We start from the raw sequence: 52,675 nt of genomic DNA on the forward strand, positions 1-52,675 counted from the left end.
GGCCTGGCACCGGCCGCGGTGACGTTCTCCTCGCGGATGTCGTAACCGACCACGTCGTGGCCGTCGCGCACGACACAGGCGCACATGCGGCCGCCCATGTTGCCGAGGCCGGCAAAACCGATCCTCATCAGGGCTCCTCTCCAATGGTGGCGGCGAGACCGGTGATGCCCGCCAGGGTGCAGGGGGCGAACCGGCCGAGCGTGCCGGGGTCGTGGCCGGCGACGAGGTGGTCGGCCCGCATGGCGCGGATGCGGTCGAAGCCCGCGTACATGTCGATGAGGTTGGCGACCTGCGTGAACGGCATGTTCCGCTCGTACTCCTCGTAGTAGTGCACCGAGTCCGAGGCGAGCAGGACGACGCCGTGGCTGGTGTTGACGAGGACGACGCTCTGTCCCGGTGTGTGCCCGCCGACCCGGATCACGCGTACGCCCGGGGCCGGTGAGACCTCGTCGTCAAAGGTTTGCAGCCGGTCTTCCCGCGCGGCCTGCCGGAGGTGGCCGATCTCCTCGTCCTCCACGGAGTGGTGCAACAGTGTCCGGGTCGCGTACGGCCCGGTCCAGAAGTCGTACTCTGCGATGGCGACGATCAGCGCCGAGCCGGGGAACAGGTCGAGGTTGCCGATGTGGTCGTAGTGCGCGTGGGTGACCACGACCGGCGGCCCGGCGGCCCGGTCGACCCCGAGGGCGTCGAACGCGGCCGCCGGCTCGATCAGCGTGGTGCGCTTGCGGTTGGCGCCGCCGATGGCCGAGAACCCGGTGTCCACGACGATCGTGCGGTGCGCGTTGCGGACGACCCAGAAGAAGTAGTCCATCCCGATCGGGCCGTCCGGCTCGCCGTAGAGGTGGTAGTTGAGGTAGACGTCGCTGCGGACCGTCTGCCGGGTCCCGTACTTGACGATTGTCACCTGGTACTGGTCCGAGCCGGGCGCGGGCGTCATGACAGGAGCAGCTGCCCGGCGTTCGTCCCGACCAGCCGCCGGATGTCGTCCTCGGAGATGCCCGCGTCGAGCAGCCCGCGGGCGGCCCGGCGGAACAGCGTCACCGGCAGCGGGTTGTTCTTCTGGCCCGAGTCCGAGGACAGGATGGTCCGCTCGACGCCGACCTCCTTGATGAACGTCAGCAGCTCATCCAGGTCGCGGCGGCGCTCCTCACGGCCGAAGTACATGACGATGCAGTGCTCGATGGTGACGCCCTGCCGCGCCCACGCCACCGCCTGATCGACCGAGGCGCCGACGACGAAGATGGGGTGGTTGACCACGATCCGGCCGATGCCGGCCTCGAGCGCGGCGTCGATCAGCGCCTGGGACTCCACGACGCCCAGGTGGCCGCAGGTCAGCACGGCGTCCTCGGCGGCGATCACCGACAGGATGTCGCGGACCTCGGGCAGCACGCCGCCCCGGTCGTCGAGGATCGAGATGATCTCGTTGGGCCTCAGTTCCACCTCGGACGTCGGGAAGCCGGTGTCGTGGTGTTCGTGGTGCTTGACGTGGGCGGCGGAGGAGAGCGTCGGGAACCACACCATGCGCCCGCCCATGCGCAGCGCGAGTTCCACCGCGTACGGGTTGAGGCCACCCACCGTCCGGTTGAGCGCGACGCCGCCGTGCACCTGCGTCGGCAGCTCGGCCAGGCCCGCCGAGCGCAGCGCCAGGATGTCGGTGACCATGCTGTGGTGGTGGGACTTCGCCACGATCGCCCGGAACCCCGCCTGCGCCGCGTCGCGCGCCGCGTCGAGGATGCTCATCCGGCGCGGGAACGGGCTCGGGCCCGGGTGCTGGTGCAGGTCCACCGCGCCGACCAGGAGGCTGTCGGCCTGCTCGTCGGGCACCTTGCGGTCCTCGTCGGCGTCGGGGTCGAACATGTAGTCGACTGTCATCATGATGTGCTTCCTCACCGTCACTCGGACACCAGGACTTGATCTTCGGGCCGCCAGTGGGCGATGACCCGCGCGCCGGGGGCGACCGCCGCCGGCGCGCCGACGGGCAGCACCGCGCTGCCCACGGAGTCGTCGCCGAAGGCCAGCTCGATCCGGTAGTACGTGCCGTAGAAGGAGATGTCGGTGACCGTGGCCGGGGCGGCGTTGCTCCCGGCCGGCATCGACTCCTCGTCGGGAGCGATCCGCATCCGCTCCGGCCGTACGATCAGCCACTGCTGCTCGCTGTCGTCGCCAGGCTCGCCGACCGTCCACTTGCGATCATGCCACTCGTAGACGTCCGCCGAGCGGTACCGGCCGCCGAACACATTGGACTCGCCCAGGAACCGGGCCACGAACCGGGTCGTGGGCCGGTGGTACAGCTCGACCGGGGTGCCGACGGCGACGATCTTGCCGTGGTCGAAGATGGCGATCCGGTCCGACAGCGTCATCGCCTCGTCCTGGTCGTGCGTGACGAAGACGAAGGTCAGGCCCAGCTCCTGGTGCAGGCGCTTGATCTCGCGCTGCAACGACTGGCGCAGCTTGCGGTCCAGCGCGCTCAGCGGCTCGTCGAGCAGCAGCACGCCGGGGGAGAAGACCACCGCGCGGGCCAGCGCGACGCGCTGCTGCTGGCCGCCGGAGAGCTCGTGCGGCCGCCGGCCGCCCATGCCGCCCAGGTCGACCAGTTCCAGCGCCTCGCCGACCAGCTTGGCCGTCTCGGCGGCCGGAACCTTGCGCTCGCGCAGCGGGAACGCCACGTTCTGGGCCACGGTGAGGTGGGGGAACAGCGCGTAGTTCTGGAACACCATGCCGAAGTTGCGCTTGTGCGCCGGCGTACGGCTGATGTCCTTGCCGTTGAGCTCGATCCGCCCGGACGTCGGCTCCGTGAAACCGACGATCATGTTGAGCGTGGTCGTCTTCCCCGAGCCGCTCGGCCCGAGCAGGGTGAGGAACTCGCCCGGCTGGATGTCGAGATGCACGTGGTCGACGGCGGGCGGCTCGGCGGTCCCGTACCGTTTGCAGAGGTCGACCAGCTGGACCCGGGCACCGCGGGCGCCGATCCCGGGCGCTCCCGGTGCGGCCTGCTGACTCGTCGGGGTACTCATCGGGTGCCTCTCTTTCCGCGTCGCACGCCGACGATCTGGGCGAGCAGGATGGGAACGCTGACCAGCACGACCATCAGGCTCGACGCGGCGGAGATCGTCGGATCGATCTGGATGGTGACGCTGTTGAACATCTGGACCGGCAGCGTGACGGCCCCGGGCGCCTGCAGGAACAGGGCGATGACGACCTCGTCGAGCGAGGTCACGAACGCCAGGACGGCGCCGGACAGGACGCCGGGCAGGACCAGCGGAAGGGTCACCCGCCGCAACGTCGAGACCGGGCCGGCGCCGAGGCTCGCCGCGACGCCGGGCAGCCGGGCGTCCATGCCCTGCAACCGCGCCGTCACCGCGATCACCACGAACGGCAGCGCCAACGCGGTGTGGGCCAGGATGATGCCGATCAGGGTCCCGTTCAGGCCGAGCCGCAGGAACGCCGAGAAGACCACCAGCGCCACGAGGATGTGCGGGACGATCATCGGTGACAGCAGGAAGCCGTTGACCGCGCCGCGCCATCGCGGGCGCAGCCGGGCCAGGCCGAACGCGGCCATCGTGCCGAGCACGGTCGCGATCACCGCGGTGTAGATGCCGACCTGCAGCGTGTTGAGGATCGCGGCGGTCCACTCGGGCGAGGTGAACAGGTTCTCGTACCAGCGCAGCGACCAGCCGTCGGGCGGGAACCGGAACGTCTGGGCCGACGAGAAGCTCATCGGGATGACCACCAGGGTCGGCGCGACCAGAATGATCGCCACGACCGTGGTGTGGATCCTCAGCCACGGGCGGACGGGAGCCGTCCGGTCCGAAGTGGAGCCGGCGCGTGCGGGCTGGCCGCCGGCCACGGTCACCGCCACGTTCTGTCCCGCCAGGCGGCGGCTCAGGCCGAGCACGACGAGGGTGACGACGAGCAGGAGCATGCCCATCGCGCCGGCGCCACCGAAGTCGAGCAGTTCCTTGGCACGCACGTTGATGACCTGGGCGATCATCGCGTTGCGGTTGGAGCCGAGCAGCGCCGGCGTGACGTAGAAGCCCAGCGACAGCACGAAGACCAGCGACATGCCGGCGACGACGCCCGGCGCGGACAGCGGGAGATAGATGCGGCGGAACGCGCGCGCCCGGGGTGCTCCGAGGCTCTGCCCGGCGGCGACCAGGCTGCTGTCGATCTGCGACATGGCGCTGTACATCGGCAGCACCAGGAAGGGCAGCAGCACCTGGGTCATCGAGATGCCGACGGCCAGTGAGGTGCCCAGCAGGCGCACGTCGCCGAGCCCGAACGGCCGCAGGAGGTCCTGCACCACGCCGCCGTCCTGCAGGAGCACCAGCCACGCGAAGTTGCGGGCCAGCATGCTCGTCCAGAAGGGCACGAGCACGACGGTGATCAGCACGCCGCGCATGGTCGGGCCGACCAGGGTCATCGCGTACGCGTACGGGTAGGCCAGCAGCAGCCCGATCACCGACACGATCAGCGCGATGAGCAGTGTCCGGCCGAGCACCCGGATCGTGTACCCGTCGGTGAACAGCGAGGCGTAGTTGCCCAGCCCGGTCTCCGGCTCGGTGAAGCTGTCCACCACCAGGGTCGCCAGCGGCAGGACGAACAGCAGTGCCAGGGCGATCAGGGCCGGGGCGAGCAGGCGCCATCCAGAGGAGCGTGCCCGGCCCGCCCGGCCCGGCCCGGGGCGCCCGGTCGTGGGCGCCTCCGGGGTGGCGGTGGAGACGGCCATGCTCAGCCGACCTTCCAGGCGGTCCAGCGCTTGACCAGGGCGTCGGTGTTGTCGATCCACCACTGCTTGTCCTGCTCGAGCGTGCGGCCGCGGTCGGGCAGGAAGGCGTTGAACGTCTTCTGCTGGTCGGTGTAGCCGACGGTGTTGAGGTCGACGTCGGGCCTGGCGGGGGCGGTGCCGGTCAGCTTGGCGTAGGCGATGGACTGTGCGGGCTCGGTGACGAACGCGAGCATCTCCTGGGCGAGCTGCTTGTGCGGCGCGCCCTTCGGGATGACCAGGGCGCCGATGTCGGTGGTGTTGAAGTCCCAGACCGGCACCAGGTTCGCGCCGCTCTGCGCCGAGACAATGGTGCGGGCTGTCACGGTGAGCACCATGCTGGCCTGCTTGTCGACCATCGCCTGCTGGATCGCGCCGTAGCTGGGCGCGAAGACCAGCGAGTCCTTGATCGTGCCGATCTTCTTGAAGGCCCGGTCGAGGTCGAGCGGGTAGACCTGCTCCGGCGCTACCCCATCGGCGACCAGTGCGGCCTCGAACAGGCCGGCCTTCGGGTAGTCGTAGACGATCCGCTTGCCGGGGAAGCGCTTGACGTCGAAGAAGTCGTTGATCTTCGTGGGTTTCTCGCCCGGGAACATGTCGGCGTTGTAGCTGAAGATGTTGGCGTAGCGGTAGGTCGGCACGAAGCAGTCGCCGGTCGTGCCCTTGGGGAACTTGCTGCGGTCGAGCGCGGGGTGGTCCAGCTTCTCGAACAGCTCGCCGCAGTAGGCGCCGGCGTAGATCCAGCTCATGTTCGCCAGGTCCCAGATGGTCTTGCCGGACGCCACCATGGTCCGCACCTGGGCCTGCTCCGCCGGGCTGATGTTGGTGAACTTCGTCCCGGTCTTGGCGGTGAACGGCGCCTGGAGCGCCGTCTTCTCGTCCTCCTGGAACTGCCCGCCGGTGCTGGCCCAGGTCAGGGCCTTCTGGTCGGAGCCGTCGCTGCCGGAGTCACCGCCGACGCCACAGCCCGAGAGCATGAGGGCGCCTACCGCTATCGTCGTAAGAAATCGGTATGTCTTCATATCTATCGCCTTTTCTCGATCGGGCTCTCACCCGTTCTCGCGCACGGTGAATCGGGGGACGGCAAGCCGTCCGGGTGAACCGTCCGGGGCTGGACCCGGGCGCTGTCAGTCCGCTGCGGTGTCGAGCGGGCTGACCATGCGTCGGCTGATCGTCTCGGCGCCCGACAGGAGGGCACGTGCCACCTCGGTGTCGGTGCCGTCTGGCACGAACTGGGCGATGTCGACGGCGGCCAGGGTCGCCACGATCTGGCCGGCCGGGTCGCGGATCACCGTCGCCACGGCGCTGATGCCGTTCTGCGGGCTCTTGCGGAACGCGATCCCGGTGCGGCGGACCTCCTCGAGCTCCTCCTCGGTCGCGTTGACGGGCGGCGCGCCGTCGCGGAACCGGTAGTAGGACTCGTTGCGGAAGGCCCAGAAGGCCATCGTCTGCGCCGCGTCCGGCCCGAGGTGGCTGCCGACGGCGATCGAGACGTGCGCCGTGCGGCTGGTGTCCTCGCGCACCTGGGCCACCACGGGGCTGGTGCCGTTCCACACGCTGAGCACGATCGTGAGCCGGACGCGCAGGCTGATGTCGTTCATCACCGGGCCGGCGAGATCGAGGACACCGAGCCGGGACAGGGCCATGGTGCCGAGCTCGGCGAGCAGGACGCCGAACTCGTACTGGTTGCGGTCGCGGCGCTGCAGGAGACCGTGGTTCTCCATCGACGCCAGGTAGCGGTGGGCGGTGGACTTGCCCACGCCGAGCTCTTCGGCGGCCGACACCAGGTCGATGGTGTCGTTGGCCGCGAGCAGCCGCAGGAGCTGCACCACCCGTGACACCACCTGGAGGTCGCCGCTGGCGATCTCCAGTCCGTCGGCCGCAGCGCGCGGCCCCCGAGAGGCGCTGGTCATGGTGACCTCCCTTGCGTCCCGGCCCTGTCCCGCATTGCGGGGAGACCGTCCGGGTATCCGGTACAGAGGAATGTAGGTGATCCATCCCGCTGCATGTCAAGGTCCGGGGGAGATTTCCTGTCTGCTAAGGGCAAGTTAATTCGTGGCGGTGACAAGATTGTATGACTAACCTACAATTTTGGCGAGTGCCGACGGGTGACGAGGAGGTACCACAGATGCGTGGACTGGCAGGTAGGGTCGCAGTGGTGACTGGAGCCGCGGGCGGGATCGGTGCGGCCACCGCCCGGCGGCTCGCCGAGGAGGGCGCGCACGTGGTCGCCGTCGACCTCGACGAGGAGCGCCTGCGCAAGACCGCGGAGTCGCTGCCGACCGAGAGCCTGTGGGTCCGCGCCGACGTGTCCACGGAGGACGGCGTGGCCGGATACGTGCAGGCCGCCGTCGAGCACTTCGGCCGCATCGACCTGCACCACCTCAACGCCGGCATCCCGGGATCGTTCGCCACGCTGCCCGAGCTCACCGTGGCGGAGTTCGACAAGGTCATGGCCGTCAACGTCCGCGGCGTCTTCCTCGGCGCCCGCGCCGCCTTCCGGCAGTACGCGGCGCAGCGCACCCGGGGCAATATCGTGATCACCGGCTCGATCGGCAGTCTGCGCGGCAGCGCGGACCTGCTGGCGTACCAGACCTCCAAGCACGCCGTGCTCGGCATCCTGCACGGCGCCGCGATGTACGGCGGCCCCCTGGGCATCCGGGTGAACGCGGTCGCCCCGGGCATCGTGCCCACCGGCCTGTTCGCCGCGACGCCGGACGTGGCCGGCGGCAAGGACGACATGTCCCGCCGGGCGAGCAGCACGCCGCTGCGCCGAGCCGGCACGGGCGACGACGTCGCCGGGGTGGTCGCCTTCCTGCTCAGCGACGACGCCGCCTACATGACCGGCGAGGTCGTCTCGGTGGACGGCGGCGCGAGCATCGTCAGCACGGTCCGGCCGTCCGGCGGCGCCGGCGCGTGGGACTTCGCCGCGCACGACGAAGCCCTCTACGGCGCTAGGAGCTGACCGGCAGCGGGGCGACCACGCCGATGTCGGTGTGCACGTCGATGACGACCGGGCGGCCGGCGCAGAGCGCGCGGTCGAGCGCCGGGGCCAGGTCGCCCGGCTTGTCCACCCGCAGGCCCAGCGCACCCATCTCCCCGGCGATCCGGGCGAAATCCACCTCCTCGTACGTCCACAGCTCCCGGGACTGCTCGGTGGGCTGCCCGCCGTACGCCCGGTCGAAGCCGCGCTTGCTCTGGTTGCCGCCGTGGTTGTTGTTCACGACGGTGACCAGGTTGACCCTCCGGCGCACGGCGGTCTCGATCTCCCCAAGGTGGTAGTAGAGCCCCGCGTCGCCGGTGAAGACCACGACCGGCCGGTCGGGCGCCGCGCACTTGGCGCCCACACCCGCCGAGAACGCCCAGCCGAGATGGCCGGCGCTGCGCAGGTACCCCTGATCCGGCGAGGTGACATCGTGGAACTGGGCCATCCACATCCCCGCGTGACCGGTGTCGGCGACCAGGACGGCGTCCCCGGGCAGGCCGCTGGTGAGCTCGGCGGCTATGCGCTCCGGCCGGATCGGCACCGCGTCGCTGGTCAGCACCTCGCGGTAGCGGGACCGCCAGTCGGCCCGCAGGCACTGGACCTCGGCCAGCCAGGCCGACCGGGCGGGCTGCGGCTCGCGGGCCGCCAGTACGAGCATCCGGGTCAGCGCCGTGCGGGCGTCGGCGGCGACGCCGGCCCGCAGCGGATAGTTGCGCCCGAGGTGCGACGGCTCGATGTCGATCTGGATCGCCGGGGTAGCCTCCGGTGGCACGGCCCAGAAGTGCGTGGTCATGCTGCCGGCCTGCGTGCCGATGAAGCAGACCAGGTCGGCGCGGGCGACCGCCTGGTTCGCGCACTCCCTCGAGTACGTCCCGGCCACGCCGAGCGACAGCGGATGCGTACCGGGGAAGGTGTCCTTGCCGTTCGCCGAGGTCGCCACCGGGATCTGCAACGCCTCGGCCAGCGCCACGAGCTCGGCGCCCGCTCCGGACCACCGCACCCCGCCGCCGGCCACGATCACCGGCCGCGCCGCCGCCGCCAGCAGCCTCAGCACCGCCGTCACGCTCTCGTCGTCCGGCGCCGGGCGCACCGGCGGCACGGCCGCGAACGCCGGCTCCACGAGCGGCTCCACGTCCGTCTCGTCGGTGTCCAGCTGGCCCTCGTTGCCCTGGACCTGTAGGTGGACCGGCCCGGGGGAGCCCGTGGTGGCGACCCGGAAGGCGTGGCGCAGCATGTCGGGGAAGCGGCCGGCGTCATCGACTGTCGCGTTGAACTTGGTCACCGGCTCGAACGCGGGCAGGTCGTCCGCCTCCTGGTAGACCTGCCGGAACTTGGTCGCGGGCGACCGGCCGCCGGTCAGGGCGATCACGGGGGAGCCCGCGAGGAACGGCTCCCGCAGGCCGGCGGCCAGGTTCAGGGCTCCGACCACCTGCGCTGCCACGACGCCGGGACGGCCCGAGACGCGGGCGTAGCCGTCGGCCATGTAGGCGGCCGCCTTCTCGCCGTGGGTGACGACCCGCTCGATGTGCGGGTGGTGCAGCTCCAGCTCGGCGAGGGTACGGCGAAGGATCGCCGGGACGAGGAAGATGTGGGTGACGCCGTAGCCGCCGAGCATGTCCGCGACGACACGGGCGCCGGTCCGCCGGGTCATCCGGCGACGATTCCGGCCGGCTCGGACTCCTGGTGCCACTCCGTGATGGCCCGGTCGGCGAGCCGGAACGCCTCGAGTGCGGCCGGTGCGCCGCAGTACGCCGCGGTCTGCAGCAGGACCTCCTGGATGTCGGCCTCGGTGCAGCCGTTGTTCAGGGCGCCGCGCACGTGCACCGAGAACTCGTGCGGACGGTTCAGCGCGGTGAGCATCGCCAGGTTGAGCAGGCTCCGGGTGCGCCGGTCCAGCCCCGGCCGGGACCACACGTCGCCCCAGCAGGTCGCCGTGACGTACTCCTGCACGACCCGCGTGAACTCCGTCGCCCGCAGCATCGAGCGGTCGACGTGGGCATCGCCGAGGACTTCACGCCGTACCTGGTTGCCGCGCTCGAACCGGCTGTCGTCAACACTCATGGACCGCTCCTGTCTCTGCCGATGGGCAGGGACAGCGTACGACGATCATACAATCTGTGGAAGTGTGTCAGGTCGCTTCGCATCGTCCTCGGACGGGCCGGGGCTAGGCTCCGTCCTGTTGGGAGAGCGCGAACTGACCGGCCCGGCCGGCCTCCTCGACGTGCCGCGCGCAGGCGGCCGCGGCGGCCTCGGCGTCGCCGGCGTCGACGGCCGCGACGATCGCGCGGAGCTCCTCGACGCTGTGCGCGAGGCGGCCCGGGGCCGTCATCGACAGCGACCGCAGCACGCTCACCCGGGCGTGCAGGCTGCCGGCGACCGACTTCAGCGCCTCGTTGCCGCCGCCGTCGAACAGCACGTCATAGAAGACGTCCTTCGCCGCGAGAATCGGCTGGCCCTTGGCGACCAGCTTCTCGACCCGCTCCAGCGCACGGGCGAGCGCCTTGCGCTGGGCCGGGCTCGCGTGCTCGACGAACAGCCGGCCGGCCAGGGCCTCCAGCGCCGAGCGCACCTCGTAGAGCTGCCGCGCCTCCTCGGCGCTGACGCTGGTGACGACGGTGCCCTTGTTGGGGATCGCGGTCACCAGGCCCTCGGCGGCGAGCTCCCGCAGCGCCTCGCGGACGCTGGTGCGCGAGACACCGGTGAGCTCGACCAGCTCCCGCTCGATCAGGCGCTGGCCCGGCGCGAGCCGGCGGTCGAGGATGGCCTGCCGCAGGGTTTCCAGGACCTGCGAGCGGATGAGTGCGGGGCTCCGCTCGATGCGCAACACATTGGCTCGTGTCACCGGGTCCTCCTTGTGCGTGATTGCCTGACATCGTACCCAGCATCGCAGGCCGGGCTCGCCGTTGTTTCAAATCGTATGACGATGCTACAATCTCGAAACCCAAAACCCCTCGTGAGGAGCATGATGGCGCGGTTGGGTTTCGCTCGTCGTCTGGCATCTGCCGACCGTACTCTGATCGGCACCTGGCTCAAGATCCCGGCGCTGGAGCCGGTGGAGATCCTGGCCGACGCCGGCTTCGACTACATCGTCATCGACCAGGAGCACGCCCCGCTCACCCTCGAGTTCGCATACCAGGCGACCGTGGTGGCGCAGGGCGCCGGCATGTCGGTCCTGGTCCGTGTCCCCGACCGCAGCGGCAGTCATCTCCAGCGGCTGCTGGACGCCGGCGTCGACGGCATCCTGGTGCCCCGCGTCGTCTCCGTGGAGGAGGCGTCCGCGGTGGTCCGGCAGATGCTCTTCTCGCCCGGCGGCGACCGGGGCGTCGGTATCACCTCCCGGGCCGGGCGCTGGGGCGGCACGCCCCGCGAGGAGTACCTGCGCTTCGGCGACGAGGAGGTCATGCGCGCGGTCCAGCTGGAGGAGCGTGCCGCGATCGAGCGGGTCGAGGAGATCCTCGACATCCCCGGCCTCAACGGCGTGTTCCTCGGTATGGGCGACCTCCAGCTGTCCTCCGGCCTGCCGCAGTCCGACCCGGAGCTGCAGAAGCTGGTCGACCGGCTGCTGGCCGCCGCGCAGGCGCGCGCGGTTCCGGCCGGCACCGCGGTACAGACCCCCGAACAGGCACTACAGGCCGCCGACCGCGGCTACTCGTACGTGATGGTCAGCAACGACACCAGCCTGCTGAGGTCTGCCGCGGCGTCCGTCGTCGCCGCCTTCCGCGGCCGGCTCCCGTAAGCAAGGAGAACCCCGATGGCGTACGACAAAGGCGATCTGCGTTCCACCCTGCCGTCGAGCACGGCGACGCCGCCGACCCCCGAACGGTTCTCCGGCGCCGAGCACGTCCAGTTCCGTGACGTCGCGCCGACGGAGAAGACCGGCGACGTCTCGACCTGGTACGCCCGCGGCCAGAACTTCGTCGTCGGCTACTCCGACCTCGACGGCACGGCCACCTTCGCCCGCAGCGCACAGCCCGACGAGTACGTGGTGCTGCTGGCCGACGACGGGCTGACGGCGACCGTCCAGGCGCCCGGGGAGGAGGTCTCCGCGTCCGGCCGGACGATGATCGTCGTGCCGCCCGGCGACAGCACGGTCACCGTCACCGGGCAGGGCCGGGTGCTGCGACTGCTCACGACGCGGTCCGCGGACATCGCCGAACTGGCCGCCAACGCCGCCTCGTACGCCGAGCCGCACGAGAACATCCCGCCGTTGCAGCCCTGGCCCGAGCCGGTCGGCGGCTACCGGGTCCGCACCTACGACCTGACCGTCCCGCCGCTGCCGAACCCCCCGTTCCGGCTCTACCGCTGCACCACCTTCATGGTGAACTTCATCGACCCGAAGCAGGGTCCACGCGACCCGTCGAAGATGTCGCCGCACAAGCACGACGACTTCGAGCAGTGCTCGATCGTGCTGGCGGGGGAATACGTCCACCACATCCGCTGGCCGTGGACGACGAACAAGGCCAACTGGCGCGAGGACGAGCACCAGCGGGTCGTCGCGCCGTCGGTCACCGTGATCCCGCCGCCCTCGCTGCACACCAGCGAGGCCGTCAGCCCGGGCACCAACCACCTCATCGACGTGTTCTGCCCGCCCCGCTTCGACTTCTCCGCCATGCAGGGGTGGGTGTTCAACGCCGCCGACTACCCGGCGCCGGAGAGCCGATGACACGCCGGCGCCTCCGGGTCGCCATCATCGGCGCCGGGATGGGTGGTATCGCGACGGCGGTCAAGCTCCGCCGGAGCACCTCGGCCGAGTTCGTCATCTTCGAGCAGTCGGCCGGGGTCGGCGGCACCTGGTTCGACAACCGCTACCCGGGATGCGAGGTCGACGTGCACTCGCACGCCTACTCGTTCTCCTTCCTCAAGTACGACTGGCGGCGCACCCACGCGACGCAGTCCGAGCTCCTCGAGTACGCCGAGCACGTCGTCGAACGTTTCGGGCTGACGCCGCACCTGCGCCTGAACACCCGCGTGACCGACCTGGTGTGGGAGGAGCCGACCAGCACGTACCGGCTGTCGACCGGCAACGGCGACATCGAGGAGTTCGACCTCGTCGTCTCCGCGCTCGGCCTGCTCAGCGTTCCGCGCTACCCGGACTGGCCCGGCCTCGAGACGTTCACGGGTCCGTGCTTCCACACCTCGCGCTGGGAGGACCACGACCTGTCCGGCAAGTCCGTGGCGGTGGTCGGCACCGGGTCGACCGCGGTGCAGATCGTCCCGTCGATCGCGCCCACAGCCGGCCGGGTGCACGTCTTCCAGCGTGAGCCCGGCTGGGTCGAGCCCAAGCACGAGCGCGAGTACAGCCCGCGCGAGCGGTGGCTGTTTCGCAACGTGCCGCTCGCCCAGCGTCTGCACCGCGCGTGGATCTTCCACAAGGGCAACCGGCGCTTCCGCGGCTACGACGTCGGATCCTCGCGCCAGCGGCGGATGCGGGCGCTGTGCGAAGCGTTCATCGCCGGCAGCATCACCGACCCGGCGACCCGCGCCGCGGTGACGCCGGACCATCCCTGGGGCTGCAAGCGACCGGTCCTGTCCTCCACGTTCTATCCCGCGCTGAACCGCGACAACGTGGAGCTGGTGCCGCACGCGGTGCGTCAGGTGACCCCGACCGGCGTGGTCGACGCGACCGGGACCGCCCGCGACGTCGACGTGCTGATCCTCAGCACCGGCTTCCAGCCCACCCGGTTCCTCGCGAGCCTCGACGTCAAGGGCCGCGACGGGCGCAGCATCCACGACGTTTGGCGCGAGCGTGCCAGCGCGTTCCTGGGCATCACCGTGCCCGGCTTCCCCAACTTCTTCATCCTGTACGGCCCGAACACCAACGGCGGCGTCTCGGTGATCGCGCAGCTCGAGCGGCAGGCGGAGGTCGTCGTGCAGTCCGTGCGCCGGATGGGGCGCACCCGCCGGCGCAGCATCGACACGGTGCCGGCAGCAGCCCGCCGGTTCGTCGAGTGGGTCGACCGGCGGCTGGCGACCAGCGCGTCGGCGATGAACTCCGGCTGCCACAACTACTACCACGATCCCGCCGGCCACAACGTGACGCAGTGGCCGGCCGGTCACCTCGCCTATGCGCTGGCGACCCGGCTCATCGCCCGGTTCGGTCTGCGGACACAGCGCTGACGTGCCCGCCGGCCAGTGACACCTCCGCGACGTGGAGACCGTCGTCCCACGTCGCGGAGGGGAACCGGTCCCAGACGGCCGCCTCGTGGAAGGGCAGGATCCGCCGGCTGTCGCCGCCGACGCCGGCGAGCATCCCGTCGGCGAAGTCGAGCCAGGTCGCCGCGCTGCCGGTGGTCATCGCGATCGGCGCGAGCACACCGTCGCCGCGCAGGCCCTCGAGGTTCTCGTAGCTGTAGACGTTGTCGCCGGCGAACACCCAGGTGCCGTCATCGGCGTTGGTGACCGCGACGACCTGGGAGCCGGCGGTGTGGGTGTCGTGGGCCGGCCGCAGCTCGATGCCCGGCGCGACCTCGGCGAGCCCGTCGACCAGCGTCGCCCGGCGGGACGCCAGGTGCTGCGGCAGATCGGCCTGGCAGGACCTGGTCAGGAACTCGAAGCGACCGGGCCGGGCGGCCGCCGCGACGTACGACTCGATCTCGCGCCGCTGGATGTAGACGTGCGCGCCGGGGAAGGCGCCGACGCAGCCGGCGTGGTCGAAGTGGTTGTGGGTCAGCAGAATCGTGTCGACCTGCTCGGCCCGGACGCCCACGCGGGCGAGCGCGTCCACCGGCGTGCACCACCGGGTTCGCCCGTACTTGGCGGTCAGCCGCTCGTGGACGGCGGGGTCGGCGAAGCCGGTGTCCACCAGGATGCACCGGTCCGCCGACCGCACCAGCCCGAAGCAGTACGGCATCCGCCGGTGCCCCTCGTTGGGCTGCGCGGCGAACAGGTTGCTCGCCGGGAACCGCTCGACGTAGCCGTACTCGAGGATCCAGATCGAGTAGCTCACGCGGATTGCGGCGGCCGGACGTCGAAGATCGCGAGCTGCCACGCAACCATGTTGTAGTAGCCCACGATCGTGGTCAGTTCGAGCAGCCCCGGCTCGCCGAGCGCGGTGGCCGCGTCACGGAACTCGTCGTCGTCCAGCGTTCCGGCTTCCAGGATGCGCACGGTCGTGCGCAGGACGCACGCCTCCACCCCGGACAGCCCGGCCGGCTCCTTCCGCTCGGCCAGGGCCGCAAGATCGGCCTCGGTCAGGCCGGCGGCCGCACCGGCGCGTTCGTGCGCGTACAGCTCGAAGGCGCTGGCATGGTGGTGGGCGACGAGCAGGATCGCGATCTCACGGGCCCGGGCCGGCAGCTGCGAACCGAACCGGACGGCGCTGCCGATCTGCTGCAGCGCCTTGCCGAACACCGGGTTGATGATCCAGATCGCGGGCGGGCCCAGGAGGCGGCCGTCCGCGTCCACGAGCGTGAACGGGCTGTCCGGCGCCACCCGGGCCCCGGTGGTGTAGATGTCGTACAGCGCCCGCTGCTCGCCGGTCATGCTCGCGGGGTCGACGTCGTCGATTCTCATACGGGTTCTCCCAGGAAGGAACGGGGATTGGCGGACACCATGACGCCGATCTGCTCGGCGGTCCAGCCGAGATAGGCGAGCTGTTCGACGAACATGCGCAGGCACTCCGGCTCGGGCGGCACCCACCGTGAGAACACGTCCGTGGTGAGGACCGCCCGTCCGGGGCCGACCGCGGACAGCGCCTCGTGCACGTCCCGGACGGTCAGGTGCCCGTCCGGGTGCACCAGCGGCGCGTTGCAGAACTCGAGATAGGCGCCCCGGTCGGCGAACTCCCGCAGCTGGGCGGGGTCCGTCGTGTAGTGCAGCGGATGGGTGACGAGCAGCCGCTGCCCGACCTCGGCACAATAGGTCGCGACCGCCCGGCTCTCCTGGACCGAGGCGTGCCCGGTCGCCAGCGCGAGACCGAGCGCTCGGCAGGCGTCGATCACCGCTCGCGTGCGCCCGGCCAGGCGTCCGTCCGGCTCGCAGAGGGCGATCGGCGTCCGGGCGGCGTACTCGTCGAAGGACGGCGCGATGCGGCCCAGCAGCGTGGAGATGTATCCGCCGCGGCCCAGGTCGGCAGCGGACCCCCAGGTCGGCAGGAACACCACGCGGGCGCCGTGCGCGGCCGCGAGCTCGACGACGGCAGGCTCCAGGCCGCCGGCCGGGGGATTGAGGGTGATGCTGCCGTGCACGGTGAAGCCGGTGCCGGCCATCGCCTCCCGGAGCGACCGGGCACGGTCCGTCGTCGCCCACAGATGCGACTTGAGGACCCAGCCCGACATCCCGTACGCCCGTGCCAGCCGTGCCACGTCGAGGTCGTGGCCGCGGTTGGGCAGGCCGGGCGACAGATCGGGCCGGCCGTGCACGTGGAGGTCGATCGCCCCACGCAGCAGGCGGTCGAAGCCGTCGGGCTGGGCTTTCGCGAGATCGGTTGCCGGCACCTCGTCGTCGTCAGGCATTGCCAAATTGTATGACGATACGACAAGATGCTCAAGCGTGAGCGGCACTGAAACGCTTGCGGGGAAGGCGATCCGCGCCGGTCGATCCGCCCGTGCGCGACCGGTCCCGGCTCGCGACCGTCGTACGCCGTCGCCGTCGCGGAGGAGTTGAGGATGCGCATGCACGCCGACCTGTTCATCGACGGGCGGTGGCGGCCCGGATCGGACGGCCGCCGCTTCGATGTCGTCGACCCCGCCGACCTGTCCACCGTCGCGCGCTTCGCGGCCGCGAGCCAGCAGGACTGTATGGACGCCGTCGACTCGGCCGCCGCCGCGCAGGGGGCCTGGGCGTCCACCGCACCGCGCGAGCGCAGTGAGGTACTGCGTGCCGCGTACGAGATCCTCAGCGCCGAAGTCGCCGGCTTCGCCGAGATCATCGTGCGCGAGAACGGCAAGTCCTGGACGGACGCCATGGGCGAGGCAACCTATGCGAAGGAGTTCTTCCGCTGGTTCGCCGAGGAGGCCGTGCGGGTGCCCGGCGACTACCGGCTCTCACCCGCCGGCGACAAGCGGATCATCGTGGACCGGCAGCCGATCGGGGTGTCGCTGCTCATCACGCCGTGGAACTTCCCCGCCGCGATGGCGACCCGCAAGCTCGCCCCGGCCCTCGCGGCCGGCTGCACCACGATCCTCAAGCCGGCCCGCGAAACCCCGCTCACCGCGGCGTACGTCGTGGAGGTGCTGTCCCGCGCCGGTGTGCCGCGCGGCGTCGTCAACCTGGTCACGCCCGTGCCGACCGGACCGCTGGTGCAACGGATGATCGACCGCCCCGAGGTCCGGAAGCTGTCCTTCACCGGCTCCACCGAGGTCGGCCGCCAGCTGCTGCACGCCTGCGCCGACAGGGTCGTCAGCACGTCGATGGAGCTCGGCGGCAACGCACCGCTGATCGTGCTGCCCGGCTCCGACCTGGCGGCCGCGGTCGAGGGCACGCTGGTGGCCAAGATGCGCAACGGGGGCGCGGCCTGTACGGCGGCCAACCGCCTCTATGTGCACAGCGGCGTGCACGACGAGTTCGTCGCGCGCCTCGACGCCGCACTGGGCGCCCTGTCGCTCGGACCCGGGCTCGACCGCGCTCACGACCTCGGCGCCCTGGTCTCGGTGCAGGAGCGCGACAAGGTGGCGGCCCTCGTCGAGACCGCAGTGGCGGAGGGTGCCATGCTGCTGCGCGGCGGCCGGGCGTCGCAGCACGGCGCCTTCTACGACGCCACCCTGCTCACCGGCGTGCAGCACGGCTCGACGGTCAACACGACGGAGATCTTCGGCCCGGTCGCGGCGGTGGTGCGCTTCGACGACGTGGACGAGGCTGTGCGGATGGCGAACGACTCCGAGTACGGGCTGATGGCGTACGTCTTCGGCGAGGAACGCGAGGCGATCCGGGTGGCTCGCCGCCTCGAGGTCGGCATGGTCGCGGTCAACCGGGGCGTCGTCAGCGACCCGGCCGCGCCGTTCGGCGGCGTCAAGCAGAGCGGTCTCGGCCGCGAGGGCGGCTCCGAAGGCATCCTGGAATTCCTCGAGGAGAAGTACATCGCCCTGACCGCGTAGGCAGCCCGCAGCCGGGCCGGCCGCTCAGCGATGGTCGGTGCCGGAGTCCGTGGCGAGCGGATCCGAAGCGGCCGCCCCGGGTGCCGAACCTGTCAGTGGGCCACAGCGACCCTCTGGGGTCCGGCCTGCAGTGCGATCCGCTGGAAGACCTCGGCCTGGGTCGGGTAGCAGTGAATCGTGTGGGCCAGCGTCTCCAAGGTCATCTGGTTCGTGATTGCCAGCGTGAGCTCGCTGATCATCTCACCGGCGTGCGCCGCCACGAGTGTCGCTCCTGCGATTTCGCTGCTGCCGCTGCGCGTGTAGATGGCCCCGAATCCGTCTTCCTCGCCGTCGATGAACGCCCGCTCCACCTTGGTCAGGTCGAGCCGGTAAGCGTCGATGGCGACACCTTCGTCGCGGGCTCGGCGCGGTGTCAGGCCAACCTCGGCCACCTCGGGATCGGTGTAGGTGCAGTGGGGTATGACGAGCTCTCGCGCCGGGTGATGCGCTCCATCCAGCGCATTGGCGACACAGAGCCGCGCTGTCGCATTGGCCACGTGCGTGAACTTCTGCGGGAAGGTTGCATCGCCAGCGGCATAGATGTCGGGGTTGCTGGTGCACAGGTATGCATCTACCTGCACGCCGTCTCTGGCGACGTGTACCCCTGCCGCGTCCAGGTTCAGGTGCTGCACGTTCGCCTTGCGGCCGGTGCCGAGCAGCAGCGCATCATAGGGCAGCTCGTGTGTCCCGTCGGGGCCTAGCACCAGCAAACGGCCGGCGCCCGCCCGTACTGCCGTGAACCCGAGATGGAGTCGTATACCCTCCTGCTCGAACCGGCGACGGATCAGCTCACCGACCTCCGGCTCATCATGGGGCAGCAGGGTCCTGGGGCGGCCGACGAGGTCCACCTCGCTGCCGAGACGGCGGAAGGCCTGGGCCAGCTCGCATCCCAGCGGACCGGTACCGATGACGACCAGCCTGGCTGGCAGCTCGGTCAGTGAGAAGACGGTCTCGTTGGTCAGGTACTCGCCGGCCTTCAGTCCCTCGATGGGGGGCACCACGGGGTCCGATCCGGAGGCGATCACAGCCTTCCGGAATCGCAGCGTCCGGCCCTCGACCTCCACGGCATTCGGTGCGGTGAAGCGCGTGTGCCCGAGGTAGACCTCCACCCCCGCCTGCTCGGCCATCTCGACGGCATCGCCTGCGCTGCTCATCGAACGGATCCTGCGGACCCGATCCATGACCGAGCTGAAATCAGTTCGGGGTGGGGCGTCCAGCCGAAACCCGAACTCGGCCCCGCGGCTCGCATCGTGTACCGCACGTGCGCTGCGAATCAGCGCCTTGCTCGGCGTGCAGCCGAAGTTGACACAAGTGCCCCCGGTCAGTCGCTGCTCCGTCATCGCGACGCGGTGCCCGCCTACGGCGGCAGTCGTGGCGGCGGTGAGGCCGGCCGGTCCGCCGCCGAGCACCACCAGGTCGTAGTTACCACCTTCGCGGTTGACCCAGTCAGGTGGGTGGCCCTGGCGGATCGTCCGCTGGTTGTAGACGTCGTCGGGGTACAGCTCGATAGGTGTCATGGCGCATCCTCCGTGGGCCAGGTTGGTCTGCTTCAGCAGCAGCTTCACGCGTCGAGCCCCTTGTACGACTTACGACAGTTACTTTCCGGGTGCATGGCCCGTAAACCTCGGGCCGCACGTCCCCACATCAAGGAACCCTCGCGCCGTCGGTCAACGAATACACGCAGGCCGCATAGCCAAACCCGATTTCCGAGCCCCGCAGGCCGCGTTGCTGAAGCCGGCGGCTCGCCGGTGATCCATGACCAGGGTCTGCGCAGCAGCGGCGCGTGTCGCGGACAGCATGACAATCGCTCGGTCCGGGTGAGTCTGTCGGGACCCTGTGGATGTTGGTTGGTTCAGAAGGGCTGGTTGGTTTAGAAGGGCTTGCGACCAGGGCTTGGAACGCTGACGCGCTACGCCAAGACCTACGATCCACGGAGGCCATGTTGACCACCACGACCATCGATCTGGACACGCTGTCGATCAACACCGTCCGTGGCCTGTGCATGGACGCGGTCCAGCGGGCGGAGTCCGGACATCCGGGCACGCCGATGGGGATCGCGCCGGTCGCGTACACACTGTGGCAGCGGTTCCTACGCTTCGACCCAGCTGATCCGATCTGGCCGAACCGGGACCGGTTCGTGCTGTCTGAGGGCCATGCGTCGGCGCTGCTCTGGTCGCTGTTCCACCTGAGCGGGGTGCGGGCAGTCGATCCGGATTACGAAGTGCTCGGCCGTCCCTCGGTCACCCTCGAGGACCTCAAAACGTTCCGGCAGCTGGACTCGCGCTGCCCGGGCCACCCCGAGTACCACTGGACCAGTGGGGTCGAGACGACGACCGGGCCGCTCGGTCAGGGCGTCGCTACCTCGGTGGGTATGGCCGTCGCCGGCCAGTGGCTGGCCGACCGGTACAACCGCGACGGCTTCGGTCTCTTCGACTTCGACGTGTACGCCGTCGCCGGGGACGGCGACATGATGGAGGGCATCTCGTCGGAGGCGGCCTCGTTCGCCGGTCACCAGCGGTTGTCGAACCTGTGCTGGATCTACGACTCGAACCGGGTGACCATCGAGGGCCACACCGGCATCACGTTCACCGAGGACGTGGCTGAGCGTTTCCTGGCATACGGCTGGAATGTCACGACCGTCGCGGACGCCAACGACCTCGACGCGGTGGAGCGGGCGCTGCACACGTTCCGGGCCGAAGACGAGCGTCCGACGCTGATCGTGGTGCACAGCCACATCGGGTACGGTTCGCCGGTCGAAGACACGGCGCAAGCGCACGGCGAGCCGCTCGGCGCGCGGGCCGTACGGGAGACCAAGCGATTCCTCGGTCTGCCCGAGGACGTCGACTTCCACGTTCCGGACGAGGTGTACGACTGGTTCGCCCGAGGTATCGGCGCGCGCGGCAGCGCGACGCGCGACGCGTGGCGGTCGAGCTTCGAGGGGTACCGCAGCAAGTATCCGCAGTTGGCCGACGAGATCGAGCGGATGCAGCGGCGGGATCTCCCGGACGGCTGGCAGGACGCGCTGCCGACGTTCCCGGCCGATGCAAAGGGGCTCGCCACCCGTGACTCCTCCGGTCAGGTGCTCAATGCGCTCGCGCAGGCGGTGCCCTGGCTGTTGGGCGGCGCGGCCGACCTCGCCCCGTCTACCAAGACGCGGCTCAAGTTCCCCGGCACCGGCGATTTCCAGCCCGAGGACCGGTCGGGACGCAACTTCCACCTCGGTATCCGCGAGCACGCGGCGGCGGCGATGGCCAACGGGATGGCGCTGACCAAGCTTCGGCCGTACTGGGCGACATTCCTGATCTTTTCCGACTACGCCCGCCCGGCGATCCGGCTCTCGGCGTTGATGGAGATCCCCACGGTGCACATCTTCAGCCACGACTCGATCGGAGTCGGCGAGGACGGGCCGACCCATCAGCCCGTCGAGCAGCTCGCCTCGCTGCGGGCCATGCCGGGCCTGTTGGTGTTCCGCCCCGCCGACGCGAACGAGGTGGCCGAGACCTGGCGGATCGTCGCCGGACTACGGCACGAGCCCGCGGCCCTCGTGCTCACCCGCCAGCCACTGCCCACCCTCGACCGCACCCGGCTGGCCGCCGCGTCGGGGGTCGCCCAGGGCGGATACGTGCTGGCCGACGCGGACTCCGGCGAGCCGGACGTCATCCTGCTGGCCACCGGCTCGGAGGTCGCGCTCGCGCTCGCAGCACGCGACGAACTCGCCCGCGACGGCGTCGCCGCCCGGGTGGTCAGCATGCCGTGCTGGGAGCTGTTCGACCGGCAGCCACGCGAGTACCGCGAGCAGGTGCTGCCCCCGTCGGTACGGGCCCGGGTCGCAGTCGAGCAGGCGTCCACGCTCGGCTGGCACCGGTATGTCGGCGAGAGCGGCGCGGTCGTCGGCATGCATACGTTCGGCGCCTCCGCGCCGCTCAAACACCTTCTGCGCAAGTTCGGCTTCACGCCCGAACATGTCTCGCAAGCGGCCCGCGACCAGGTGGCCGCCAGCACCTGACCGACACGGCGACCCGCAGACCCTTTTCGAGGAGGCGACGTGAAGGCGACCCAGACCCTGCACGAGCACGGGCAGAGCCTGTGGCTCGACAACATCACCCGCGGCATGCTCGACTCCGGCCAGCTCCAGCACTACATCGACACGTACTCGGTCACCGGGCTCACCTCGAACCCGTCAATCTTCGACAAGGCCATCGAATCCGGCGGCTACGACGACGAGATCCGCGAGAAGGGCGGCAGCGGGCGCTCCGACGAGGAGCTGTTCTTCGACCTGGCGATCGAAGACCTGCGGCGGGCCGCGGACCAGTTCCTGCCGATCCACGAACGCACCGACGGCGTGGACGGCTGGGTGTCGCTGGAGGTCTCGCCGCTGCTCGCCTACGACACACAGGCGACGATCGAGGCCGCCAAGGCGCTGCACGCGCGCGCCCCACGACCCAACCTGCTGATCAAGATTCCCGGCACCGCAGAGGGCCTGCCCGCGATCACCGAGTGCGTCGCGTCCGGCGTACCGGTGAACGTCACGCTGCTGTTCTCGCCCGAGCAGTACAAGGCGGCCGCGGACGCCTACCTGACCGGCGTCGAACGGCGACTCGAGCAGCAGCTCGATCCAGCGGTCGGGTCGGTCGCCTCGGTTTTCATGTCCCGGTGGGACGTCGCCGTGGCCACCCAGGTGCCCGAGGAGCTGAAGGAACAGCTCGGCCTCGCGGTCGGGCTCGCCACCTACCGGGCGTACCGCCGGCTCATGGACTCCGACCGGGTGCAGCGCGTGCAGAACTCCGGAGGGCGCGTCCAGCGGCTGCTGTGGGCCAGCACCAGGACCAAGGACCCCGCGGCCTCCGACACGCTCTACGTGCACGGGCTCGCCGCCCCGTTCACGATCAACACCATGCCCGACGCGACGTTGCAGGCGTTCTACGACCACGGCGAGGTCGGGGAGCCGATGCCCGCCGACGGCGACGACTGCGACGCGATGCTGGCCCGCTTCGGCGACGCCGGCATCGACGTGGCCGAGCTCGCCGCAACGCTGCAGGCCGACGGAGCCAGGTCGTTCGTCGCCGCCTGGAACGACCTGATCGAACGGATCTCCACACAACGCGCCGCGGTCGTCTAAAGGACCTGCGAGGCGCCGCTTGAGGGGGAATCGTTATGACTACGCAGACACCTATGCAGGTCGGCATGGTCGGCCTGGGGCGGATGGGCGCGAACCTGGTCCGCCGGCTCATGCAGGACGGCCACCGGTGCGTCGGGTACGCCCTCACTGAGAGCACCGTGCGGCAGCTCGCCGGCGAGGGCATGACCGGCGCGACCTCGCTCGCGGATCTGGTGGCCAAACTCGACAGGCCGCGCGCGGTCTGGCTGATGGTGCCGGCCGCGGCCGTGCAGTCCACGCTCGAGCAGCTGATCCCGCTGCTCGACCCGGACGATGTGGTGATCGACGGCGGGAACTCGTACTACCGCGACGACATTGCTCGCGCCCGGCAGCTCGCCGAGTACCGGATCCACTATCTGGACTGCGGTACGTCCGGCGGGGTGTGGGGTCTGGAACGCGGCTATTGCCTGATGATCGGCGGCGAGGAGGCGCCGGTCCGGCGGCTCGACCCGATCTTCAAGACCATCGCCCCGGGCCGCGGCAGCGCGGAGCCCACACCGAGCCGGACCCGTGACGGGACCGCCCCCGAGGGGTACCTGCACTGCGGACCCAACGGCGCCGGCCACTTCGTGAAGATGGTCCACAACGGCGTCGAGTACGGCATGATGGCCGCCGTCGGCGAGGGTCTTTCAATCATCCGGCACGCCGACGCGGGCAAGACCACCCGTCTCGTTGACGCCGAGACCGCGCCGCTGCGCGACCCGCAGGCCTACCAGTACGACATCGACGTCGCCGAGGTCGCCGAGGTGTGGCGGCGCGGCTCCGTCGTCGGATCGTGGCTGGTCGACCTCACCGCCGACGCGCTGGCCCGCTCACCGCAGCTGGACGACTTCACCGGGCGGGTCTCGGACTCCGGCGAGGGCCGCTGGACCGTCCAGGCCGCGATCGACGAGAGCGTGCCTGCTCCCGTGATCACCACGGCGCTCGTCGAGCGGTTCGAGTCACGCGGGCTCGGCGAGTTCACCGACAAGGTGCTCTCCGCGATGCGCAGCGAGTTCGGCGGCCACGCGGAAAAGCACGGCTGACACGAGTCCACCACGTACGGCCGGCGGCGAGCACTTTGTCGCCGGTCACCTGTCCGGCAGGTACCAGTGGTGGGGCGCGATGAGCCGTTCGATGGAGTCCGGGCCCCACGATCCCGGCGCGTACGGCTCTACGGGTGGTGGGTTGTCCAGCAGTGGTGCGGACACCTGCCAGAGCCGCTCGATGCCGTCGGCGCGGGTGAACAGCGACTGGTCGCCCAGCATGGCTTCGAGGATGAGCCGCTCGTACCCCGCCAGCGTGTACTGGGTGCAGAACGAGTCGGCGTACCGGAAGGTCATGGTCGCCTCGCCGAGTCGCATGGCGGCGCCGGGCTCCTTGGCCTGGAAACGAGCCGCGATCCAGCCCGGGTCGTCGAACTCGATCACCAGCTTGTTGCTGGGCGTCGCATCGCGCGTATCCCGGTCCAGCGCGAACATCCGCAGTGGCGGCTCCTTGAACCCGAGCGTGACCACTTGCCGCTTCTGCCGGAGCGCCTTGCCGGAGCGCAGGTAGAACGGCACCCCCGACCAGCGCCAGTTGTCCACCTCGACGCGGGCGGCGAGGAACGTCTCGGTCTGCGAGTGCGGGTCGACGCCGGGCTCGTCGCGGTAGCCGCGGAACTGGCCGCGAACCACCCGGCCAGGGTCCAGCGGCGGCATCGCCTCGAAGACCTTGGTCGTCTCATCGCGCAGCTGTTTGGCCGTCAGGGACGTGGGTGGCTCCATCGCCACGAACCCCAGCACCTGGAACAGGTGGGTGACTATCATGTCGCGGAACGTGCCGGTCTGTTCGAAGAACGCGGCCCGGCCCTCGATCCCGAGCGTCTCCGGCACATCGATCTGCACATAGCTGATGTGGTCGCGGTTCCAGATCGGTTCGAACAGCCCGTTGGCGAACCGCAGGGCGAGGATGTTGTCGACCGACTCTTTGCCGAGGAAGTGGTCGATGCGGAACACCTGAGATTCGTCGAAGGTGGCGTGGACAGTGTCGTTGAGCGCACGGGCCGACGCCAGATCGGTGCCGAACGGCTTCTCGACGATGATTCGGGCGTTTCTGGCGAGATCCGTGTCGGCGAGCATGCGGATCGTGGGCGCGAAGGCGGTCGGCGGCACGGCCAGGTGATACAGCCGGCGTGGGTGACCGCCGAGCGCCTTCTCGGCCGCGGCCACCGCGTCGAGCAGCGGTTGCGGCTGCGCCGGCGTCGCGGCGCCGTAAGACAGCGAGTCGGCGAACGCACGCCACTCCTCGTCGGTCGGCTCCACCTTCCCGAACTCGACCACAGCACGCCGAGCGCGCTCGCGGAACTCGTCGTCGGTCAGCGTGGACCTCGCCGAGCCGATGACGCGGTACCTGGTCGGCAGCAGGCCCGCCTTTGCCAGGCGGAACAGCCCGGGGAGCAACTCGCGTCCGGCGAGATCCCCCGTGGCGCCGAACAACACGATGATGTGATCGTCGCGGGGCGCGCCGTTACTCTCCCGCCGCGGAGTGGCGGATTCCGTGGTACCGGAGCCGGGCGCTGCATGCCGAACGCTCATAATCCCTGGTCACTCCAACCATTCCAGGTGATGCCTGTGTTACCTGGCCGGTACCCGGCTCGGCGGGTCATACACCGATGACCGCGCCGGTGGAGTTCGGCACTTCCGGGGATCATGTAGCCGCCTCGGGAGACCATGTGGCTGTGAACGTCGAGCGAGGAGCCCGGACGGCGGCGTCATCGCCGACTACCTGGGCGCGGTCGGCGATCCGGCCCGGCTTGCGGCTCGCCTCTCCGCGACCCCGGGGCTGGTGGACCATGGCTTGTTTCCGCCTGAGCTGGTGACGGTTGTCCTGATCGGGCACGACGATGAGGTCGAGCGCCGCGTGCTGCGCAGCGCAGCCGGCTGAGCGTGGCCGGACCCGGCCGCCCGGCTCAGGTGGCCGCGGCGTGAGAGCGTCGTTGTCGAGCGACGCTTCGAAGCGACTCAGCCCTTCCGTGGCGTTGGTGTACGTCTGGCGCGTGCCAGACCCGCAAACGCCCGACAAAGCACTACTGGACGCCGGCCGAATAGGTCGCTGTGTGGTTCGTGGGGATGGCGCTACCAGCTGCGGCGGCGTCACCGACAGCAGGACGTTCAGCCTTGTGTCGCGGTGTCGCTGTCGGCGTGTCCGAAGGCGGCGTCGAGGCCGGTGAGGTCGACCGGGCGGCGCAAGTGTTCGGGAACGTAGTCGACCAGTGGGCGCATCGCCTCAAGCGCAACGATGATCTCCCGGCCCACCCTCGAGGCGGAGCGCATCGCGTCTACTGACACCAGGATGCCGCGGTCGGCGTACCACGCGAGGATCGGGTGTGTCACCTGGTGGTACAACTCCAGCCGCCGCCGGATGACGTCCTCGGTGTCGTCGGCGCGGCGCTCGACGACGGCCCGCGCCAACAGCCGTCGCGTCACCTCTTTGTCGTCGGCCGCCAGATGCAGCGCAATGTTCGCGGTCATCTTCAGCTCCACGCCGATCACGTACATCGCCCGGGCCTGGGCCAGCGTGCGCGGCACCCCGTCGACCACACACTCGCTGCCAACCGACCTGGCAGCGATATACCCCTCGCGGACCAAGTCCATCACGATCTCGTCAGGTACCAGTTGCCCACCTTCGAGGTGACTCTGAATGGCCTGGCCGAGATCCGTCTGCCGGGCGACGTGATCGCGCAGCTTCTCCCCTACCACAATACAGGGGATGTCGAAATGAGCGGCGATCAGCGCGCCCTGTGTTCCCTTGCCCGCACCCGGGGGCGCGATCATCAGAATCCGCATGATTTCGCCTCCTCGTCCTCTTACGTCCTCGCTTCAATCGTGCCAAGCCGGCCCGCATCGGTGCCAAGCGCCACCGACACCAACCCAGCTCGCCGGCCATCGGTCCGTCGGGCACCGCTGCGGCAGTACCACGGCTGCCCACGCCGCACGCACGAACGCGCTCAGGTCGTCACCGCGCTGAGTTTGTGCCCGGCCCGACCGGGTACGAGCGCAGCGCGTCTACTCCGTGCTGGTCGGCACAGGCCGTGCGGCACGGTGACACGATCTAGGTGTCCGGACAGCTCTTACGCTGAGGTCTGATGCCACTCACATTGGCGAACCAATGCTGTGTGGGCGAGGACTGGGAGGGAGGTTTCAGGTGAAGGCGATCGTGGTGAGGGACCAGGCTGCGGGGACGGCCGGGATGGCACTGGTGGAGCGGCCCGAGCCGCCGGCAGCGATTAACGACGTCGTCGTTCAGGTTCATGCGTCGGGATTCGTCCCGACTGAGACGGAGTGGCCCTCGACCTGGACCGATCGCGCCGACCGTGACCGAACACCGTCGATCCCCGGGCACGAGATGGCCGGAGTGGTCACCACACTCGGATACGGCACGACCGGTCTGTCGGTGGGGCAGCGGGTATTCGGTATCACGGACTGGCATCGCGACGGCACTTTGGCGGAGTATGTGGCCGTCGAGGCACGCAACCTCGCGCCGTTGCCGGGCGACGTTGACTTCACGGTGGCCGCGAGCCTGCCGATCTCGGGCCTGACCGCGTGGCAAGGGCTGTTTCAGCACGGCCGCCTTCAGGCTGGGCAGAGTGTGCTCGCGCACGGCGCGGCCGGCGCAGTCGGGACGATGGTGACGCAACTCGCGCGCGGGGCTGGCGCGTATGTCATCGGTACGGGGCGCGCAGCCGACCGTCAGAAGGCGCTCGACTTCGGCGCGCAGGAGTTCGTCGACCTCGACAACGACTCCCTGGAGGACGTCGGCGGCGTCGATCTGGTGTTCGACGTCATCGGCGGCGACATCCAGCATCGGTCCGCAGGCCTGATTCGCTCCGGAGGAACGCTGGTGACCGTCGTCGGGCCATCCGAGGCGCGGCCCGCCGTCGGATTGACGGTCGACTTCGTCGTCGAGTCCGATCGCACCCAACTGAGTGAGATCGTCCAGCGGGTGCGGGACGGTCGACTACGGACAAACATCGGCAACGTCGCAACCCTCGACAACGCTGTCGCTGCCCTCAACCCGACCGAGCGGATCAACGGGAAGACGATCATCCGCGTTCGTCCGTGAGGACTTCGGGACGCGATCGTCTGGCGGTATTGTTCCCGGGCAGGCCATCACCCGCATTCTCCTCCAGCCAGGCCTCACCCGCGCTATAGCGTGGGACGGACGCATTGCAGTTCAACCAACCCGAACAGGAGACCGCTCAACGAACACGAACAGGAGGCCGAGATGTCCGAGTCCTATTCCCTCCCCACCGAACCCGAAGGTGTCATCCCGTCGCTGGTTGAGCGATTCAACTCCGGCAGGGTCAGCGAGATGATGACCCTGTACGAAGGAGCCGTGCTCATCTCGGACGACGGGCGAACCGTCACTGATCGCACCGAGATCGAGGCGGAACTCGAACAAGACCTCAGCCTCGGCCTGCCGCTGAAGGCCAAGGCGCGCCATGTGTTCGTTGCCGGCGACATCGCCGAGATCGTCGTGGACTGGGCAATCGATGGCACAGGTTCCGATGGCAGGCACCTGCACGTTGCCGGCACGGCAAGCGATGTCGCGCGCCGCGGCGCGGATGGACGCTGGCGATACCTGATCGACAATCGGCTTGGGACAGCGGTGCGACAGCCCGCCTGACAGGCGCTCGTCACGGCAGCTCTCGGCGAACGAGGGATAGTAGCGAACCAAGGCCGTGTGTAGCTCCGTTCACGAAAGCCGTGGTGCACGCCGTTCGCGGCGTTGTTCGAGTTCCTCATCGCTCACGAGCGTCTGCATCGGCTGACCCGGCACCATGATCATGGTGGCCAGGAAGCGCAGCCAGGTGTCCGGCCGGGGTTTGGTGGTCTGGTAGTGGATGACGTCGCCGCCCGGCTCGAACACCGCCTCGCCGGCTCGGACCAGTCGCTCCGGCTGGCCCTCCAGTTCGAAGATCATCTCGCCTTCGAGGACGTAGGCGGACAGCGGGCCGGATTGCCGGTGCGGCGGGATGCCCTCGCCCGGCGGCACCTCGATCAGCACCGTCATGAACTCGGGCGAATCGGGGATGAACGGCGGAGACTCGTCGAGCTCACCCTCGCCGGGGGCCAATCCACGCCCGCCACCCTCGACGGCGAATGGTGGGCCGTCTGGTTCGCGGGCGACCCCGGTCCGGCCCCCTCGCCGAGGCGACCATGGCCACCGCCACGACCCCGGCCGGCCCGGTGATCAAGCCGGTCCGGCGCGGCTGAGCGGGGCGGCGGCCTACGGGCGGAAGCCGGCCCGCTGCGCGACGAGCTCGGAGCGGACCAGCTCCAGCAGCCGCCCCATCCAGTTGCGGCCCTTGGTGCCCCCGCTCCAGAAGGCCGAGCTGACGTTGTACTCGATGCGCGCGTCGCCGGTCCCCACCAGTACGTCGGCCAGCGCCGGGTGCTGGTCGAACTTGGCCCGCAGCACCGCGTGCATGGCGGCCAGGCGCAGGTCGGGCCAGTCCGGCCGCAGCGGCGCCCGCCCCACCGCCCGCTCGACGCCGAGCGCGTGCTCGGTGTCCCGGATCGCCGCGCGGGCCGCCTCGTCGGTGATGGCGAGCGCCCAGTAGGCGTGCGCCGCACTGGCGTAGGTGTCGCCGGCGATCGCGATCGGCACTGGGTATTCGTTGCGCAGGGCCAGCACGCCCGGCTCGGCCGGGAACCGACCCGGGATCGACGCCAGCTTGACGGTCGGGCGCTCGGCCTGGTCGGGGCCGTCGGCCGGGCGGTTCTCGCGGTACTCCGTCGCCCAGCGGTTCCGCTCGGCGAAATACTCCAGCGCCCGGGTGTGCATCGCCTCGGTCACGCGCTCGCCGTAGGCGGTCTCCTCGCCCAGCGGCGTGCAGAGCACCCGCAGTGGGCCGTCCTTGGCGTCCATGTCACCCAGGGCGTAGTGCCGCAGGTGCTCGGGGATGCCCAGGTACGCCGCCCGCATCGCGTGCCGGTCGGGCTCGGCCCGCGTCTCGAGGTACCGATCGAGGGCCTGCCGGCAGCGCCCGGTCGAGTCGGGTCGATCGTTGAGCCGGTCGATCTCGTCGGCGACCTCGCCGAGCAGCTCCTCAGCGGTCACCCAGACCTCCGGCCCGTCGAACCGCCAGCTCGCCAGGTGATGCGCCGACGCGTCCGCGCCCGCTTCCAGCTCGGTGGCGACCCAGCCGCTGTCCAGCTTCCCCCGCAACCCGTCGAGGTCGACCCAGTCCCAGCAGTTGATCGCGCCGTCCGCGAAGATCAGCAGGTCGGCGAGGAAGTACGAGGAGCCGTTGCGGATGAAGATCGGCCGCCACGTACCCTCGATCCGCTCCCCGTCGACGAGCCGGTACGTCCTTCGATCAAGCACCATCGGCGCAGTCTAGGATAGACAGCCCGTCGTCCCAGCCTTCTTGCAGCCCGGTTTCGGGACAGCGTTGGAGCCAGGCAGGGCGTGGAAACGCACCCACCGGGTCCCGGATTTCTCGAAGCTCGTACGGCAGATTCGACCAGCGCGGCCGCTCAACCCAAGAGCCGCGACAGCGCGGCGGTGTCAACCACGCCACGGGTTACCGGCTCGTGCGGCGCCTGTCGTGCGCGCCGTCGCCGTCAGACACGAGGCGCACCTTGCCCTCGGTACCGCCGCGGCCCTCCGGACCGGCTGAGGACGGCTCAACCGGCCGGGACCGTGGCCGGGCCCACCGCGACCGGCAGCCGCGTCGGGGTGATCATCACCCACGGGTTGCGGAACTCGGCGGGCTCGGCGGTATCGACGGCGATGTCGGTGTAGCGGTGCAGCAGGATGCCCAGGGCGACGCGCGCCTCTATGCGGGCCAGCGGCGCGCCCAGGCAGAAGTGCAGGCCGTGGCCGAAGCCCAGGTGCGGGTTCGGGGAGCGGCGCGGGTCGAAGCGGGCCGGGTCGGCGAAGACGCGCTCGTCGCGGTTGGCGGCGGCCAGCCACGTGACGACCAGCGTGCCGGCGGGGACGGCGACGCCGGCCAGGTCGGTGTCGGCGGTGGCCCGGCGGACCAGGCGCGGGAACGGCGTGCGCAGCCGGATGACCTCCTCAACCGCGCCTGGCAGCAGCGCCGGGTCGGCCCGCAGGTCGGCCGCGGCGTCCGGGTGCTCGTCGAGGCAGAGCACCGCGTTGCCCAGCGTCGCGGTCGTGGTGATGTGGCCGGCGAGCAGCAGCAGGCCGGCGAAGCCGACGATCTCCTCGTCGTCCAGCCGGGCGCCGTCGGCCTCGGCCTGCACGAGGCGGCTGATCAGGTCGTCGGCCGGGGCGGCGCGGCGGGCGCGGATGTGGGCGAGCAGGTAGGCGTTCATCTCGCGGACCGCCGGGGCGGCCGCGGCCAGGGACTCCTCGCTTGCCAGGCGCGGCAGTGACTCGTCGGGGCCGGCGTCGGTGCGTTCGAAGAGCCGGTCGGCCCAGCTGCGAAACAGAGGCCGGTCCTCGGTCGGGATGCCGAGCAGCTCGGCGATGACGATCACCGGCAGCGGGTACGCCAGGTCCTCGATCAGGTCGAACCCACGCTCGCCGGCCCGGGCGGACAGCAGCGCCTCGGTCAGCTCGGCGATGCGCGGCTCGAGGCCGGCGACCACCCGCGGCGTGAACGCCTGGCCCACCAGGCGGCGCAGGGCGTCGTGGCGGGGCGGGTCCATGCGCACGAAGTTGCCCCGCTGGAACAGCTCGAAGTCCTCCTGCCGGGGCATGAGATCGCCGAGGTCGGAGGAGTACGTTGCCGCATCGGCGAGCACCGCGACGGTCTCCGGGTGGCCGAGCACCGTGGCGGAGCGCTGCTGCGGGTCGTAGGTGACGACGCCGTCGCGGCGGCGGCGCTCCAGCCAGGCGTGCAGGTCGCTGAGGGTGAGGGTAGGCATCGCCGCGGGCTACCCGTACGGCCCACGGGCAAACGCCACCGAGTGTGGTACCAACTGCCGGCGGTAACGCTCGGCATCGACTTCGGCACCTCCTCCACCTCGACCACCTCGCAATGCCGACCTCTCCAAGCATCCGGTCATGGCCGATGAGGTCAGGTTCTGCAGGTTCGGTCGCCCAAGGGCCGGGATGCCGGGCGGCGGTGGTGGTGGCAGGCAGGAGGGCGGCGAGAACGCGGGGGAGGGTTCCGGCGGCGGGTTCGGCGCGAACGCTACCGGGGTCTCCGTACAGGGATCTCGGCCTCGACGAGCGCGGCTGGCTAGGGCGCCGGGATCATCGCGCCGCCGATCAACGACGCAAGCGACATCGACTGTGGACCTGGCAGCTTCGCACTGCTATATATAGTGATTTTGGCGGTTGGTTAGCTGGCAATCTGTCGTTTCACCCGGGAGTCGGCGTGGCCTTGCCCGTTGATGTTGTCCGGCCGGGCAACGAAGATCGGCCGGCCGGTGGCACTCTCGTACGCCTTCAGGTCCTTGGTCCGTTGCGGGTGTGGTGCGACGGTGTCGAAGTGGATGCCGGTCCCCGGCAACAGGCTTATCTGCTGGCCTTGCTGCTGGCCCGGGTGGGCAGGCCGGTCAGCACGAGCGAGCTGATGGACCTGATCTGGGACGACGAGGTCCCCAGCAGTGCGCTCAACGTCATCCATAAATACGTCGGCGCGCTGCGCCGACTGCTCGAACCCGCGGTCCCCGCCCGTACACACGGTTCCTACCTGCACCGCCGCGGAAACGCCTACCTGTTCACCGCAGCCCCCGGCACCCTGGATCTCGTCACCTTCCGGGAACTCGTCGAGACGGCCAAGGATGCCCTCGCACAGCAACGCCTTGAATTGGCGCTCGATCGCTATGTCGAATCGCTCGGCGTCTGGCGGGGCCGTGCGGGCGACGGGTTCACGCACAGGTCAACCGCGCTGCCGATCTTCGCCGCCATCGACGACGAGTTCTACGCCGCGTGCACTGAAGCGGCCGAACTGGCCGTGTCGCTGCGCCGACCGGCACGGGTGCTGGCGGCGTTGCAGATGGCCGCATCGATGGCGCCGTTCCACGAACCCGTCCAGGCCAGCCTCATCTCCACCCTCGGGGCGGCGGGACGTCAGGCCGAGGCACTGTCGTTGTTCCGCGAGGTCCGCGCCCGCCTTGCCGACGAGCTCGGTATCGATCCTGGCCCGGAGCTGCAAGCCGCACACCTGCGAGTGCTGTCGCAGCCCTCGGCGTCGCCGCTCGTGGCGCGTACGGACGGTGGGGGTGACGGCGCGTCGGTGCGAACGGCAGCTGGGCTGGTCGGCCGGGCCGAGGAACTCGCCCTACTGCGGCAATCCGTCGACATGGCATTCACCGGCAGCCCGGCGCTCCGCATCGTCGAAGGCGAGCCGGGCGTGGGCAAGACCCGCCTGGTGCGAGAGATCGCCGCCGAAGCGAGCCAGCGTGGCGCGCTGGTCGTGTGGGGTTCGTGTCTGGAAGGCGACGGAACACCGTCGATGTGGCCCTGGGAACAGACGCTCCGCCCGATTCTCGACAGCCTGCCCGCGCCGTTGCGGGAGAAGTGGCTCGCCAGTGAGGTCGGCGGCCTCCTCGAATCGCGAGACGACGATTATGCGGCCGCGCCGGCGATTCTCGACAGCGGTGCGCAGTTCCGACTGTTCGAGCAGGTCGTCACCGTCGTCGGGCAGGCCTCGGCGCCACGGCCCATGCTGCTGATCGTCGATGACCTGCAGTGGGCCGACGCCGCCTCGCTCCAGCTGTTCGGCCACCTGGCGGGCCGCTTACCCGCCGGCACGGTGATCATCGGTGTGCTGCGCGATCGCGCACCCACACCCGGCTCCAGCCTGTCGCGGGTGCTGGCTGAGGCCAGCCGGCAGCCCGGCCACCGCAGGATCCGGCTCGGCCCGCTCGGCTTGACCGACGTGACCGAGCTCATCCGCCGCGAAACCGGCCACGATCCCGGTGCCGAGGTCGCCCGCGACATCCATGTCCGCACCGCCGGCAATCCGTTCTTCGTCCAGGAGCTGTCCCGGCTGCTCAGCGACGGCGGCTCGCTCGGCGACGGCGGCGCATCAACACGGACCGGAGTGCCGGCCACCGTGCGAGACGTCGTCCGCGATCGGATGACCGGTCTCGACGACAGCGCTCACGGCCTGCTGCGCATCGCCGCGGTCATCGGCCGCGACGTGGACCTCGACCTGCTCGCCCGCGCGATCGGTGTCGACATCGCGGACTGCCTCGAACGCCTCGAACCGCTGCAAGCACTCGGTCTCCTGGAGACCAAGCCGGAAGACCCGTTCTCGTGGCGCTTCGCGCACGACCTGGTCCGCGAGTCGGTCACCGAGACCACTGCGCGGCAGCAGGCCGTCCAGCTACATCTGCGCGTCGCCGACGCCCTCGAACACATTCATGCGGACGACGAGTCCGTCGCCGAACGCCTCGCCTACCACCTGCGGGGCGCCGGCCCCCTGGCCGACCCGGGTCGCACCGCGAGGGCACTGGCGCGCGCCGGTCGCCGCGCGGCGACCAAGCTCGCGTTCGCAGCCGCCTATCGGAACCTGGAATCGGCCGTGCAGATCGCCCGGACGGCAGGGCTGCTGGAGCTGGAACTGTCCGTCCTGTCGCTGCTCAACCTCCTCGCCGTCGAGCCCCCGGGAATGGGCGGCTCGACGTTCGATCTGCTGGAACGGGGTGCATATCTTGCCGGCAAACTCGGCCGCGAGACGGCCGCCGCCGAGTTCCTCTTCTTTCGAATGACCGGGGCCTACGTCAACACCGAGAAAGACCGTGGGATGTGGGCTCGCCGGCTGCATGAGCAAGGCCAGGCGTCCGCGGACCCGATCATCCAGGCGTACGGCCGGCAGGCCTGGGGCCTGCACAATTGGGACATCGGCGACATCGGCGCGGCGTATCAGTGTTTCAGCTGGCTCGGCCGTACCACTGTGGACGGCGTTGCCTCGCTGCTCGCGAACTCGGCCGACCCGCACCCAGGGCCGGCTCAGGAAAGCCTGTACCACCTCGCCGGCCAGGTCGGGGGTGCCCCGATTCGACGCCGCCACGACCTCGGACGTTGGCGGATCCCGGACGAGTGGTTCGGCTATCTGGCCGTGATCACCGCGCTGCAGGGCGATGTCGAGACGGCGCGGTCCCTGCTCGGCACGGTGTACCAGGCCGAGGGAGACACTTTTGAGATGTCGGGCTGGACCCGCTACCAAACCATGGCTGCCTCAATGGCCGGTGACGCGGCCTGGGCGATACACGCGACCGAGCGGTGGGTCGCGGCCGACGCCGACCTTCCCGGCGTCGCGCAGGAAGCCTATATACGGCTGGACTGGTACTGGGCCCGTGCCCTCACCGGCGACGACCCGGCCGGCAACGCGGCCAAGGCCGAACATCTCCTGGCCGCGACCCTGCGCGACCCGCCACGATGGGGCCTCGCCTACTGGTACGGACTGATCGCCGAGATGTGGCTGGCAGCCGAGATACCCGACAAGGCCGCGACCGCCCTCGACCGGGCCGACCAGGCCATCAAGGCCCACGGCCAGCGCTATGCCGAAGGACTTCTCCTGTTGCTGCGCGCGCGCCTGCTGCACGCCCGCGGCGAACCCGTCGACGTCGTACGAGCCGCCGCCGACGAAGCCCGGGTCCGATCCGGCGAACGGGGGGCCCACCTCTTCGCCCGCCGCGCCGAGAGGTTCCTGGCCGATCTCGAGACCCAGACCGGCGTGGCAACCGGATGAAGGGCCGGCTACGCGTCTCTGAGCAGGCCCAGGCCGGTAGGCGGTACAGCTACGTCGGGCCACCTGAGCTGCGCGCCCGGGCGGCGACCGTGGACGCCGTTGCCGTCGATACGGCTCTTGCCGGGCTTCGATGTAGGTACGGCCGAACCGGTCGCCGGAGCGCACGGGAAAAGTGACGACCGATGAGCGCACAGCCCAAACGCATCCCGGGCCAGACCAACGCCGAGTACTACGGCGGCCCCGACCCGAATCTGCAGTTCCTCGGCACCCATTCGCTGGTGGGCGGCGGCGACCCGTCGTGGGTGGGCCGCCTCTACAACGCCATCGCCGACCGGCTCGCCGCCCGCCGCAACCGCACCTGACCCGACGCACGCCCGATTTCGTGGGTGCGGCAGTCTTTCGACAGCGGTCACCCATCTCACGTCCGCATCCGCCGTGATCAGCTCGCTGCGGAGCGCCACGAGAGGCTGGGCGGCCGGCTCCCGGAGATGCCGATGTGAGTGCAGGCTGGGTTAAAACTGTCCCATAAGACGCGGACAGTGCCCTTGAGGTTCCGACCCATGACTTTCTTGGGTGACGCCGGCTCACTCATCTGCCGTCGGTGGTGCGCGGTGGCTCATCCGGCGGTCCGTCACGCTCCGTACGGCATGGCCGTCCCGTTCGGCGGACTGGGTGCACGCTCAATGCCGATGTGCGGATGCAGGTCGCGCGTGGACGTCGGGTGGCGCGTCGAAGGTGAAGACGTCCCAACTCGCGGCAGGCGGCTTGCGGCGCCGGTATCGAACGTACGGCCGTCATTCGCTGCCCCGGAACGCCGCGTCGAGTATCGCCTCGGCGATGCGTGCGGCATCGGCCGGCAAGACGGTCCTGCCATCAGCAGGGTCGGCGGTCCGAGCGGCGATAACCAGCTGCCGCAGCTGTTCCCCGAGCGCTGACGCGCCGGCCTGGTCGAGGTCCATGCTCAGCCATCGAAGCCATTCCGCGATGATCCCCGCCTCGTATCCGTTCTGCCGTGTCTCTACCAAACTGCGGTCGGACAGCAGGCGAATCGCGGCCGCAAGGCGGCGATGGGGTGCGTCGTGGCCGTCCAGCGCCAGACCGCGCTGGTTGGCCGGGTGTATCCCGTCCCGGTCGGACGTGAGGACGTCGAAAAGTACCGGCCCGGTTCCGGGTAGCGGCATCACGTGCGCGTCAGCGGTGATGTCCAGCCCGACGTCGACTCGGGACGCGTAGCCAGGGTCATCGACCCGAATGATGACTCGCTGTGGACCTGTCCGCGAGATCCGCTGTGTCCACCGCCCGAGCCTTTCAATGTCACCGACGAAGATCTGGTAATCCTCCAACGCCAGGTCCCCGTCGAAGACGAGCGCTCCGAGTAGCGGCATCGAACCTGACCAGAACGACACCCGGGTGTGGCCGGCCTGTCCACGTGTCTTGACCACAACGTGCCGCCCATCGGCATCGGCCGGACCGTCGCCCCAGTTCAGCTCCGGCCAACTGATCGACCCCACGACGAGCAGACCATGGTTCGCGTACACCTCGACCGCGCCTGTCAACATCTGCAACCAGCCTCCACAACCAACGCTCGGCACGCAGGCGCCTGCACCCATGGCCAGAACATAGCGCGAGCCGCCGATGCCGCCTGGTCGGGCGCGCACATCGGCCGCCGGCGGTGCTCGCCGTCTGTTGCCGAGTTGAGTGGCTGTGGGCTCGGAGCGTGGTCATGGTGGTGTCGAGTTGCGCGAGCGTGGCGATGGTTGTTGGCGTACCGTCCGCCGGTGGGTTTCTTTGGGACGTTCGTGCTGGCGCGGTCCGACCGTCTACTCGTCGATGAGGAGGCGACGCTCGGTTTCGGCTATCAGCATGAGCATCTGTACGAGCTCGGCGGGGGATGGCAACTCCTGGAGACCCGGGGGATTCTCGACCCGCAGGACTTCGCTGCCGCCAGCGAGCAGTTCGTCGCCGCTACCGGCGCTGGTGTGTTGGCCGCGTATGTGCACGACGGCGACTGCATGGGCGTGCATGGGCAGACGCGCGACGGCTGGACCACGACGTTCCACCTGCCTGTCGACGGGGCGCCGTGCCCGTACCGGCATCGCCCTCAGCCGGCGCCGCGAACGACGGAGGCCGTCGTCGCCGATCTCGAGCAGTGGGCCGGTGCCGTCGGGCTGACCGCTGTCTCGGAGCAGATCCAGGCTGTCGCGGCCTACGACTACCGCGGCAATTCCGGCTGGGGCCACGTGCTGCCGCTCGACCTGCTGCCGGCGCTCGGTCTGCCCGAGGCCGACGAACCGAGCCCGACGGTGATCGACCTTGAACAGTTGCCCTGGTGCGCCATCGTCGGTTTCAGCGGCCTGGCACGGCAGGCGTGGGACCGCCGAAGCGACCGCGCCCACCGCAGTGCGCCGGGCCTCGGGTTCTTCGGCCGGGAACGCGAATGGGAGCGCGTGGCGATCGCGCTCGAGGCCGACATCTGGGCCGCCCGGCATCGCCAGAACACCGACGTCACGACGTTACGAGAACGAGCGGAGCAGCTGCTCGAGGCCTGCCGGAAAGACAAGAAGGCGCGGGTGTATCGCTGGCGCAGCTGAACTGCGCCGACATCGACGCCTTTTGTGTCAAACGGGCCAGCAGCAACGCACCGCTACGGGCATGTCGACTGCGTGACCGTCGAGTAGGCCTCCAACGCCGGCTCCGGCAGCGTCCCACCCACCCACCCACTCTGAAGTCGAGTGATCTTGACATCTGCTCATGCCGCTGCGGGAGCGCGGCGATCGGCCAGCGCTCGTCACCGGCCGTGAACGCTCTGGGCAAGGCCAGGGCTACCGGTCGTGCCGAGTTGTGTGCATGTGATCATGGCTGCGGACCGGGGACAGCGGGCGCACCGCGGGCGCCGCGGGTAGCCATGGGGTGCCGGCGTTGTCGTGCAGATCTGGGGCCGCACATCGGTCCCTTGTGGACGACCGGTCCCGCGACGTGCCCGCTGCGCCCCGCGACGGCGAGGCTGGAGAACAACACCTCGGCGGTACCTGCCTCGGGCCCGTCGGAACAACGGTGCGCCATCAAGCGCGCATCGCCCGGAACTCAACGCATGGTCAGGGTGGCCAGCCAGCTGAGGACCCTCGGCCATCCGTCACTACGGGCGGCTTCGTCCGCGGCCTGGGTGCCACCGTGCGAGATCGTGGCGCCGGTGACGCGACTGACGAACGTTGTGCCCATCGGCAGGTACGGGAACGTGCCGACCAAGTGGCCCGCGCCGGGGTAGATCAGTGCCTGATGGGCGGCGGCGACGTGTGCGACGTCGAGGTTGTGCATGATCTGCCGCGCCTGCGGGACTGAACCCCACAACGCGTCATCATCGCCGGCGATGGCGAGGACCGGCCCGGCGACGTTGGTCACCGGGATGACCGTGTGCGGTATCGCGACGCCGCCGTTCGTCCAGGCGTCGCCCGGCCCCGGGAACGCCCCGAAGACGGCGTCGTTGGGTGCGTAGAGGATGCTTCCCCGCACCAGGCCGGGGTAGTACTGGGCAAGTAGCAGGGCGGCCTCGCTGCCACGCGAGTACCCCTCGACGACCACCGGCTGCGCGCTGAGCATGTGGGCCGCAGCGACGAAGTACTCCAGCGGGATGTCACGCAGGGTCGACGGCAGGCCGGGAACGCCGAAGTAGCCGAGCGCCAGCACCGGGTAGCCGTGCGAGGCCAGCAACGCGGCTGCGAACGTCATTGCGACCCCGCCCTCCGAACCGCCGAACATCAGCACGCCAGGATGCGGCGTGCCGCCGGTGGCGGGCAGGAACAGCTCGCCGATCGCCTTGTCCGTCGCCATGTCGAGGGTACGGTGCGTGACACCGGCAGACATCCATGCGCGGTGCACGGTACGCGTGGCTATGTCGCGGCCGTCGACCGTCACCGACAGCTGGACGTCGAAGACGGGCGCGGTCCAGGGCGATTGGGGGCTGTACGCTGCCCGGTCCGGGTCTCCTGTGGGTGGCCGCATCGACCAGAACAGCCCCATGGCGTCGACACCCGGGTACGAGCCCGTGACCGGTGCGGTCCGGGCGAGGTCCACGACACCGGCGTTGTCCGCCTTGAACGTGGCCTCGCCGTGCCATGCCGCACCCTGGTAGTCCTTGGCGAGCGACCGCACCGTGACCGTCTCGCCCGCGTGCAGGCCGGACAACCGCACGTGTACCGTCTGATCGACCAACGCGTCCGGGGCATCGACCTCGATCGTCGCACTCGTCGAATGCCCTGCCGAGCAACCGGCCGGAAAACTCAGCACGAGAACGGCGGCGAACACGCCCGCACGCATCATCTCGCCATCGTCTCACGCCTGACAACGCCGACCGAAGCGGCGAAGTAGGCTTCCAGACGGTCTTCCACTCCATCTTCACGTCATCCCTCGCTAAGCAGAAGACGGCTGGACTCTCAAGACCGACTCGCCGGAACGCAAGAGGTCGTTCCTCGACAGCGACGCGCAAGCGATCAAGGACGCTGTCGCGTCGACGGACTGACTGGTCACTTCCGCTATGCCGCAGGTCTCGTGCGCCGGGCCGACCTGAAGATCGCCACGCTCAGTGGCGACGGCCCGGCGCCGCTGGCTCGCGCTCGTGCCGATGTGCGTGCGTCGATTGAAGCTTGCGTGGGCGGGCGCATCGAATGCCGCGGTGTCAATGAGCCCGTTGGCGGCGCAGTGCCATGCGTACGACGCCACCTGCGAGGAGGAGCAGCCCGACGGTGAGTCCCCACAGCCACCATGGCCACGGGCCGCGATCGACGCCGGTATCGCGTACCTGAAGGTCGCCGGTGCGGGCGGTCGCCAATTGCACCGTGTCGATCCAGTGGTCGTTGCCGGGTTGGAGCCGGGCGAGGACCCGGGCCGGCCCGGTCGGCGGCACCGAGACAATTGTCTCGTAATTGGTTGCCAACAGGTCGGCGCCTTGCCAACCGAGGACCCCGGTCGCGTTGGTGTCGAGCGGCGTCGACACTCTGGTGGGCAGGTCGAGGACCGCCAACCCGTCTGGTGCCCAATACCCGGCGGTCCAGGACGGGCTGCCCGCGGCCACCCGAAAGAGCGCGAGCCGGGTGCCGTCGGGCGACCAGGCGGCCGGCCCGCCGAGCCGGTGCCTGTCCGGCAGCGGGACGACCGTGCTCCCGCCGGCGGTGAGTAGGCGCAGCTCGGTGCCGACCTGGACGGCCAGCGTTCTGTCGTCGGGGGAGAACGCCGCGTCGAGCACCCCGCGCTGCCCGGCGACCGTAGACGTGACGCCGGTGGCCAGGTCGAGCAGTGTCAGTTCGCCGTCGGCGGCGAGCGCGGCCCGGGGGTCGCCATGGCTGTCCGCCCGATACGGCGCGACGGCGTACGCGAGCCGCTTCGAGTCCGGCGACCAGGCGAGTAGCTGTACCGCCGAGCCGGCAGGCACTGGGTAGCCGCGGGTGCGGCCGGTGGTCAGGTCCACGATCGCCACATCCTGGACCGGCCCGAGCGTGTCGGCGACGGCGACCCGGCTGCCGTCGGGAGACAGCAGGGCGAATGCAAGGGTGTCGACGGACCGACCACGCTTACTGGCGAGGTCGATGACGCGGTAGGTGCGGCCGTCCATCCCGACGGCGATGAGCTGCGGGGTCTGGAAGGGCATGTCGCCTTGCCCGTACCCGTAGATGGCGATCGCGGGCCCGGCAGGCGCGGCGGAGACGGTGGCGGTGAGGAGGGAGTGACCGGCGAAGACGCGCGGTAGCGTGGCGGGACCGGCGGCAGGTGCGCTCGGCGTCGCCGGCAAGCGCACCAGCCCCACCGCGAGCAGCAGCACCACGACGGCGGCGGCCACGAGCACGGGCCGCCATGACCGGCGAGAGGTCAGCGGCATGACGGGAGGCGCCACCGTGGGCACGGGGATCGCCTCTACGAGTTCGTGGACGGCGGCGCGCAGGCGTTGGTCAGTGGTCATCGAGGTGCTCCCGCAGTGCGGAGTGGGCCCGGTGTAGCAGGGACTTGACGGTGCCGGGCCGGCAGTTCAGCGCGTCGGCGATGTCGGCCTCGGACAGGTCGAGGTAGTAGCGCAGGAAGATGGCCGCCCGATGCCGCGGCCGCAGCCTGGTGAGGCCGGCACGGACGGCGATCGCGTCCGGCCCGAGCGGCACGAGCGGTTCAGGCTCAGGCTGGCTGGCATGGCGTCGTTCCAGCCGACGACGGCGCACCCAGGAGGTGCATCTGGACACGACGGCGCGGCGCAGCCATGCGGTCGGTTCGCGGACGTCCGGACGGTGCAGCAACGCCAGGAACACCTCCTGCACGATGTCCTCCGCCGCCGGTACGCTTCCGGTCGTCACACAGGCCAGCCGCACCATGGGAGCGAACTGCGCCGCGTAGAGCGCGTCGAAGTCGCCCCGGACGGCCGGTTCCGAGAGCACGGTCACCTCCTACAGGCGCACAGCGGCCGCGACCGGTTCCACCCGGCCCGCAATCGCCCACCCGGGCCCGCGACACAACGCCCCCGAAGCGCGGGCGGTGAAGCCGCGCCGCAGCTGTCAGGGCGCGCCGAAGATCTCCTTGCGGTTGCCGGATCGGCGGTCCTTCACCGTAATACGGCCCCAACTGCGCCAGCGCGATCGACGTCTCTGCCCGGGATCCGTGTCCGGTTCCCGACCTGAACCGGCGCATCAATGGCAGGCCCACCCCGTCTTCTCAGGGCAGGTGTCACCCGACACCCGGATGAGAGGAACGCACGATGACCGCTCCGACGCCGAAGACCGACCTGAACGATGCTCAGAAGTTCATGACCAGCCTGGCGAAGCAGCTCGACGAAAGGGGTTACCGCACGATGGCGACCATGCTGCGTGCTGAGATGCCCGACTCGGACTTCACCAATCTCGGAGGCAGCGGGTCCGAAAAGATCATCTCGACGATCGTCACGTCGGTGACCGAGCAGATCAAGGAGGAGAAAAACAAGCGGTAGCGACGACCGCCAACGCAGCGGGGCCTGGACGCTGCACCAGCTGCCGCCCTCGCCAGACCGGATCAAGCGGACGGCGGCGGCGGAAGGTCGATCCGGACAGGCGTCCCAGTAGGATCCTTGAAGTCAAGCGTCAGGTTCCGGCCGTCACCGGCGGCGTCGGCCGGAACAGCCACTGCATCACCCATTCGGTCCCCATGCCTCCAGCCTGCGCCGAGGCGAAGCGGTAGGCCGTGCCGCTGCCATCGGACACCGATACCGCGATGCTCCCGAACTGCTCCCCGGGCCACGGCCGCGGCGACCCACACTCGGCCCGCTCCCCCCACTGCGTGCGCATGGTCCGGTAGTCGTGCGTGCTCAGCGTCGAGCGTCACCTCGATGTGGTTGGCCAGGCTCACCTGCGCCAGCTCCGCACGCTGCGTCCACTCCCGAACCTCAACAACCGGTGTTGCCGGCAGTCAGAGCCACCGGCAACTCCACGGTGGACCGGACGCACCATGCACGGCTAGTCGGCGTAGGGCTTATGCGTCGCGAACGACAAACAGGGCGCCACCGATTGCCAGAGCGGTGAGGGTGTACGCGGTGAGGATGCTCAGACCTGCCCACGGGCCGAGCGGTGCGGTCCCCAGCCCTGCGGTCATCGGTGCGAGGTCCTGCAGCAGGTGCAGGGTGTGCACTGGTAGCGGGACCACGGTCGTGAGCAGATACGGGCCGTACAGCAGGGCCACGACGGCCCCCATGCTGCCGCCCGCGTGGCGGACCGCAGTGGCGACGCCGGCACTCAGCAATGCGACAAGGACCAGATACAGCACTGTACCGGCGGCACGCGGCAGGGTGGCCGTGTGCCCGGTGACGCTCTTGTCGTCGAACAGCACCGTGGCGGCGCCCATCGCGCCGGCGACGCCGAGCGCGCCGCCGACCAGCACGGTGCCGGCGATGACGCTGCTCTTCGCGGTGAACACCCGAACGCGGCAGGGGTCCATCGCCAGCGTTGTGCGGATCGTCCGTGGCTGGAACTCCGCCCCGACCACCAGCGCGGCCAGCGCGATCGCGGCGAGTTGCGCGAAGTGGACGCCGGAGAGGGTGAGCGCGGTGGTGTCCACGGTTCCGCAGTCGGGGGACCGGCCGGCGCACAGCGGTACGTTGGTGTTCGCGATGATCAGGGCGGTCCCCGCGACCATCACCACGGCCAGACCGGCGGCGACGGCCACGGTCGAGCGCACGGTGCGCAGCTTGGTCCACTCGGCGAGCAGTGCGCGGTTCACGCGTCGCGCCGGAGCAGGAGCCAGAAGCCGGCGGTGAGAGCGACCCCTGTGTACGCACAGAGCACCGCGAAGCCTGCCCACGGCCCGATCACGGTCTCGGAGGGTACGTCCATCGTTTGCTGGATCGCGAGGCCGGCGAAGGGCGTGGCCCTGCTGATCCAAGTGTTGGCCGCGTCGGAGGTGCCTGAGGCGACGATCGGTACCACCACGAGAAGCGCGAGCAGCAGCATGACGGCCGAGGCCGTCCCGCGCAGGATCACACCGACCGCGAGGCTGAACGCGGCGATCAGGGCGAGGAACGCCGCGGTACCGATGATTGCGCGCAGCACGACCGGATCGGTGACGGTCGGGGGATCTGGGAAGATCGGCGGCCGGTAGCCGTTGCGGCGCTCCAGCGCCGGGGAGAACAAGGCCACGGCGAAGCCGGGGAGCAGCCCCACAACGAAGACGACACCTGTCAGCACCGCGGTCTTGGCCGCCAGCACGTGGCCTCGCCGCGGGCTCGCCGCGAGCGTGGCGCCGATCGTTCCGGTCCGGTACTCCGAGGTGATGAACAGCACGCCGAGCACCACGGCGCCGATGATGCCGAGTTGGGCGCCGACCAGGGACTGCCGGACCAGGTCGGTGGGGCCGGCCAGGCTGACCCCGCCGATCCCGACGCGGCCGAGATCACCGCTGCCGGTGACGGTGAACGTCCCGTTGCCGTCGCGGGTGCTGCCGCCCGGAAGGAGGTCTATGTTGATGATGGTCTCCGGTCCGGGTTTCGGTGCTCCGCGCTGGCGCGGCGGCGGGGTCACGTCGGAGTCACGCCAGGCATCGGCCGGCGGCCCTGCGCCGGCATTCGCCGCAGCCACGGTCACGTGATCGAAGTCCGCCTCGCCCAATTGGAGGTACCGGCTGATGGTGCCCGTCCTGCCTTGGAGCGCGAGCGGCACGTCGGTCGGCGGCGAGGCGACGAAGAGGCCGGCCAACGCTCGGGTCGGCAGGTCCGCGACGGTGACCGTCCCGACCGTGCGCCACGAACTGCCGTCGGCGGACTCCGCGCCGGTGAACGTCTGCCCGGAGCGAGTCAGCTGGAGCCAGCGCGGTGCGGTGGTCGCGGTCCCGGCCAGCTCGGTCGTGGCGTCGGCGATGAGCCGGACGCCGTGCGCCGGGGTGACCATGAGCGCGACGTACGGCGCGCCGGCTGTCGGGTTCGCCTTCAACATGATCCCCGCTTTGGCCCAGGCGCTGGTCGCTTTCTGCGACGCCACCCGGGCGGTGAGCGTCCCGTCCCCGATCATCGGCTCGTGCACGAAATGGAGCTGGTCGTAGGTGATCGGACCCTCGTAGGCGTCGCTGTGCGACAGCGACGCCGCGAGCGTGCTGAGCCCAAGGGTGAGCAGCACCATGGCCAGCAGCGCGAGCGTCGTGCTACGCACCGACCAGAACTTCGTCCATTCGGCGCGCAACGCCCGGCGTAGGTTCACGGCCGTGTCCCGTCGCCGAAGATGGTGTACGTCCGCGTCATCTCCATGTAGACCTCTTCCAGCGAGGCGCGGTGGCGGCTCAGCTCGGAGCACGGCACGCCGGCGGCGGTGAGGCGCGCACCGACCTCACCCGCGTCCATGCCGTTGACGGTCAAGGTGTCGAGGTCGACGATGGCCACGGTCGCACCGGCGTCGGCCAGGACTTGCACGGCTGCGGCGCGCTCGCCGGTGCGCACGGTGACCCGTCCATCGGACGTCTCGTCCAGCAAGGCCTTGACGCTGGTGTCGGCGAGCAGGCGGCCGCGGCCGATGACAATGAGGTGGTCGGCGGTGTCCTGCAACTCGCCCATGAGGTGACTGGAGACGAGGACCGTCCTGCCGTCCGCGGCCAGCGAGCGCAGGAACCCCCGAATCCAGCGGATGCCGTCCGGGTCGAGCCCGTTCACCGGCTCGTCGAGGATCAGCACCGGCGGATCTCCCAGCAGCGCGCCGGCGATCCCGAGCCGCTGGCGCATGCCCAATGAGAACCCGCCGACCCGCTGCCGCGCGACCGACCTCAGCCCGACGAGGTCGAGTACCTCGTGGACGCGTCGACGGGACAGCCCGTTGTACTGCGCCATCCACCGGAGGTGATCCTCGGCGCGCCGGCCGGGATGGGTGGCCTCGGCGTCCAGCAATGCGCCGACCGTCAGCGCCGGCTCCCGCAGCGCCCGGTAGGGCCGGCCACCGATCAGCACCACCCCGGCGTCGGGTCGGTCGAGGGCGAGCATCATGCGCATCGTCGTCGACTTGCCCGCGCCGTTGGGGCCGACGAACCCGGTGACCTTCCCGGGCTGGACGGTGAACGTCAGGTCCTCAACCGCCACGGTCGTCCCGTAGCACTTGCGCAGCCCTTGGGCCTCGATCGTCATCTGCGGCACAACAGCGACCGTAAGTCACCGCCACGACGTCGGCCGTCACGACAGCGAGCCATCTTCGGTAGCGTGGCGTCCCCCGCACGGGGGATGCGGGGACGGCGATAATGGAGGGCGTGCGCCTGCCGACGTTCCCGCTGCCGCCGCCCGTGGTGGCGGGTCTGCTGGGCGCACTCGGATCGGCGCAGGTGGTGCTGCACCCTGCCGACCTGGTACGCGATCTTGTCCTCGCCTGGTGTGCGACGCTTCCGCTGGCCTTCGTCCGTGGCCTGCTGTGGCAGGCCGGTGCGGTCGTCACGGCCGCGGTGCTGCTCACCCTGGTGCTCAGCGGGCAGCCCACCGTCGGTGCGCTCCTGGCCCAGGCCGCCGTGCTCTACCTCGTCGCCGTGCGGAGTTCCTACCGCGTTGCGCTGCTCTTCGCGGTGCCTTCCATCGCGTACGCCGTCGGAACCGCCGGCTGGCGCACCGGGCTGGTCGTCGTGACCGCCACCGGTGCACTGGCCGTCGGCAGTTCACGCCGGTTCCGAGCGGAGACGGCCGAGCGCATCGCGGCCGACGGCGCGCACGCCGACATGGCCGACGCCTACGCGGCCCGCGAGGAACGGGCCCGGATCGCCCGGGAACTGCACGATCTCGTGGCCCATCACATCTCGTCGATCTCCGTGCAGGCCGACACCACCCGCCTCACCACACAAGGCTTGCCGGCGGAGAGCGCGGACCGGCTGCTCGGCATCGCCGGTACCGCGCGGCTCGCGCTGACCGAGATGCGCCGGCTGCTCGGCGTGCTCCGCGACGATGCCGGGTCGCAGCCGGTCGACGCTCCGCAGCCGGGTCTCGGCCAGCTCATCACCCTCGTGGACGACGCACGCGCCGCGGGCGGGTCTCGTGTCCGGCTGATCTTCCGCGGCCGAATCCGGACGCTGGATCCGGGCCTCGAGCTCGCCGCGTACCGGATCGTGCAGGAGGCGCTGACCAACAGCCGCAAGCACGCACCGGGCGCTGCGGTGGACGTTGAGGTCGGCTACGCCGACGATGCACTACGGCTCAGCATCTGGGATGCCGGTCCGGGGGCGGGCCGTTCGGCCGGCCGGACGGAGGCCCACGGCTTCGGACTGCTCGGGATGCGGGAGCGGGTAGCGATGGCGGGCGGAACGCTGCGCACAGCTCGAAGCGAACTCGGCGGTTTCGCGGTCCAGGCGGTGCTACCCGTGGCCGGAGGAGGCCGATGACTGTGCGCATCCTGGTCGCCGACGACCAAGACGTGGTACGGGCCGGGTTCGTCGCACTGCTGTCCACCCAACCCGACTTGACTGTCGTCGGGAGCGCGCAGGACGGCGCCGAGGCGGTGCGGATCTGCCGCGAACTGCGCCCGGACCTGGTACTGATGGACGTTCGGATGCCGGTCATGAACGGCATCGAGGCCACCCGGAACATCCTCGCCGCCGCGGGCGGGAACGGGCCGCGCATCGTCATGCTGACGACGTTCGATCTCGACGAGTACGTCTACGGGGCGCTCGACGCCGGCGCCAGCGGGTTCCTGCTCAAGGACATGGGTGCGGAGAGCCTCTTCGAGGCGGTGCGCGTGGTCGCGGCCGGCGACGCCCTGCTCGCGCCGTCGGTCACCCGCCGGCTCATCAGCGAGTTCACCCGGCTGCGGCCACTGGCGAACGACACCGCAGCGCCGCTGGCGCTGCTGACCCAGCGGGAGACGGAGATCCTCCGGCTCGTCGCCGAAGGGCTCTCCAACGCGGAGGTGGCGGACCTGCTCGTCGTCGGCGCCGAGACGGTCAAGACACACGTCAGCCGGATCCTCTACAAACTCGGTGTCCGCGACCGCGTCCAAGCCGTGATCGTCGCCTATGAGTCGGGGCTGGTCGTGCGAGGAACACGGCACTGAAGCGGCACTGAAATCGCACCGCTCGCCGAGCGCCCCAGTCATATTTCAAAAAGACAGGTCACATCATCCCGTGCGCCACCACGGTGCCCGACAGCGCCGCCACGCGGACATGCCGCGATCCGCTCGCTGCTAACCGTCACACTGATCCACCGGCTGCGGCGTTGTGGCCGTGGTGGTGTGTGTGGGCAGTGCATCGCAGCGGTCATGATTGGATGCTGGTGGTTCGCGTGAGCTCAACATCGGGGACTCAGCGGATGTCGGAGTTCGGGCCGCCGGCGGTACGCCCGCAGGTGGCGTGGGTCGCCGACCCCGCGAGGGCGCTCATGCTCGATGTCGACGGCGTGATGTTCGAGGTCCGGCCGGACGTACGTCGCGCCATTGTTGCCGGATCGAGCCGGGCCGGCAGGTCAAGGGCGGAACGACCGCCGACGCCGCCGACCTACGCCGAGCGGAACGCGGCGAGCAGGGCGCGTTCGCGTTGTGGGCTGAGGCCGGCCCTGCGCGGCCGGTCGAGCCCCTCTGCCCGTTCGTAGGCGAGGATGTCGGTGACCAGTTCGGCGCGGTCGCGGTGGCGCAGGCCGGCAGCGACGGCGGCCGCTCCGGTGCGGGCGGACCAGCCTTCCCATCCCTGCTCGACGACCCACATCGCCAGCGAGTCCTCACCCATGTACTGCTTTACGTCCTGCCCGAGGAGCCATTGTTGCGGTACATGCGCTACCGGGCCGGTGTGGCCGCCGATCCGACGGCACAGTTCAACCCACTCGCCGAACGGCACCGTGGGGCCGACGACGTCGTACGCGCCGGTGGTGCCGCGCTCGGCGCAGTCGAGGATCCAGGCAGCCTGGTCGCGGACGTCGACGACCTGGGTGGGCAGGTCGGGAGTGTCGGGGACGAGCATTGGTTCCTCGGGTGCGCGGGCGGCCTGGGTCACCCAGGCACCGGACCGGCCGCTCGCGTCCCCGGGGCCTCCGATCAAGCCGGAGCGGGCGATGAGTAGCCGGTCACCGAGGGCGGCGGCACTGGCCTGTTCGCTGGCCACCTTGGCTTCGCCGTAAAGGTCCCGGCTCACCTCGTCTTGGTCGGTGGGTTCCCGCAGCGGGAACGACTCGTCCGCGCCCAGGGTGTCGAATGCCGCGTAGGCGTTGCCGGACGACACATACGTCCAGTGTCCGGCCTGGGCGGCCAGGGCGGCGAGCGCTGCACGCACGAAGCCGGGATGGGCCGGTCTGCTCTTCGACAACCCGAACATCGGTCTGTCGGCCGGACTGACTTGGAGTTTCCGGTTCCCGTTCGCCGAGGTGAGCCGGGATTACGGCAGCAGTAAGATCTTCCTGGATGTCGACTGGCTGCCATTGCCCACAGCCAGCTGGCGCACCATGACCGGCCAGACGGTCGAGGCTACCGGTGAACCCGCCGAGTCGAGCGTCTACTTCTTTCAACATCATCAGTACGACCTGATCGATCTGAAAATCCTCGAACAACGCGACCGGGACATCCATGTCCGAGCAACACTGACCGGCGACCTCGACCGTCTCGGGATCGACCCGGTCTCCGCCGACGCCTGGCTCTGTTTCAACGGCATCAGGGTGTCGGTCAGTGACGTCAGCACCGCGGAGTCCGCGATAGCCAGGCTTGAGGGCTTCACCGACATCGAAGGCTTGGCCTTGCGGGCGGTAGCGATCCGCTCGGCGTTCCATTTCCGGCCCATGAGCTCCTGACTCCGTGGTCGTCAGGCTCGCCCACGGGTACTGCGGCGTGTCTTGATCAGGTGTCCGGTCATGCCGCGGGTGTTGCGTGGTGGCAGACAGCGCTCGCTACAGCAGGTGACGGACGCGGCGAGCCCAAAGATTCCTTGTCTTGCCCGTGAAGGGCGCTGGACCTCGCGCCGGGCGTAGGTTGTGCAGCTGTGCAACTCCGTCCCGAGCTCAGCCCACCTGCCGTGTCCGCGCTCGCATCGAACAACTCTGCGCAGCCATCCACACCGTCTCGGAACTGCTGGAGGTCGGGTGCTGACGCAAGTGCCGACATCGCCGCGTTCAACGCGGACACCGGGCACTCGTACGAGCACCACATCGACAGGAGCCATAGCGACCCGTCCCGTGCCGCTGCAGCGTGTGTACCAGACAGAATGCCTGGTACCCCGCGTGTCGGACGAGCTACGAGATCGGACGGTCCCCCTCCAGCCTGTCGGCTGACGCCCGTGCGCGGCCGTCGTACCATGCGCCTGTGACCCGGACACAGCGCATCATCCGAGTGACGGTTGTCCTAAGCCTGGCCGTGACCGTAGCGCTGGGATGGAAGCAATACCAGGAGAACAACCGGGAAGCCGAGTTCAAGAACGAGATGGCCCGGCACGGGATGCTCGTGGTCGGCCAAATCTCGCGGCAGAACAGGGTCGGATACGACAACAAGGGCCACCGCATAGGCATACCGGTGGCGGTGGTCAACTACGAGGTCCGTGGTAACCCGTACAGCTTCGAGATGGACTGCAGGGTCGATCCGTGCCCGCTGCCGGTGGCGAAGCCCACCATGAACCTCTGGGTGAACCCGGACGCCCCGCACGCGCTGGTCACCGAGGACGGCTATACGAACCACCGGTTCGACGACACCAGCTACGCCTACCTCCTCGGGGCCGTAGGGGTGCTGCTCATCGGCGCCGGCATCGTCTTCATCCTGGTAGTCACCGACCAGGCGTTCCGGGGCGGCCAGCCCAAAGGTCCCGTGGTGTAGGTCGCGCATCAGCTCCGCCCGACCGGACGTACGGCCGAGCGCAACCGGACCCAGATCCGCGAGGCGCCTTGGTTCGGGCGGTCTCCCGCTCGCGTGACGGATACCCCACGCGGCCCGCGTTGTGACGAAAGCCCCCTCCACGAACCGCGTCCACCGGCACAGCCGGTGCGAAGGAGCCATGCCTGGGCGGGAGCACTCGGGACTCCGGGAAGTCGGTGCTGCAGACACCCCGCGTTTCGCGGGCGCTGTCCGAGGACCTGGAGGACGATCATGAACGTAATGAGCCGCCGATGCAATCGAGGACGCCCTCCCGAAACCAAGTGGCTGATCACGTTTCCGGATCTGCCGCCGAGTGCGCGCCAACCATCGGGTGCAGCGAGGGCACCGTCGTGGCTGCGGCCGCGATGGTGACGAGCATTTGCCACCCGTCCGTCTGAAACTGCGGTTCGAATGACAGTTCTGCTTGCCAGCAGGAGGTCACCTTGAGCTCTACGCCAGCATCGGTCGTCTTCAGCAGGTTCCATAACGTGTCGGCCCGAGCGAGGTCGAGGTCGGAGGCGTCCCACAACGGGACGTCAGCAGGGATCGTGGCCAGGAGTTCGGAGACCTGATCGGCGATCCGCCCGCCTGGGAGGAGGGCGCGGACCGCGACCGCACCAGGGGAGACTGTGAGAAGGCTGACGGCGAGAAGATCAGCAGGGCTGATGGTTTGCGGATCGTTCGGGGCGAGACTGAGGAACGTGTCGCCGGCGAACTGGGTGACGGGGTCATAGAACGTTTGCACCGCCGCCGGGGTCCGCGGATCGGCAAGCAGAGCATCGACGACCGCTGCGACCCGCTCAACCTGCTCGACGGATCCCTCGGTGAACATGTGGCGTGGTTCGAGATTCTCCGGCATCGCTGCATTGTCATGCGCGACTCGCCGGAACGACGGGTCCGACCGGGTGTCGTCACCAATCCGCTTGGAGGCAATTCCCCCGGTTCTTTGACGCACTCATCGAATGCCGCCGTTGGTGCGCGGCAGTCGGCGAACGGTCGTCACAGCGGGTGACAAGCGCATCGAGGTCCAGAGCTTCCGGTCCTGGCCCCCCTCTGTGTCAAGATGCGGCCAGGAGCGGTGTTCTAGAGTGGGTTCTGGCGGGTCCGGGAAATGGCTTTTCCGAAGTGCCGGCTGTCGGGATTGAGCCGGCCGCGCTGGATTGTTGAGTCGCTCCCATTTGCCCTCCCGGGCCCGTCCTGACACGTTCCGCGTCCTTGACCATCTGCTGATGGACCACGTTGGACAGTCGGCGTTTCAGGGCGCGCATCGCTTCCATCGGGCTTTTGCCCGCGGCGAGTTTCCGGCGGTAGTAGGCGCGGCCTTCGGTGTCGTTGCGGAGCTGGACGATGGCCATGATGTGCAGGACCCGGTTGATGCGCCGGTTCCCGGCCCGCGACAGTCGGTGACGGCGCTGGTCGCCGGAGGACGCGTCGATAGGCGCGGTGCCGTTCCAGGATGCAAAGATGGCCTCGTCCAGCCGCCCCACCACCCGGTAGCCGTTGTGATCCCGGCTGGCGAAGCGGCTGACGTCGCCGATGTCGCCCAGCAGCCGGGCCGCGCCGGACGGACCGATGCCGTGGAGCTGCTGCAAGGTGCTGCCGGTTGACGCGACCAGTTCGGTCAGTTGCTGGTTCGCGGCTTTGATCTTCTTGTCGATGACCGCGACCTCGGTGATCAGCTCCGGGGCCAGCTGCCGGCGGGTGCGCCCGACCAGGTCGCGGGGCCGGACGGTGTTGAGCAGGGTCCGGGCCCGCGGCGCGGACAGGAACTGCTTCGCCCC

Annotated in this window: 47 protein-coding genes (1 of these 47 only partly in view); 18 read left to right on the top strand and 29 right to left on the bottom strand. The window is 69.9% G+C overall.

Going from position 1 to position 52,675, the window contains the following annotated elements; genetic code table 11:
* From AB0B76_RS44320 to AB0B76_RS44350, 7 genes are all read right to left on the bottom strand, one after another.
* A protein-coding gene (locus AB0B76_RS44320) for an NAD(P)-dependent oxidoreductase (protein WP_360387511.1) crosses the window boundary here: on the bottom strand, positions 1-128 show its start. The gene continues 772 nt to the left of window position 1, outside the view; 128 of the gene's 900 nt are visible here — the first part of the coding sequence; it begins with the start codon at positions 126-128; the stop codon falls past the left edge of the window.
* Entirely contained in the window at positions 128-937 is an 810-nt protein-coding gene (locus tag AB0B76_RS44325) for an N-acyl homoserine lactonase family protein (protein ID WP_360387513.1), read from the bottom strand. Before AB0B76_RS44325 ends, AB0B76_RS44320 begins: the two co-directional genes overlap by 1 nt.
* Complete coding sequence (locus AB0B76_RS44330) at positions 934-1,875, bottom strand: DUF6282 family protein (protein ID WP_360387516.1); 942 nt, start codon at positions 1,873-1,875, stop codon at positions 934-936. Before AB0B76_RS44330 ends, AB0B76_RS44325 begins: the two co-directional genes overlap by 4 nt.
* 17 nt (positions 1,876-1,892) lie before the next feature.
* Positions 1,893-3,014 (bottom strand): ABC transporter ATP-binding protein, encoded by a 1,122-nt coding sequence (locus tag AB0B76_RS44335; RefSeq protein WP_360387519.1) that lies wholly within the window; start codon positions 3,012-3,014, stop codon positions 1,893-1,895.
* Positions 3,011-4,726, bottom strand: coding sequence for an ABC transporter permease subunit (locus AB0B76_RS44340; RefSeq protein ID WP_360387522.1), 1,716 nt, complete (start codon positions 4,724-4,726; stop codon positions 3,011-3,013). The genes AB0B76_RS44335 and AB0B76_RS44340 overlap by 4 nt, the downstream gene beginning before the upstream one ends.
* A 2-nt stretch (positions 4,727-4,728) precedes the next feature.
* On the bottom strand, positions 4,729-5,739 hold the full coding sequence (locus AB0B76_RS44345) for an extracellular solute-binding protein (protein ID WP_360387525.1): 1,011 nt from the start codon (positions 5,737-5,739) through the stop codon (positions 4,729-4,731).
* Between the two features lie 150 nt (positions 5,740-5,889).
* Positions 5,890-6,675: a helix-turn-helix domain-containing protein gene (locus AB0B76_RS44350; RefSeq protein ID WP_360387527.1), complete on the bottom strand. Its 786-nt coding sequence runs from the start codon at positions 6,673-6,675 to the stop codon at positions 5,890-5,892.
* A 215-nt stretch (positions 6,676-6,890) separates the two neighbouring features.
* Here AB0B76_RS44350 and AB0B76_RS44355 point away from each other — a divergent pair, with 215 nt between their 5' ends.
* Positions 6,891-7,727: a glucose 1-dehydrogenase gene (locus AB0B76_RS44355; RefSeq protein ID WP_360387529.1), complete on the top strand. Its 837-nt coding sequence runs from the start codon at positions 6,891-6,893 to the stop codon at positions 7,725-7,727.
* Here the strand turns inward: AB0B76_RS44355 and AB0B76_RS44360 are convergent.
* From AB0B76_RS44360 to AB0B76_RS44370, 3 genes are all read right to left on the bottom strand, one after another.
* Positions 7,717-9,399 (bottom strand): thiamine pyrophosphate-binding protein, encoded by a 1,683-nt coding sequence (locus AB0B76_RS44360; protein ID WP_360387532.1) that lies wholly within the window; start codon positions 9,397-9,399, stop codon positions 7,717-7,719. The genes AB0B76_RS44355 and AB0B76_RS44360 overlap by 11 nt on opposite strands.
* Entirely contained in the window at positions 9,396-9,809 is a 414-nt protein-coding gene (locus AB0B76_RS44365; RefSeq protein ID WP_360387535.1) for a carboxymuconolactone decarboxylase family protein, read from the bottom strand. The genes AB0B76_RS44360 and AB0B76_RS44365 overlap by 4 nt, the downstream gene beginning before the upstream one ends.
* A gap of 103 nt (positions 9,810-9,912) precedes the next feature.
* Entirely contained in the window at positions 9,913-10,590 is a 678-nt protein-coding gene (locus AB0B76_RS44370) for a GntR family transcriptional regulator (RefSeq protein ID WP_360387538.1), read from the bottom strand.
* 132 nt (positions 10,591-10,722) lie between these two features.
* On the opposite strand from AB0B76_RS44370, the gene AB0B76_RS44375 reads away from it, so the two are divergent.
* Genes AB0B76_RS44375 through AB0B76_RS44385 form a run of 3 tightly spaced genes read left to right on the top strand, consistent with a single transcriptional unit; the run spans position 10,723 to position 13,865 of the window.
* Complete coding sequence (locus AB0B76_RS44375; protein ID WP_360387540.1) at positions 10,723-11,484, top strand: aldolase/citrate lyase family protein; 762 nt, start codon at positions 10,723-10,725, stop codon at positions 11,482-11,484.
* Positions 11,485-11,499: 15 nt separating this feature from the next.
* Entirely contained in the window at positions 11,500-12,411 is a 912-nt protein-coding gene (locus AB0B76_RS44380) for a hypothetical protein (protein WP_360387543.1), read from the top strand.
* A complete protein-coding gene (locus AB0B76_RS44385; RefSeq protein WP_360387546.1) occupies positions 12,408-13,865 on the top strand; it encodes an NAD(P)/FAD-dependent oxidoreductase in 1,458 nt (485 codons plus the stop codon). Before AB0B76_RS44380 ends, AB0B76_RS44385 begins: the two co-directional genes overlap by 4 nt.
* Here the strand turns inward: AB0B76_RS44385 and AB0B76_RS44390 are convergent.
* The 3 genes from AB0B76_RS44390 to AB0B76_RS44400 are packed head-to-tail and all read right to left on the bottom strand — an operon-like array spanning position 13,831 to position 16,201.
* On the bottom strand, positions 13,831-14,694 hold the full coding sequence (locus AB0B76_RS44390; RefSeq protein WP_360387549.1) for an N-acyl homoserine lactonase family protein: 864 nt from the start codon (positions 14,692-14,694) through the stop codon (positions 13,831-13,833). The genes AB0B76_RS44385 and AB0B76_RS44390 overlap by 35 nt on opposite strands.
* On the bottom strand, positions 14,691-15,260 hold the full coding sequence (locus AB0B76_RS44395; RefSeq protein WP_360387552.1) for a carboxymuconolactone decarboxylase family protein: 570 nt from the start codon (positions 15,258-15,260) through the stop codon (positions 14,691-14,693). The genes AB0B76_RS44390 and AB0B76_RS44395 overlap by 4 nt, the downstream gene beginning before the upstream one ends.
* Positions 15,257-16,201: a DUF6282 family protein gene (locus AB0B76_RS44400; protein ID WP_360387555.1), complete on the bottom strand. Its 945-nt coding sequence runs from the start codon at positions 16,199-16,201 to the stop codon at positions 15,257-15,259. The genes AB0B76_RS44395 and AB0B76_RS44400 overlap by 4 nt, the downstream gene beginning before the upstream one ends.
* Before the next feature lie 153 nt (positions 16,202-16,354).
* Here AB0B76_RS44400 and AB0B76_RS44405 point away from each other — a divergent pair, with 153 nt between their 5' ends.
* Positions 16,355-17,782 carry an NAD-dependent succinate-semialdehyde dehydrogenase gene (locus tag AB0B76_RS44405; protein WP_360387558.1) on the top strand — a complete coding sequence of 476 codons (1,428 nt, stop codon included), beginning with the start codon at positions 16,355-16,357 and terminating at the stop codon, positions 17,780-17,782.
* A gap of 92 nt (positions 17,783-17,874) precedes the next feature.
* On the opposite strand, the gene AB0B76_RS44410 is transcribed toward AB0B76_RS44405, so the two are convergent.
* Positions 17,875-19,386: an FAD-dependent oxidoreductase gene (locus tag AB0B76_RS44410; protein ID WP_360387561.1), complete on the bottom strand. Its 1,512-nt coding sequence runs from the start codon at positions 19,384-19,386 to the stop codon at positions 17,875-17,877.
* Positions 19,387-19,760: 374 nt separating this feature from the next.
* Between AB0B76_RS44410 and tkt the strand changes: the two genes are divergently transcribed.
* From tkt to gnd, 3 genes are read left to right on the top strand one after another with little or no spacing between them, the layout of a single operon-like run.
* Positions 19,761-21,827 (top strand): transketolase, encoded by a 2,067-nt coding sequence (tkt, locus tag AB0B76_RS44415; RefSeq protein ID WP_360387564.1) that lies wholly within the window; start codon positions 19,761-19,763, stop codon positions 21,825-21,827.
* A 39-nt stretch (positions 21,828-21,866) separates the two neighbouring features.
* Positions 21,867-22,940, top strand: coding sequence for a transaldolase (gene tal, locus AB0B76_RS44420; RefSeq protein ID WP_360387567.1), 1,074 nt, complete (start codon positions 21,867-21,869; stop codon positions 22,938-22,940).
* Between the two features lie 53 nt (positions 22,941-22,993).
* Complete coding sequence (gene gnd, locus AB0B76_RS44425; protein WP_360387570.1) at positions 22,994-24,004, top strand: phosphogluconate dehydrogenase (NAD(+)-dependent, decarboxylating); 1,011 nt, start codon at positions 22,994-22,996, stop codon at positions 24,002-24,004.
* A 45-nt stretch (positions 24,005-24,049) separates the two neighbouring features.
* Here gnd and zwf read toward each other — a convergent pair whose 3' ends face one another.
* Entirely contained in the window at positions 24,050-25,441 is a 1,392-nt protein-coding gene (zwf, locus tag AB0B76_RS44430) for a glucose-6-phosphate dehydrogenase (RefSeq protein WP_360387573.1), read from the bottom strand.
* Between the two features lie 672 nt (positions 25,442-26,113).
* Complete coding sequence (locus AB0B76_RS44435; RefSeq protein WP_360387576.1) at positions 26,114-26,788, bottom strand: adenylate kinase; 675 nt, start codon at positions 26,786-26,788, stop codon at positions 26,114-26,116.
* A gap of 358 nt (positions 26,789-27,146) precedes the next feature.
* On the opposite strand from AB0B76_RS44435, the gene AB0B76_RS44440 reads away from it, so the two are divergent.
* Together AB0B76_RS44440 and AB0B76_RS44445 are read left to right on the top strand one after the other, a co-directional pair.
* Positions 27,147-28,064 carry an NADP-dependent oxidoreductase gene (locus tag AB0B76_RS44440; RefSeq protein WP_360387579.1) on the top strand — a complete coding sequence of 306 codons (918 nt, stop codon included), beginning with the start codon at positions 27,147-27,149 and terminating at the stop codon, positions 28,062-28,064.
* A gap of 162 nt (positions 28,065-28,226) precedes the next feature.
* Positions 28,227-28,628 (top strand): DUF4440 domain-containing protein, encoded by a 402-nt coding sequence (locus AB0B76_RS44445; RefSeq protein WP_360387582.1) that lies wholly within the window; start codon positions 28,227-28,229, stop codon positions 28,626-28,628.
* Between the two features lie 69 nt (positions 28,629-28,697).
* Here AB0B76_RS44445 and AB0B76_RS44450 read toward each other — a convergent pair whose 3' ends face one another.
* The 3 genes from AB0B76_RS44450 to AB0B76_RS44460 all read right to left on the bottom strand — a co-directional run bounded on the left by AB0B76_RS44450 (position 28,698) and on the right by AB0B76_RS44460 (position 31,843).
* Positions 28,698-29,078, bottom strand: coding sequence for a cupin domain-containing protein (locus tag AB0B76_RS44450; RefSeq protein ID WP_360387585.1), 381 nt, complete (start codon positions 29,076-29,078; stop codon positions 28,698-28,700).
* Between the two features lie 153 nt (positions 29,079-29,231).
* The gene (locus AB0B76_RS44455; protein ID WP_360387588.1) at positions 29,232-30,335 is read right to left on the bottom strand and encodes an NADAR family protein; all 1,104 of its coding nucleotides are present in this window, start codon (positions 30,333-30,335) and stop codon (positions 29,232-29,234) included.
* Between the two features lie 299 nt (positions 30,336-30,634).
* A complete protein-coding gene (locus AB0B76_RS44460; RefSeq protein WP_360387591.1) occupies positions 30,635-31,843 on the bottom strand; it encodes a cytochrome P450 in 1,209 nt (402 codons plus the stop codon).
* Positions 31,844-32,298: 455 nt separating this feature from the next.
* Between AB0B76_RS44460 and AB0B76_RS44465 the strand changes: the two genes are divergently transcribed.
* Together AB0B76_RS44465 and AB0B76_RS44470 are read left to right on the top strand one after the other, a co-directional pair.
* A complete protein-coding gene (locus tag AB0B76_RS44465; protein WP_360387594.1) occupies positions 32,299-35,625 on the top strand; it encodes a BTAD domain-containing putative transcriptional regulator in 3,327 nt (1,108 codons plus the stop codon).
* 182 nt (positions 35,626-35,807) lie between these two features.
* Entirely contained in the window at positions 35,808-35,987 is a 180-nt protein-coding gene (locus AB0B76_RS44470) for a hypothetical protein (RefSeq protein ID WP_360387597.1), read from the top strand.
* Positions 35,988-36,419: 432 nt separating this feature from the next.
* Here the strand turns inward: AB0B76_RS44470 and AB0B76_RS44475 are convergent, their stop codons facing one another.
* A complete protein-coding gene (locus AB0B76_RS44475; protein ID WP_360387600.1) occupies positions 36,420-37,190 on the bottom strand; it encodes a hypothetical protein in 771 nt (256 codons plus the stop codon).
* A gap of 213 nt (positions 37,191-37,403) precedes the next feature.
* On the opposite strand from AB0B76_RS44475, the gene AB0B76_RS44480 reads away from it, so the two are divergent.
* Positions 37,404-38,216 (top strand): hypothetical protein, encoded by an 813-nt coding sequence (locus AB0B76_RS44480; RefSeq protein ID WP_360387603.1) that lies wholly within the window; start codon positions 37,404-37,406, stop codon positions 38,214-38,216.
* 493 nt (positions 38,217-38,709) lie between these two features.
* Here AB0B76_RS44480 and AB0B76_RS44485 read toward each other — a convergent pair whose 3' ends face one another.
* From AB0B76_RS44485 to AB0B76_RS44495, 3 genes are all read right to left on the bottom strand, one after another.
* Positions 38,710-39,942: an acyl-CoA thioesterase/bile acid-CoA:amino acid N-acyltransferase family protein gene (locus AB0B76_RS44485; protein ID WP_360387606.1), complete on the bottom strand. Its 1,233-nt coding sequence runs from the start codon at positions 39,940-39,942 to the stop codon at positions 38,710-38,712.
* Between the two features lie 355 nt (positions 39,943-40,297).
* Positions 40,298-41,575 (bottom strand): hypothetical protein, encoded by a 1,278-nt coding sequence (locus tag AB0B76_RS44490; RefSeq protein WP_360387609.1) that lies wholly within the window; start codon positions 41,573-41,575, stop codon positions 40,298-40,300.
* Complete coding sequence (locus AB0B76_RS44495) at positions 41,565-42,038, bottom strand: sigma-70 family RNA polymerase sigma factor (protein WP_360387611.1); 474 nt, start codon at positions 42,036-42,038, stop codon at positions 41,565-41,567. Before AB0B76_RS44495 ends, AB0B76_RS44490 begins: the two co-directional genes overlap by 11 nt.
* 317 nt (positions 42,039-42,355) lie before the next feature.
* Between AB0B76_RS44495 and AB0B76_RS44500 the strand changes: the two genes are divergently transcribed.
* Complete coding sequence (locus AB0B76_RS44500; protein ID WP_360387614.1) at positions 42,356-42,583, top strand: hypothetical protein; 228 nt, start codon at positions 42,356-42,358, stop codon at positions 42,581-42,583.
* Between the two features lie 518 nt (positions 42,584-43,101).
* On the opposite strand, the gene AB0B76_RS44505 is transcribed toward AB0B76_RS44500, so the two are convergent.
* The 3 genes from AB0B76_RS44505 to AB0B76_RS44515 are packed head-to-tail and all read right to left on the bottom strand — an operon-like array spanning position 43,102 to position 46,225.
* Positions 43,102-43,845 (bottom strand): hypothetical protein, encoded by a 744-nt coding sequence (locus AB0B76_RS44505; protein WP_360387617.1) that lies wholly within the window; start codon positions 43,843-43,845, stop codon positions 43,102-43,104.
* The gene (locus AB0B76_RS44510; RefSeq protein WP_360387620.1) at positions 43,842-45,314 is read right to left on the bottom strand and encodes a hypothetical protein; all 1,473 of its coding nucleotides are present in this window, start codon (positions 45,312-45,314) and stop codon (positions 43,842-43,844) included. The genes AB0B76_RS44505 and AB0B76_RS44510 overlap by 4 nt, the downstream gene beginning before the upstream one ends.
* Complete coding sequence (locus AB0B76_RS44515) at positions 45,311-46,225, bottom strand: ATP-binding cassette domain-containing protein (protein WP_360387644.1); 915 nt, start codon at positions 46,223-46,225, stop codon at positions 45,311-45,313. The genes AB0B76_RS44510 and AB0B76_RS44515 overlap by 4 nt, the downstream gene beginning before the upstream one ends.
* A gap of 119 nt (positions 46,226-46,344) precedes the next feature.
* Here AB0B76_RS44515 and AB0B76_RS44520 point away from each other — a divergent pair, with 119 nt between their 5' ends.
* Positions 46,345-47,457: a sensor histidine kinase gene (locus tag AB0B76_RS44520; protein ID WP_360387622.1), complete on the top strand. Its 1,113-nt coding sequence runs from the start codon at positions 46,345-46,347 to the stop codon at positions 47,455-47,457.
* Positions 47,454-48,125, top strand: a complete 672-nt coding sequence (locus AB0B76_RS44525) for a response regulator transcription factor (RefSeq protein WP_360387624.1) — start codon at positions 47,454-47,456, stop codon at positions 48,123-48,125. The genes AB0B76_RS44520 and AB0B76_RS44525 overlap by 4 nt, the downstream gene beginning before the upstream one ends.
* Positions 48,126-48,564: 439 nt before the next feature.
* Here AB0B76_RS44525 and AB0B76_RS44530 read toward each other — a convergent pair whose 3' ends face one another.
* Complete coding sequence (locus tag AB0B76_RS44530; protein ID WP_360387627.1) at positions 48,565-49,374, bottom strand: hypothetical protein; 810 nt, start codon at positions 49,372-49,374, stop codon at positions 48,565-48,567.
* A 49-nt stretch (positions 49,375-49,423) separates the two neighbouring features.
* On the opposite strand from AB0B76_RS44530, the gene AB0B76_RS44535 reads away from it, so the two are divergent.
* Both AB0B76_RS44535 and AB0B76_RS44540 read left to right on the top strand, forming a co-directional pair.
* Complete coding sequence (locus AB0B76_RS44535; RefSeq protein ID WP_360387630.1) at positions 49,424-49,843, top strand: hypothetical protein; 420 nt, start codon at positions 49,424-49,426, stop codon at positions 49,841-49,843.
* 508 nt (positions 49,844-50,351) lie between these two features.
* The gene (locus tag AB0B76_RS44540) at positions 50,352-50,855 is read left to right on the top strand and encodes a hypothetical protein (protein WP_360387632.1); all 504 of its coding nucleotides are present in this window, start codon (positions 50,352-50,354) and stop codon (positions 50,853-50,855) included.
* Positions 50,856-51,183: 328 nt separating this feature from the next.
* Here AB0B76_RS44540 and AB0B76_RS44545 read toward each other — a convergent pair whose 3' ends face one another.
* Positions 51,184-51,753 (bottom strand): DUF6308 family protein, encoded by a 570-nt coding sequence (locus AB0B76_RS44545; protein WP_360387634.1) that lies wholly within the window; start codon positions 51,751-51,753, stop codon positions 51,184-51,186.
* 199 nt (positions 51,754-51,952) lie between these two features.
* The coding region (locus AB0B76_RS44550; RefSeq protein ID WP_360387637.1) for a transposase at positions 51,953-52,675 on the bottom strand (723 nt) is incomplete at its 5' end.

This window comes from Dactylosporangium sp. NPDC049140 (assembly GCF_040648435.1).

Bases quoted from the DNA above. Each gene is read 5' to 3' on its own strand.
- AB0B76_RS44325 (WP_360387513.1), bottom strand. From the start codon at position 937: ATGACGCCCGCGCCCGGCTCGGACCAGTACCAGGTGACAATCGTCAAG.
- AB0B76_RS44330 (WP_360387516.1), bottom strand. From the start codon at position 1,875: ATGATGACAGTCGACTACATGTTCGACCCCGACGCCGACGAGGACCGC.
- AB0B76_RS44335 (WP_360387519.1), bottom strand. From the start codon at position 3,014: ATGAGTACCCCGACGAGTCAGCAGGCCGCACCGGGAGCGCCCGGGATC.
- AB0B76_RS44340 (WP_360387522.1), bottom strand. From the start codon at position 4,726: ATGGCCGTCTCCACCGCCACCCCGGAGGCGCCCACGACCGGGCGCCCC.
- AB0B76_RS44345 (WP_360387525.1), bottom strand. From the start codon at position 5,739: ATGCTCTCGGGCTGTGGCGTCGGCGGTGACTCCGGCAGCGACGGCTCC.
- AB0B76_RS44350 (WP_360387527.1), bottom strand. From the start codon at position 6,675: ATGACCAGCGCCTCTCGGGGGCCGCGCGCTGCGGCCGACGGACTGGAG.
- AB0B76_RS44355 (WP_360387529.1), top strand. From the start codon at position 6,891: ATGCGTGGACTGGCAGGTAGGGTCGCAGTGGTGACTGGAGCCGCGGGC.
- AB0B76_RS44360 (WP_360387532.1), bottom strand. From the start codon at position 9,399: ATGACCCGGCGGACCGGCGCCCGTGTCGTCGCGGACATGCTCGGCGGC.
- AB0B76_RS44365 (WP_360387535.1), bottom strand. From the start codon at position 9,809: ATGAGTGTTGACGACAGCCGGTTCGAGCGCGGCAACCAGGTACGGCGT.
- AB0B76_RS44380 (WP_360387543.1), top strand. From the start codon at position 11,500: ATGGCGTACGACAAAGGCGATCTGCGTTCCACCCTGCCGTCGAGCACG.
- AB0B76_RS44385 (WP_360387546.1), top strand. From the start codon at position 12,408: ATGACACGCCGGCGCCTCCGGGTCGCCATCATCGGCGCCGGGATGGGT.
- AB0B76_RS44395 (WP_360387552.1), bottom strand. From the start codon at position 15,260: ATGAGAATCGACGACGTCGACCCCGCGAGCATGACCGGCGAGCAGCGG.
- AB0B76_RS44400 (WP_360387555.1), bottom strand. From the start codon at position 16,201: ATGCCTGACGACGACGAGGTGCCGGCAACCGATCTCGCGAAAGCCCAG.
- AB0B76_RS44405 (WP_360387558.1), top strand. From the start codon at position 16,355: ATGCGCATGCACGCCGACCTGTTCATCGACGGGCGGTGGCGGCCCGGA.
- tkt (WP_360387564.1), top strand. From the start codon at position 19,761: ATGTTGACCACCACGACCATCGATCTGGACACGCTGTCGATCAACACC.
- gnd (WP_360387570.1), top strand. From the start codon at position 22,994: ATGCAGGTCGGCATGGTCGGCCTGGGGCGGATGGGCGCGAACCTGGTC.
- AB0B76_RS44435 (WP_360387576.1), bottom strand. From the start codon at position 26,788: ATGCGGATTCTGATGATCGCGCCCCCGGGTGCGGGCAAGGGAACACAG.
- AB0B76_RS44445 (WP_360387582.1), top strand. From the start codon at position 28,227: ATGTCCGAGTCCTATTCCCTCCCCACCGAACCCGAAGGTGTCATCCCG.
- AB0B76_RS44455 (WP_360387588.1), bottom strand. From the start codon at position 30,335: ATGGTGCTTGATCGAAGGACGTACCGGCTCGTCGACGGGGAGCGGATC.
- AB0B76_RS44460 (WP_360387591.1), bottom strand. From the start codon at position 31,843: ATGCCTACCCTCACCCTCAGCGACCTGCACGCCTGGCTGGAGCGCCGC.
- AB0B76_RS44470 (WP_360387597.1), top strand. From the start codon at position 35,808: ATGAGCGCACAGCCCAAACGCATCCCGGGCCAGACCAACGCCGAGTAC.
- AB0B76_RS44485 (WP_360387606.1), bottom strand. From the start codon at position 39,942: ATGATGCGTGCGGGCGTGTTCGCCGCCGTTCTCGTGCTGAGTTTTCCG.
- AB0B76_RS44490 (WP_360387609.1), bottom strand. From the start codon at position 41,575: ATGACCACTGACCAACGCCTGCGCGCCGCCGTCCACGAACTCGTAGAG.
- AB0B76_RS44500 (WP_360387614.1), top strand. From the start codon at position 42,356: ATGACCGCTCCGACGCCGAAGACCGACCTGAACGATGCTCAGAAGTTC.
- AB0B76_RS44515 (WP_360387644.1), bottom strand. From the start codon at position 46,225: ATGACGATCGAGGCCCAAGGGCTGCGCAAGTGCTACGGGACGACCGTG.
- AB0B76_RS44525 (WP_360387624.1), top strand. From the start codon at position 47,454: ATGACTGTGCGCATCCTGGTCGCCGACGACCAAGACGTGGTACGGGCC.
- AB0B76_RS44530 (WP_360387627.1), bottom strand. From the start codon at position 49,374: ATGTTCGGGTTGTCGAAGAGCAGACCGGCCCATCCCGGCTTCGTGCGT.
- AB0B76_RS44545 (WP_360387634.1), bottom strand. From the start codon at position 51,753: ATGCCGGAGAATCTCGAACCACGCCACATGTTCACCGAGGGATCCGTC.